We start from the raw sequence: 57,671 nt of genomic DNA, 5'->3' as shown, positions 1-57,671 counted from the left end.
CCAGGTGCTTTACCCGATGGAATTACAAATGTTTTGTATCCGACGCAAACAATCCCTGTTGCGGCTGGAGGCACCGGACCATATAGCTATGTCGCCACAGATGTTCCTGCAGGATTAACTTTTAATCCAACTACAAGAGAGATTACAGGAACGCCAACTGTTCCTGGTAATTATATTGTACGGGTTACGGTAACCGATGCCAATGGAAATACCATCACTTCAAATTATACCCTAAAAGTGACTGATCCTTTTGTTTTACCTGCTGCAACTTTAGCAAATGGTACTACCGGACAAGGTTATACACCACAAATTATTCCTTCGGCTGCGGGCGGTACAACTCCGTATACTTACTCTGCAACAGGTTTGCCGCCAGGATTAACTTTTGCACCTGGTACCAGAACAATAACCGGAACGCCAACTTTAGCAGGTACCTATCCTGTTTCGGTTACCGCAACAGATGCTGATGGAAAAACAGTTACTAATACTTATTCGATAACCGTACTTGATCCATTGGCATTACCACCTGCTACACTTGCAGATGGTAATGAAAAAGTGATTTATCCTACGCAAACAATTCTTCCGGCAACGGGAGGCTCAGGGTCTTATACTTATGTGGCTTCCAATGTTCCTGCAGGGTTAACTTTTAATCCAAACACCCGCGAAATTACAGGTACGCCAGCTCAGGCCGGCAACTATTCCATTTTAGTTACGGTAACAGATGGCGGTGGAAGAACAGCAAGTCGTTCTTACCCATTAAGAGTGATTGGTGCGCTTAACCTGCCATCGGCAACCTTAGCCGATGGAACGGTTGGAACAACTTATCCAAATAGAACTTTACCGGCAGTAAGTGGCGGAACACAGCCTTATACCTATGTGGCTACAGGTCTGCCACAGGGAATGACCTTTAATCAGGTTACACGGGAAATTTCAGGTACCCCTGAAGTTGGAGGTACTTATGGAATTTCGCTAACGGCAACAGATGCAGCTGGTAACAATGCCACCACAACCTACACGCTCAATGTAAATGTGAGTGCACCAATTGTTGCCTCAACAACAGTTTGCGCCGGTTCTGGTGCAACACTAGCGGTTAGCAACAGCCCGCAGAACATCACCATAACCTATCGTTTATACGGCCCTACGGGCGATACGCCAATACAAAGCAATACTACAGGCAGTTTTACCACACCTGCTGTAACTTCACAAACAACTTTTTACGTTGATGCAGTTTCGGGAACGGCCATAAGTGCAAAAACTGCTGTTACGGTTTCGGTAAATCCGCCGGCAACTTTGCCTACAATAGCCGCTAGCAATATTGCCATTAACTCCGGACAAACCGCCACCTTAACCGCTACTTTTGATGCAGGAAACAGCATTGCCTGGTATGAGGCTGCAACAGGTGGTAGTCCGGTAAGCAGCAGCGCTTCGTTTACAACACCTCAACTAACAGCAACAAAAACTTATTATGCTCAAACTACGAGTGCAGCGGGTTGTGCAAGTACATCAAGAGTACCCGTTACGGTTACAGTAATTCCGTCATCAGGTACCACCGCATGTAACGCCGCAGGAAGTCAAACTACAGCGATAAATGGAATTTGTATTTTATGCGGCATTAGCGGGGCGGGTAATTCTACTGATGCTGATCCGAATAATTTTACCAGATTAACCTTAGGGGTAGGCGTGGGAGCTTCAGGATTGCAACAACTCATTTTCCAGAACCCTGGTGTTGCTACGGATAGTATTCGCTTAAACCTGGGTTTACCAGGTGGCCTGGCTGATGTTAATGTCTTAAATAACATTACCGTTAGGGTTTTGAACGGAACAACTCAGGTGAAATCGGTTCAGATTAGTGGCGGATTATTATCGCTCACCTTATTGGGTGGAGGCAGATTTGCATATACTTTAGCTGCGGGAGGAACTTACGATCGCGTTGAAGTAAGTTTCGGCGGCGTAGTTTCTGCATTAAACAGTTTAGATATCTATGGTGCAACTCAAATTTATCCAAACCCTGCTATTGTTTCTGGTGCACAGGCTATTTGTGCAGGCGCTACAGCAAAACTATCGGTTACTCCGGTAACCGGAACAACCGTTAGCTATTTTGATAGTCCGGTAAGTGCAACGGTATTAAATCCCGATGGTGGAGATTTTACAACACCAGCGCTTTCATCAACTACAACCTATTACATTCAGGTTAATAAATTAATCAACGGCACGGTTTGTTCGAACCCAACTAGAACTCCGGTAACCATTACCGTAAATCCGGTTATCGTATTTAACGGAACAACTTTAAGCAATGCCAGTATATCATTTCCTTACAGCAAACAATTGCCAGCTGCAACAGGCGGTACACCTGGTTTTACCTATGCCTTAGCTTCGGGTAGTACTTTGCCTGCAGGTTTATCTTTATCAAACACAGGTTTGATTAGCGGAACGCCGACTGCTACAGGAAATCCAACATTTTCAGTTATCGCAACCGATACTAAAAACTGCTCAACTACAGCAATTTTTACCTTCGCTGTAACACCGGCATTGGCATTGGCGCCGGGCGCATTGCCAGATGGCGTTGCCGGAACTTTGTATCCAACACAAACCATCCCTGCAGCTACTGGTGGTACTGGTCCGATAACTTATTCCGCTACTGGTGTACCTCCGGGATTAAGTTTCAATCCAACAACCAGAGAAATTTCGGGCATACCTACACAACCTGGAAATTATATTATCCCAATAACTGTTACTGATGCTAACGGATATTCTGTTACTTCAAACTATACTTTAAAAGTTACCGATCCTTTATTATTGCCACCTGCTACGCTAGCAAACGGAACAAATGGTATGGTTTATCCAACCCAAACTATTCCTAATGCCACAGGCGGAACCACACCGTACACTTATTCTGCAACAGGTGTACCAGCTGGTTTATCATTTAACCCAGCAACCAGAGAAATTTCAGGCACACCAACACAATCTGGTACATTCCCTGTTTCGGTAACGGTAACCGACGCCACGAATAAAACAGCCACCACGACCTATTCCATCACGATTATTGACCCGCTAGCATTGCCGGCCGCTACTTTAGCCGATGGCACTGAAAAAGTCAATTATCCGGCGCAAACCATTCCATCTGCAACTGGTGGCGTGGGCCCGTACACATATAGTGCGATCAATCTTCCCCCTGGATTAAACTTTAACGTCAATACCAGAGAAATCACAGGTGTACCCGCTCAGGCAGGAAATTATGTGGTTACTGTAAATGTATCTGACAGTGAAGGCAGATCGGCAACAGGTAACTATGCACTTAAAGTGATTGGAGCTTTAAACCTTCCCTCGGCAACATTGCCAAACGGCATAGTGGGAACAGCTTATCCAACGCAAACATTGCCTGCCGTTACTGGCGGAACTGGTCCGTATACTTATATCGCCACCAATCTCCCTCCTGGATTAAGCTTTAATACCAATACCAGAGAGATTACAGGTGTACCAACCCTTGGTGGCGATTATACAATTTCGTTAACAGCAAGAGATGCAAGTGGAAATGTCGCAACAACGGGCTACAGCATCACGGTAAACGTTACTGCTCCGGTAGTGGCGAATGCGACCGTTTGTTCAGGCTCACCAGCTACATTAACAGTGAGCAATTTAATTGCCGGTGTTACTTACAATTGGTATGCATCCACAGGCTCTACACCTCTGGCCACCAATAATAACGGTACATTTCTTACTCCGGCTGTAACCAGTCAAACCGTCTTTTATGTTGAGGCTGTTTCTGGCACTGCAGTAAGTGCAAGAACAACAGTAACGGTATCTATTAACCCGCCAGCAACGTTAGCAACGGTTACCACCAATAATCAGGTCATCAATCCAAATCAATCTACAACTTTATTGGCTACTGCTGATGCAGGTAATACCATCACCTGGTTTGACGCCGCTACGGGCGGTACACAGGTGGGATCAGGAACATCATTTACAACTCCTGTATTAAATGCAACAACAACTTATTATGTAGAGACCACCAATAGCAATGGTTGCGTAAGTGCAAGTCGTGTTCCGGTAACAGTTACGGTTATTCCTGCCGGAAGCGGCACAGCCTGTAATGCTGCCAACAGCCAAACAAGCGGCATCACCGGAATCTGCGTATTATGCGGAATTACGGGAGCAGGAAATTCAACAGATGCTAATCCAGATAACTTTACAAGAATTACCTTAGCTGTTGGTGTCGCATCAACAGGATTTCAACAATTAAGGTTCCCGATTTCGGGTACAGCAACTGATAGCGTTCGTTTAGACTTAGCTTTACCAGGCGGTTTATTGGATTTACAGTTGCTAAATAACACCACAGTAACAATCTTAAACGGAACAACTGTTGTTAGAACGGTACAACTAGGTTCATCATTGGTTAACCTTCAACTTTTAAGTGGAAATCGTTTTGCTGCAAGTCTTTTAGGAGGCGCAGCATTTGATCGGGTAGAGGTACGTTTCGGCGGATTGGTTTCTGCGGTAACCAGCTTAGATGTTTACGGTGCATCCATCACCTATCCGGCGCCAACGATTACGGCAGGATCACAAACGATTTGCTCAGGTGCTACTGCAACTTTAACCGCTACCGCAAATGGCGGAACTGCTATCGCCTGGTATGATGCCGCTGGTACTCAGTTGGCTACCGGTGCATCTTTCACAACTCCGGCCTTAACAGCTACTACAGTTTATTACATTCAGGTATCAAGAGCAACTTGCGCAAATCCGGTAAGAATTCCGGTTACCGTAACGGTTACACCTGCATTGGCCACGCCAGCAGTAGCAACAGTAACTGCGGGCTGCGCCGGAAGCCCGGCTACATTAGCCGTTACCAATCCAATTGCCGGCGTAACTTACAATTGGTTTACTGCGCAAACCGGTGGAACTGCGGTTTTAACTGGTGCAACGGTGACTACACCAGCGCTGACGGCAAATACAACTTATTATGTTGAAGCATCTCAAGGAAATTGTGTAAGCGCTAGCCGAGCAACGGTATTGGTGCCGGTGAACCCAGCTCCAGCTTTACCTACATTAACTACAAGTTCATCATCAATAGCACCCGGACAAACCGCAATTTTAACAGCTACTTCAGCTGAAGCCAATGTAACCTTCAACTGGTATAACTCGGCAACGGCAACCATGCCAGTTTATGTAGGTCCGACTTATGTAACACCATCACTAACAGCAAGCACAACTTATTATGTTGAGGCTGTTTCTGCAAATGGCTGTGCTTCTTTAGGCAGGGCTCAAATTACAGTAACCGTAAATACTGGTGGTTCGCCAAATCCTGTTCCTTGCGAAGCGGCAACAGCACAAAGCAATGGCGTGGTTGGCTTAGGCGTACTGGCGGGTGTATTTAATCCAGGTTTAGCGATTGATAACGATACCCAAACCGGATCATCATTAATTTTACCTGTAGGTGCTTTAGGGGGATCAGTTTTTCAAAGAGCAAGTTTTGGCTCGGTATCCCGCTTAGGCGATACAGTTAGGGTATTGGTATCTTCTCCGGGAAGATTACTATCATTAGCCGTTTTAGGAAATGCTCAAATTACCACTTACCTTGGAACGACCAGCAATGGCGATTCAAGAACTTTAAATAGCGGTTTATTAAACGTTCAGTTGTTGAGCGGTGACACCCAGGCCTTGATTACTTTCGTACCAGCAGCAACATTCGATGGTGTGGAGGTTAGATTAAACGGAGGGCTGGCAACGGCTTTAAGCTCACTTAACTTTAACTATGCGCAACGCATACTAGTGGCGCCAACAGTGCTTTCATCAAATGTAACCGCCTGTGAGAATCAAACCACTCAATTAACAGTTAGTAATCCATCATCAAGCTTAACTTATAGATGGTATGATGCGGCTGGAACTTATCTAACAGGGAAAGATGGTATTATTTTTACCACACCTGTTTTAACAGCAGACACTAAATTCTTCGTTGCGGCAGTATCAGCATCAGGATGCGTGAGCTATAGAACCGTTGTAAATGTAACGGTTACACCAGCTCCTGTGCAACCAGAGTTGTTGGCACCTAATGTGGAAACTTGTATCAACACTTCAGTCGTGTTTCAGGTTAAAAACCCACTTGCCGGAACAACTTACAGATGGTATGATAATGCAAACGTTTATCAGGCAGGTTTTGACGGCCCAACGTTCACGGTAACTAATGTTACCACAAATACTACATACAGTGTTGAAGCCGTAAACAGTTGCGGATCTGCATCTGCTAAAACAACAGCAACCATTACTATTGGTAACATTCAGGTTCCTGTCGTTACGCCATCATCAGTTACGATTACTGCAGGTTCCGTAGCTGCGCTAACTGCTACTTCTAATACCGCAGGTGTAACAATCAACTGGTATACAACTGAAACCGGAACCATTCCGGTATTCACCACAATAAATTCAAATACAAGTAATTTTGTAACACCCCCAATATCGAGCAATACATCATATTTCGTAGAAGCGACCATTCCTGGTGGTTGTACTTCGGCCACAAGAGCTCGTGTTGATATTACAGTAATTCCTGCAGGTACCCCTGTGCCTACACCTTGCGGTGCGGCAATTTCACAAACAAATGGGGTTTCTGGCATTGCAGTTGGTGCTGGCGTGGTTAATCCAAACAATGCAATTGATGGCGATGTGAATACAGGATCAACTTTGGTAATTCCTGTCGGATTATTAGGTTCATCAGTTTACCAAAGATTAAAATTCCCTTCGGCTTCTAATGTTGGCGATACCTTAAGGTTGAAAATTACCACTCCGGGTCAGTTGCTATCATTGGGCATATTGCCAAACGTTTCTGTCACTACTTATTTAAACGGAAGCAGCAATGGCGATGTTACGACGGTTTCAAATCCATTAATCAGCTTAAGATTATTAGCCGGAAACAATACCGGTATACTAACCATTATTCCAACAAGTCAGTTTGATGAAGTAGAGTTAAGATTAAACGCTGGTTTGTTAGGTGCTTTAACATCAATTAACTTTGATTATGCGCAAAGAACAATTGTGGCGCCAACTTTAAGCACAACCAATGTAAGTGTGTGTCAAGGTGCTGCTGCTACTTTAAGTGTTCAAAATCCTCAACCTGGAATCATTTATAAATGGTATGCCGGAACTGTATATCAGGCAGGAAAAGACGGGCCTACATTTACAACCGATCCAACGCTGACGCCAAATACTTACGAATATTCTGTAACCGCTAATGCCAATGGTTGCGAAACGGTTAAGGTTAAAGCAACGGTAATTGTTCTTCCACCGCCTACACCACCAACCGCAACTCCAGGCAATCCATTAAGCACCTGTTTAAATACGCCAGTTGAGCTGAGTGTTGTAGCGGTGGCTGGAAATACCTATAACTGGTACGATCAGCCGACAGTCGGGAATATACTGGTTACCAATAACAATAAGTTTTTAACTCCGGCAAACTTACCTGTTGGAACAACAAACTACTATGTTGAGTTGGTTAATGCAAACGGCTGTTCGAGCGCAACCAGAACAATGATTTCAATTACGGTTAATGATTCAGCTTTGGCTAGCGATATCACCGTAACAGGTAATATTTCATTGTGTTCAGCAGGAACAGCAACATTAACGGCATCAAGTTCAATTGCCAATGCGGTATTTAACTGGTATAGCGATGCTGCACTGACCCAGTTGGTGGCTTCAAATACCGCAACGTTTACTACACCAACCATCAATGCTGCTACAAAATATTATGTTACTGTTAGCGGAACCGGCAAGTGTGCAAACGCTGCAGGAAATGCAAAAGAAGTAAGTATTTCATTTAATCCGATTGCTGTAGCCGCTGATATTACTTTAACAGGACCTACATCGATCTGCGCTGGTGCACCAGTTTCATTAAGGGCACAAGCTAACGGCGTAATTGATCCGGTATTTACCTGGTACAGTGATGCCAGTTTGACGACTGTTGTAAATACTACAGACACATACACGCCTACGATAAATGTTACAACTACTTATTATGTTACAGTTAAAGGAAGTAACAGATGTGAAAATACAGCTGCAACGGCTAAAACAATAACCATTACTGTAAATCCTTACGCAACTGATTCGGATATCGCTTTAAGTGGAACGACTTCAGTTTGCAGCGGAGCGAGCACTACATTATCAGCATCATCAACTACGGTGATCAACCCAATATTTAGATGGTATACTGATGCTTCATTCGCAACAACGCCAGTCTTTACAGGTGCATCGTATAACACCGGTGCATTGACAGCAAGTCGCACATATTATGTAACAGTAAGCGGAGACAACAAATGTGAAAACTTGCCAAATACAGGCAAAGCCATCACGGTTACCGTTAATGAGTTTGCTACTGCTGCAGACATTACCGTAGCCAATACTCAGGTTTGCTCAGGCTCATCTGCATTGTTAGTGGCCTCGAGTTTAACGGTAATACAACCTGTATTTACCTGGTATAACGATCCATCGTTAACAAGCGTAGCATTTGTTGGTCCGATTTTCACTGTAAATAATTTAACTGCAAGTACTACTTACTACGTAACGGTTAAAGGAATCAACAGATGTGAAAATTCAGCTGCAGATGCCAAAGCGGTTGTGGTAACCGTTAATCCAATTGCCACACCAACTGATATCATTGTAAGCGGTGGAACAACTGCTTGTGCCGGAGCTTCAGCAACACTTACTGCCAGTTCGCCAAGTGTAACCAATCCGGTATTTACCTGGTATAGTGATGCCGCCTTAACCAACATTACTTTTGTTGGCAATACATTTACTACACCAGCATTAAACACAACAACTACTTATTATGTAACTGTTAAAGGAGATAATAAATGTGAAAATGCTGCAGGAAATGGAAAAGCTGTAGTGGTTACCATTACCCCAGTTGCCAGCGCAACTGATGTTACGGCTGGTGATGTTACAATTTGTGCCGGATCATCTGCTGCACTAGTAGCAACCACTACAACAGTTACTGACCCTGTGTTCACCTGGTACAGCGATGCAGCTTTAACATCAGTTGCTTTTGTTGGTGCAACATTTAATACACCAGTATTAAATGCTACTACCAGATATTATTTAACCATCAAAGGCAGTAACAGGTGCGAAAGTTCAGCATCAACAGCTAAAGTGGTTACGGTTACGGTGAATGAAGTTGCTACCGCGACTGACATTACGCTTTCTACTCCGGCAATCATTTGCGGTTCTGGTACAGCCACCATCAATGCCAGCTCAACTACTGTAACCAGTCCGGTATTTACCTGGTACAATGATGCTTCGTTAACGAGTGTGGCTTTTGTTGGTCCGATATTTACAACACCAAGTTTAAGCGCAACTACAACCTATTACGTGACCGTAAAAGGTACTAACAAGTGCGAAAATACATCGGCAAATGCTAAGGCTGTAACAGTGGTGGTTAATCCGGTAGCTTTGGCAAGCGATATCACTACAACCGGAACAACATCGGTTTGTAATGGTTCAACCACAACTTTAACGGCTTCGAGTACCACAGTTACCAACCCGGTATTTACCTGGTATAGTGATGCTGCCTTAACAAGTGTAGTATTCACAGGAGCTGTATTCACAACACCAGTACTATCGGCCAATACCACTTACTATGTAACCATTAAGGGTGATAACAGGTGTGAAAACACTGCAGCGACTGCGAAACCAATAACAGTAATTGTAACGCCAGTTGCCAGCGCAGCTGATGTTGCTGCAAGCGATGTTACGATTTGTGCAGGTTCAAATGCATCATTAGTAGCCAGTACCACAACAGTAACCAACCCGGTATTTACCTGGTACAACGATGCTGCTTTAACATCGGTTGCTTTTGTTGGTGCAACATTTAACACACCAGTATTAAATGCTACTACCAGATATTATTTAACCATCAAAGGCAGTAACAGGTGCGAAAGTTCAGCATCAACAGCTAAAGTGGTTACGGTAACAGTGAATGAAGTTGCTACCGCTGCTGACATTACGCTTTCTACTCCGGCAATCATTTGCGGTTCTGGTACAGCCACCATCAATGCCAGCTCAACTACTGTTACCAGTCCGGTATTTACCTGGTACAATGATGCTTCATTAACCAGTGTAGCTTTTGTTGGTCCGATATTTACAACACCAAGTTTAAGCACAACCACCACTTATTATGTGACCGTAAAAGGTACTAACAAGTGCGAAAATACATCAGCAAATGCTAAGGCTGTAACAGTGGTGGTTAATCCGAGAGCGGTATCAACTGATGTTGCTGTATCTGGTTCAACTACGATTTGTACGAATGGTACAACAACATTAACAGCTAGAAGCACCACCGTAACTAATCCGGTATTTACTTGGTATAGTAATGCGGCGCTCTCGACAGTAGTATTTACCGGAGCTGTATTTACAACACCTTCATTAACCAGTAATACCACTTATTATGTAACTGTTCGCGGAGATAACAAATGCGAAAATACTGCAGCAAATGCATTAGCAGTAGCTATTACAGTAAGTGCCATTCCAAATAGTCCGGTGGTAGCCACAACTGGAACTAATATTTGTGCCGGCGAGCCTACAACGCTTACCATCACCAATGCGCAAGCAGGTGTAACCTACGAATGGTATACAGCGGCAACAGGTGGTAGCCTGTTGTTCACCGGAACTTCATACACTACGCCTGTCATCAATTCAAGTACTGATTATTATGTGCAAGCGGTTGGGGCAGGGGGTTGCAACAATAACGGCGGCAGGGTGAAGGTTACCGTAACAGTCAATCAAAAACCGAATGTTCCGACTGTTGCATCTGCCAATGTAAGTGTGTGTGTGGGAAGTTCAGCTGCGCTTACGGTTACGAATCCTCAGGCAAATATTGTTTACAACTGGTATACTTTACCAACTGGCGGTTCGCTGGCTGGAACCGGAAGTATCTTTATGACACCTGCGGTTACCACTAATATCACCTATTATGTTGAAGGTGCTAACGGGTCATGTTTATCATCATCAAGAACCCCGGTAAATGTTATCGCTTTACCAGTGCCTGTGGCTCCTGCTTCAGTAACGCCGGCAAACGGAACCATCTGCGCAGGTAGTAATACCATCTTAACCGTTAACAATCCGGTTGCAGGCTTAATTTACAGATGGTACACTACAAGTTCAAACGGGACTTCAATTGGTGAGGGCATTACGTTTACCACACCAAATATCACAGCAACAACCATTTTCTACGTAGAAAGTATTGCTGTTGGTGGTTGCGCTAGTCCTACCCGAACTGCGATTACCGTAAATGTACTTCCAGTACTAATAGCACCATCGGTAGTGGTTCAATCTACCACACCAAATAGTGTAACCTTTGCATGGGCAGCGGTTAATGGTGCTACAGGTTACGAGGTTTCAACAGATAATGGATTAACCTGGCAGGCTGCAACCGGTACAACATATCTTGCAATCGGTTTAAAACCAGACCAATCGGTTACCATTATTGTAAGGGCAAAAGGTCAGCTAGATTGCCAGACAAGTGCAAATTCAACGCCAGTAACGGGTAAGGCGAGCAATCCACTAGGAAACCAGATATACATTCCAAACGCTTTTACGCCAAATAATGATGGTAAAAACGATGTATTCTTAATTTATGGAAATACGATTGCGAGTGCAAAAATGTCTATCTACACGCAATGGGGGCAGTTATTATTCCAGTCTGATAATGTTGCAAACGGATGGGATGGAACTTTTAGAGGTGTGAACCAGCCGATAGGTGTGTACGTGTACATGGTAGAAGCCCAGCTCACAGACGGAACAACAGTGGTTAGAAAAGGTACAGTTACATTATTAAGATAGATATGAGCCGGTTAATTTATAAACGAAAAAAATCAAATTCCATGAAAATATTATCGATTTTAAAAGTGTATGTAGCTATTGTGGGCTTGGTTATTTGCTCAGCTAAATCATTTGCGCAAACAGATCCTCACTTTTCGCAGTATTATGCTTATCCGTTATGGCTTAATCCCGCCTTAACAGGCGTAGTAGATGGCGATTACCGGGCCAGTGTAAATTTTAAACAACAATGGGGCGCTTTAAATAATTCATTCCTCACCGGAGGTGCTTCATTCGATATGGCACCAAAGAAAAATTTTGCTTTCGGTGCCACCGTTTTGAATCAACGGGCAGGCGAATTGGATTTCAACTATCTAACCGCACTGGTATCAGGTTCCTACCGGTTGAGATTTGGTTTTGAAGGTTTGCAGATGATCAACTTTGGCTTACAAGCCGGAATTATCAACAGAAGTTTCGATTTTTCTCAGGGTCGTTTTGGAAATCAGTTTAATCCGATTGGTGGCTACGACGGTGGAATGATGAGCGGTGAAACTTTCCAGTCGCAATCATCACTTGTTCCTGATGTAAATGCCGGGATCATGTATTTCGATGGTAATCCAAACAAAGGTGTTAACGTTTTTCTGGGTGCAAGTGCTGCTCACTTAACCAGGCCAACAGATCGGTTCTCAGGAACAGATTCCCGCATCCCGATGCGTTTTACCGCCCATGGTGGTGCCAGAATCAGGGCTTCAGAATTATTGGATATTGTGCCGAATGCTTTAGCCATGTACCAGGGAAATACCAATGAAATTTCCCTTGGTGCCTACGCTCAGTTAAATGTTAATCCATCATCAAATATCTTGTTTGGTGGCAATTACCGCTTAAAAGATGCCGCAATTGCATTTGTTGGTTTACAGCTACGTAACATGGTTTTTGGCTTAAGTTACGATGTAAATACCTCATCTTTTAGCAGGGCATCAAACAGCAATGGTGGTTTGGAATTATCGATCTCACTAATCGGTCGGAATGGAATTATCGGCCCGAACTTTTTCTGTCCACGTTTATAATCCATATTCAAAATGAAAAAAATATTACTGTTTTTATTATTGGTATCTTTTGGTTACGCAAATGCACAGTATGTGGTAAACTATAAAAGGGTTGCCGATACTTATTTTGAAAACAAAGATTACTACGCGGCATCTACATTTTATAAAAAGGCTTTAAAAATAACCGGCGATAGTACGCTTGCACTTCTTCCATACGGAACAGAAAGAAAATCGGCAAAAGATGAAAAGGGGATTGAGGATTATGAAGGTTCTATCTACAATCTGGCAGAATCCAGCCGTTTGTACCGGGAGTTTTCAGAAGCAGAAAAATACTATGCCGTAGCCATTACTTTTACAAATACCCGTTATAGAAAGGCACAATTTTATTATGCCGAATGCTTAAGGGCAAATAAAAAGTTTAACCCTGCTATTGATGCCTTTCAGGTTTTTATCAGAAAAAATCCGAATGATGCATTGGTTAAAGAGGCGCAGAAGGAAATTGCTTCCTGCAAATTTGCTTTAGAGGAAATGCGTTTTCCACGGATGGTACAGATTAGAAAAATAGCGAGTAATGTAAATGGATTGGGTTCTAATTATGCGCCAGTTAAAGTGGGTAACGATTTTTATTTTACCTCTTCTCGCCCGGTGGCCACCGCAGGAAAAAAGGATATCATGAAAACCGAAGCTGGTGAAGTTCAGATTTCTACAAAAGCCAACCCTTTCATCAATAATCTATATACTACCAAAAGCGATCTGGGTGTTGCTGATATTTCGGTAAGGATGATGGATTTAAATTTACCAAGAAACGTGGAAACCGCTGCGGCAAGTTTTACGCCTGATGGCAAAAAAGTTTATTTCACTTATTGGCGGGAAAGGGAAAGATATTCGATTTATACCGCTACTAAAATTGATGATAAATGGTCAGAGCCGGTACAGGTAGGTTTAGAAATTAATAGTAAAGATTTTAATTCGAGCCAGCCATTTGTAACTGCCGATGGAAAGTTTCTTTTGTTCTCTTCGGATAGGAGTGGAGGATATGGTAAATTCGATTTATGGTATTGCGCCATCCGTGAAGATGGTACCTTAGGCCAGGCTGTAAATTTGGGTCCAACCATAAATACTGAAGACGATGAAAGGGCGCCAAATTACAATACGGTAACTAAAAAACTGCTATTTAGTACCGATGGGAGAGTGGGGTTAGGTGGACTGGATTTTTTTGAAGCTGAAGGCGATTTAATCACCTGGACAGAACCAAAGAATCTGGGCTATCCATTCAACTCATCAAAAGATGATTTATACTTTACTGCGACAAATGAACAGGGAACCAGAGGTTATATCAGCTCCGACCGGGAATCATCTTGCTGTTTAGAAGTGTTTGAGGTTAAAAAAGAATTTTTCAATATCAGTGGTATACTTACCGATTGCAAAACTAAATTGCCCTTGGCCGACGCGACAGTTTCGTTCTCGAATGCAGAAAGTACCCAAAAAGTAGTTACGGGGCCAGATGGCAAATACCTGTTCAAAGTTGATTCAAAAAGACCTGTAAAGTTACTTTTCGCAAAGGATAACTATTTTTCCATCACTAAAAATTATCCTTATGAGGAATTGGCAAAGGCCGATACCATGATTTACAAAGATTATTGCATTAGTCCGTTTAAATTGGGTATTCCAATCGCTTTAGATAACGTTTACTATGAATTTAACAGCGCTGAACTTACCGAGCCTAGTAAAAAAGTGCTTGATTTTTTAATCCCGATTATGGAAGATAACCCGGAAATGGAAATTGAGTTGGGTTCGCATACCGATAATATTGGCACCGATGAATACAACCTGAATTTGTCAAATCAAAGGGCTAAATCATGCGTTGATTATCTGGTGAGTAAAGGGATTTCGGAATCACGGATGACTTCAAAAGGTTATGGCGAATCGATGCCTATTGCGCCCAATGAGACGGGAAGAGGCAAGAAGAAAAAAGATAATCCGGAAGGAAGGGCAAAAAACAGACGAACAGAATTTAAGGTTACCAAGAAATAAATACTCCAAATGAGTCCCGTTGAAAGCCATCTTCAAATGTTGAAGGTGGCTTTTTTAGTTTGGGCGATGGTTTGTTTTAAAATTAATCTTTGTAATTTTCGCCTGACAATTGATTTCCATGAAACTTAATATTCATCCCTCCCTCATTTTTAGAACACCAAAATTTTCTTATCAAGCCGATATTGCTTCCAGCTGGGATGAACTTAAAAATGCAATTGCCATATCATCATCTGCATTTTACGAAACGATAAAGGACGTTCAGGCCGATGATTTAAAAAATCTTCCACCAAAAGTAAGTTTCACCATTTGGAAATATTTTAACCGGGCTAAATACCGCTCTACACCGTATGGTACCTTTGCCAGTTTCAGCTTGTTAGAAAAGGCATTTTCTGCAGCAGAAAGTAAAATCATCATCAATGAAGCACAGGTTGTCCACCGGTTTATCGATTGGCCTTATCGCAATGAACTGCAATTTGATTTCGAACAGTTACTTTCAGCAGATATTCAGTTATTTAGTAATAGCAGTTATTACGCAACAAACAACGGCATCCGTTATATCGCTTGTACCGATGGCGTTTTTGAACTGGCAGAGATTGACCACAATGACTTGGTAGCACAAATTCTTAAGCTTTGTAGTGAACCCGTAAAGGTAAAAGTATTATTAGCGAAACTTGATTTAAATGAGGATGGAGAAACAAATGTTATCAACCTGTTGAAAGATATGCACAGCCTTCAGCTGATTTTTAGTGAGCACGACCCTAATATTGTAGGACAGGATTATTTTGAAAGGCTCGGAATTGCTGCTACCGCAGATAAACCTCAATACCTCATCGCAGAGCGAAAAATGATTGGTGGAGGATTGGATGAAAAACTGCTTAAACCTTTGCCGGGATTGATTCAGTTATTAAGTAAAGTTTTAAAGTCAAATGAGCGTGAGGCATTAACGAGTTTCATCAGGCGGTTTAAACAAAAGTTTGATCAGCAGGAAATTGCACTGTCAGTAGCCCTCGATCCGGAAATGGGCGTTGGTTACGATGAATTGGAACAAGCAGGTGAAGATGATTTTGTAGCGCAGTTTAAGGGAAAGAAAGAAAGCGAAAAAGATAAAAACGATTTGAAGGCGGTTTTAAAACACAAGCTTTCGGCCGAAAATTTTATAAACCAGGAACCAGTTTTCCTGAATCAGTTAACTTTTGATACCAATGAAAGGGAAAGCCTTTTGCCCAATTCATTTAGTTTACTGATGTCTTTGGCTGATGATTTAATTTGCATCGATCAGATCGGTGGCGCCACAGCCAATGCCTTAACCGGCCGTTTTTCTATTGCCGATGCTGCGGTAGAAGCCTACTGCAAAGAAACTTCAGCAATTGAACAAAATGCTAATCCTGAGGTGATGTTTTTCGATGTGGCTTATCTGGTTGAAACCAATGTAGATAATATCAATCGGCGGAAACTGGTTTATAATCATCAGTTGTCCATCTTAAATTTTGATACTTCTGATGTACCGCTTTCGCTTCGCGATATTCAAATTGCTGTAAGAGATAATGAAGTGATTTTGAGATCGAGGCAATTGAACAAACGGCTTATTCCCCGCATGGCTTCTGCTTATAACTACGCCCGTTCTGATCTTTCTGTTTTCAGGTTACTTTGCGATTTGCAACACCAGGGTTTACAAACAAGTCTCTCGCTACCTTTAGATAGTATTTTTCCTGACTTAACTTTTTATCCACGCTTTCAATATTATAACATTGTTTTGAGCGCTGCGAAATGGCAAGTAAGTAAGGAAAATTTTTATTCTGCCAAAAATGCATTAACAGTAGAAAACTGTCGTGCTTTCTTAAAAAAATTAGGTGTTTCCAGGTTCTTCAAAACTGGCCTATCCGACCAAACACTTTGCTTTGATTTAGAACTTGATGAAGATTTGAATGCGCTGATTCTATTTATGCAGAAGCAAACCAAATTGTATCTGGAGGAGGTTATTTTCCCAACATTCAGTCCGGTGGTAGATCAGCATCAAAAACCATATCTGGCTCAGTTCATCCTTAATCTTTACCATAATAATCGTATTTATAAAGGTGTCGGCAGTTTAGATGTTCAGGAAGCAACAATTCAAAGTACTTTTTTGCCAGGAAAGGAATGGTTGTATTTCGAAATCTTTTGCCATCAGCAGCGCTCCGACGAACTTTTAATCGGTGTTATTCCTGCATTTTTGGAAGATTTTAATTCCTTAATTAAATCCTGGTTTTTTATTAGATACAATGAAAATGGTAACCATTTGCGCTTTAGGGTTTTGCTGCATGAGGAAGAAGACGGCCAAAAACTAACTTCCGCTTTTGGCGATTATCTAAAAGTGTATGTGGAAAGCGGTTTAGTTTCCGATCTCCAGCTCAAAACTTATAAACGAGAAATAGAACGCTACGGTGCGGATCTGATTGAAGAGGTAGAAGAACACTTTTTAGTCGACAGTGAATTTGTATTGTCGGTATTGCAAAATCAGACTGATGCTTTTACAAAGTACAAATGGTGTGCTGCTGTAGTAGATGAACTTAAAAACGCTGCAGTTTTCGACGCTAAAGAACTTGTGCAAATCATTAAGTTGATGTCTGATTCCTTTAACGATGAACATCATCTGGATCCAGCTGATTTTAAGAAACTCAATCAACAATATCAGCTGTATCGGCGCAATCCCGATTTATCGGATGATCGCCTAAGCGATGCTTTTAATACGTTTAAAAATTCCCTAATAAAAATACTTGAGAGAACAGAGGGAAACCGCAGAGCAAAATTATTTACAGATTTGATGCACATGCATGTAAACCGCTTATTTAGCCGCGATCAGCGTACAAATGAAATGGTGATGTATTATTTTCTACTAAAAGATATGCAACGTAAAAACGCTATTGGTTAAGATTTAATTTCGCCATTGGGTTTACTACCGGAACATCAATCTCAGTAATATATCGGTTCAGTGGGTCTTTATAATACCTAAATATGTAGTCGTCTTTATAGAAGTTGGCTAATCGTTTATTAATATTATCTATACCCACATGATGGCTTTCATGTTGTTTGCCTTTTACATCGTTCACCATGTTTATGGTACTAATGTTTAGGTTATTGTTATCGTAATCTATTTTAATTGTTGCGGTTTGCGTAGAATGCGTTACGTTTCCATGTTTAAATATGTTTTCAATTAACGTTAGCAAAATTAGGGGAGGAAACCGCAGGCCAAACAAATCGCCGTTTACTTCCAGTTTCAGGTTTAGCGTGTTTGCTGTTCGTAACTGGTGCAGGTTAATCAGGTGTTCTATCTGTTCCACTTCTTCACTTAAAGGAACCATTTCTGATGCTTCTGGCCGCTTTAGGGCATAACGCATCATTTCGGCTAAATTCATAATCGCGTCAGCTGCCATGGGTGCCTTTTTGCGGGCATCGTTATAAATGAAATTTAAGGTGTTAAATAAAAAGTGTGGATTGATCTGACTGCGGAGAAAATTATTCTGAGATTGCACCAAATCATTTTCTAAAGCCTGTTTTTCTATCTGTGTAACAAGACTTTGACGTTCAAGCGCTTCTACTTTTTTCCTATCTTCAAACGATTTTAAGATGTATACGTAACCAGTAGCAAAACCAATGAAATATAACGATCGCCAAATGTTGCTGGCAATAAAATCTCTATCGAAAGTTATTGGTGCATTCAGTTTGATAATATGAAGGCTGCTAAAGATATGGCGTAAAAGAAATACCAGTAATGTATAGGTCGCTATTTCAACAATGATTAGAATGGGTATGGTTAAAAAAAGTATTGATTTTTTTTTGCGATTTAGCTCGTTATTAAATAAACAACTATGCGTATAAAATATGGTTATGGCTAAAGAATATGCAATTATATAACTTCCAGTTTGCCCAAAAACTTTATTGATCAAGCCTGTAATAAAAACCTCATAAATAATGTAGCAACTCCACGCGATGAGATGATATTTATACTTTTTATAAAATTCTTTTATGTTAAAAATACTCATTATTTTGGCGTTAAATCTATTAAAACAGGGCTTTTATCTTCTAAAATTGGTGTTTTGTGTAAAAAAATATGGGTACTTGCTTAACTATCGCACCTTTACAGAAATTAATAACAACAACATTAAATCATTATATTATGAAAGCTCAAGGCACTACTCAATTATCAAAAAAAACTGTTTTCGTTTACAAAAATGTTAAAGATCAAAATGGTTTTCAAACTGATCCATCTACAGTAACTGCTAAAACTGTTTTATCAACTATTGAAATTTTCAAAAAGTAATTATTGACTTCTGTTAGATTTCAGTAAGCTACTTTGTACATAGGCGAAGAAAGCTTCTTTATAGCCTTCGCCAATTTGGATCATTTCATTATTTACCAGACGGATAATATTTCCATCTACTTTTTTGATCGCAGTTTTAGCAACAATATTCGATTTATTCACACGGATAAAGGCGTGGTTTTCTAAAGCTTTTTCAATTTCCTTTAACGTAAGGTAGGTGGTATGCGTTTCAGACTTAGTAATGATCTGTATATAATTTTGAAGCGCTTTGATGTAAAGTATTTCATCAATAGCGATGTTAGAAAAAGCGTATTTGTGGTCGCCTTTAATATAAAGTGCAGCCACCTGATCGGCATCTTTTGAAGCAGCTTTAGCATTATTTGCTTCTTTCTTCAAAATCCTGTCGATACCTAAGGCAAATTTCGCAAATGAAATAGGCTTTAGTAAATATTGATCTGATTGAACATCAAAAGCCTGTAACGCATAATCGGGATGGGCTGTAGTGAAAACTAAATATTTAGCTTTTTCCCTGATGTTTTTAGCAAGTTCCAACCCGTTAATCCCGGGCATGTCAATATCCATGAAAAGGAGATCGATCTCATCGTCAATACTAATTTCAGTTAAGGCTTGAACAGGGCTTGTAAAAGTTTTAAAAACAGTTAGGCCCGGCATTTCTGCTATATGGTCCGTAAGTACCTCAATCGCATGTTGTTCGTCATCAATAACAACGCATTTTAGATTCATGATATAGTAAATATGATATTGGAGTGATTTTACCGCAAGTTAAATAAAAAAAGAATTGATTTTGCCTGCTGTATTAAAAAAATCTAAGCCAATTTTTCAGTCTGAAAAAACTTCCGGTTTCGTGTAATAAACACACGGGTTCGTGTAAAAAAATATCTCTCTTATCTAATTTTAATAATCTTTATACTGTTTGCCAAAAACAGATAATTAATATGATTTGCCTTGGTTGGTAAATAAATTAATTAACCCTTTACATCTGCCTGCCCATGCTTGTGTAGCCTGTAGATAAGATAATTAAAAACAGGCCATACAATACTGGGTTTGGCAAAAATTAAACAAAACATAACTACTGTATATCGTTTAAGATTGCAAAACTATTATTGAATTAATAACACTTAAAAAAACATCTAAAATCTATATCACATAATCATGGAACTTAAAGACGAAATCGGCCAGTTTGCTGTTAGAATTAAGAAAATGCTTCCGCAAGTTCAAACTGAAGATTTGACGAGGAACGCGTTGGTAATGCCTTTTATTCAGATATTGGGATTTGATCCATCTGAAGTACAATCGGAGGCGGTTTTGGATTTCGGTGTTAAGAAAAGTAAAAAGGTAGATTACACCATTATGAAAGATGGTGAGCCTACAATTTTAGTAGAATGTAAACATCACGATGATAACCTGGATATTCATGATTCACGTTTATCTAAGTATTTCCGTAAAACTAAAGCAAAATATGGTTTGCTAACCAACGGATTGGTTTACCGCTTTTACACTGAGAAAATGGTAAAATCTAAGAAAAACCAGGAGCCATTGTTTGAGTTTAAACTTACTGATACCAAAGCGGCAACCATTGCAAAAATGATCGAAGAACACAAAGATTATTTCAATGTGGAGCAAAAATCAATTGCCAGTTAAACATATTTATTTTAATCTAAGAGTCCCGAAAATTCTATAGAGATTAAGTCCTAATTCATTAGGGCTTTTTTTTATGTAAATGAATTCTCGGATTTAGATCTAAATAAAAAAAGGGAGAAATCTTTCGATTCTCCCTTTACTCGTTAATCTTAGTAGTATTAAATCAACTCAACACTTCTGCTCACAAATGCAGTAAGCTCTGCACCAGTTAACATGCCTTGAGCCAACAACGCCAAATCTACAGCTTGCTTAGCCAAATTACTTTGCTCTTCGCCTTCTGTTTTTAAGATTTTGCTAACCAATTTGTGGTTACCGTTAATGGCCACTTTATAGCTATCAGGCATCTGACCGTAGAAGCCCATGCCGCCACCCATTGCTGCCATATCTTTCATGCGACGCATAAATTCATCCATGGTAATGGTTACCGGAAGTTCATCAGGGTTTAAAGCCACAACCTCAACCTGCATACCTGGTTTGGTAATTGCTTTCTCAAAAATGGTGGTTACTTCCTTAACCTGATCTTCACTTAAAACATGTTCGTTAACTTCGTCTTTCTCAATTAACTTATCAGCAACGCTAGAATCAACACGTTTAATAGAAGTTTTTTCTAATTTTTGTTCTAGCTGCTGAATGAAATGATTATCAATTGGAGAATCTAAAACTAAAACATCATAGTCTTTTTTATTCGCCGATTGGATAAAAGCATCTTGTTTCGAGGCATCATTTGAATACAAATAAACAACTGTTCCGTTTTTATCAGTTTGTAATGGCGCAACTTTTTCTTTGTACTCGTTTAAAGTATAAAGCTCATTTTTAGTATTGCCAACCAAAGCGAAATCTTTTGCTTTATCGTAGAATTTTTCTTCGCTAATCATTCCGTATTTAACGAACAAGCCAATATCTTTCCATTTATCTTCGAATGATTTACGGTCTTTAGCGAAAAGCTCAGCTAATTTATCAGCTACTTTTTTAGTGATGTAGTTATTGATTTTTTTAACGTTGCTATCAGCCTGCAAGAAACTACGCGATACGTTTAATGGAATATCCGGAGAATCAATTACACCATGTAACAGCATCAAAAATTCAGGTACAATATCCTTCACCTCATCAGTGATAAATACCTGGCGGGAATACAATTTGATTTTATTGCGTTGCATTTCGAAATCGTTTTTCAACTTAGGGAAATACAATACGCCCGTTAAATTAAATGGATAATCAACATTTAAGTGAATCCAGAATAATGGTTCTTCGCTAAAAGGATATAATTCACGGTAGAACTTTAAATAATCCTCGTCTGACAAATCTGCAGGTGCTTTAGTCCAGATCGGATTGGTGGTATTGATGATGTTGTCAACCTCTACATCTTTATATTTTTTCTTTCCTTCTTCGTCCTCGCCATCCTCTTCTGATTCTGTTTTAGTACCAAACTTAATCGGAACAGGTAAAAATTTAGCGTATTTATCAAGGATTTCCTGCAATTTCGATTCTTCTAAAAATTCTTCAGAATCTTTGTTAACATGAAGAATGATATCCGTGCCTCGGGTTGTTTTAGTGCCTTCTGTAATCTCGAATTCAGTACTTCCATCACAAACCCAACGGGCAGGTTCTGCACCATCCTGATATGATAAGGTATTGATTTCAACTAAATCGGCAACCATAAAGGCTGAGTAGAAACCCAAACCGAATTTACCGATGATTTCGTTTGCATCTTTGGCATCTTTAAACTTCTCAACAAATTCGCTTGCGCCAGAAAATGCAACCTGATTAATGTATTTTTTAATCTCTTCGGCAGTCATTCCCAAACCGTTATCGCTAATGGTAATGGTTTTTGCTTCTTTATCAACTGCAACCTGCACCAAAGGCTGGCCAACTTCGCCATTAAACTGACCTAATGAACCTAGTCTTTTTATTTTCTGAACCGCATCTACTGCGTTAGAAACCAACTCACGAAGAAAAATCTCGTTATCTGAGTATAAAAACTTTTTAATTATCGGGAAAATATTCTCGGTGTGTATGGAGATATTTCCTTTTTCCTGTATGCTCATATGTAAATAAATTGTTTAATCTAACTCTTGCATATCAATGCTTGTTCCAAACGATTTTATTTGCCAAAATGACAGATGAAAGATACTCATAACAGTTGAGCTAATCCATTAGTTAAGGTTCTTAATAGCTGAAATGTAACCTTATTTGTACGGCTGTTTATTCGAATGAGATTGCCACGTCCCAATGAAAAATCGAGACTCGAAAAGACGACAGGATAGGACGGAGATTCCCTATCGGTTGGTGTCCTCACCAACCGAAATATTAATGTAACCTTATTTGTAAGGCTATTTATGAATGAGATTGCCACGTCCCGATGAAAAATCGGGACTCGCAATGACGACTGGATAGGACGAAGATTCACTATCGGTTGGTGTCCTCACCAACCGAAATATTAATGTAATCTTATTTGTAAGGCTGTTTATTCGAATGAGATTGCCACGTCCCGATGAAAAATCGGGACTCGCAAAGACGACCGGTTAGGAAGACGAAAACTACCCCTATCGGTTGGTGTCCTCACCAACCGAAATATTGAATCTGCAGCGCACAATTTCTAACGGAGTAAAACAAAAAAGCCAAAAAACAATTAAGTCTTTTGGCTTTGGATCATGTATTTTATGTTCTTAGTTTAATAGGAAGCTAGGTTCACTTTCTTCCAAATTAAGAATTTTGGTAATTTTTTTCAGCAATACATCCATTTGGAAAGGTTTAGATAAGAAATCATCCTGGCCATAATTTAAAGTAGTGAAGTCTTTCGCATCGTACAATCCGGAAATCAATAAAATAGGAATTTTTGAAGTACTTTCTATCGATTTTAGTTGCTCGCACAAAACCCTACCATCGATATGGCCTAAAGAAATATCAAGTAAAATCAAATCAGGATTGAATGTCTCAATTCTGTTAAAAACCTCTTCGCCATCGTTCAGTGCCGAAACCTTGAAACCACCAATTTCGAGTATTAATTGTATGGTTTCTAAAACCTCAATGTCGTCGTCTACTACTAATATTCTCTTCATATTCTATTGCGCAATGTATGTGCCTCCAAAATTATAACAAAATGTATGTGGTTATGTTTACAATCTTAAAAATATTTTAACAATAAGTTTATAAGGCGAATAAATGCCAAAATTAACTCGCCTGCTTTACAATTCCCTCTTTTTGAAGGATGAAATTGAATAAGTCATCGATTGGTTTTTGCAGGATTTTACCTGGCTCAATTCCATTCGCCAGTAAAACTTCAATTAAAGCTTCCTGATAATAGTAAGCAATTGAACCTACAAAATGGCAAGGTACATTTTTGTGTTTCGGATAATCTTTTACATTCGTATCTACAAATTCCTGAAATCCGGTTTTTAAAATATTCTGAATAAACGGGTGCTCTTTGTGGTTGGCCATGAAACGGCTAAAACCAGCTAAATAAATGTTCGGGAAAGGCTTTTGGTATACATTGGTGATAATCTGCTCTTTTTCTGCAGGGAAAGTTTTTTTAAATTCTGCAGCCAGTGCCGCCGGCATTTTATTATATAAATATGCCAAAAGAACTTTTTTTCCGAAAAAGGTGCCGGAACCTTCGTCGCCTAAAACATAACCCAATCCGTGATGGCCGTCGTGAATTTTTTTGCCGTCGAAATAACAAATATTGGAGCCTGTGCCTAAAATGCAGTTTAAACCTTCCGCATTACCGCAAGTAGCGTAAACAGATCCTAAAAGGTCATGGTCAACGGAAATAAAAGCATTTGTGAAAACTTCCGATAGTCCATTCGATACCACCTCATGTTTATCGGGCGAAGAACAGCCTGCTCCAAAAAAGTAAATTTCTTTTACCTGATCGGCATATTGCATAATGGTTTCATTTTTTGAAATCAATTTGCTAATATCTTCTTCGCTTAAAAAATAAGGATTGATTCCGGGCGTATTAAATTTAAGAATTTCGCCATTAAGATAACCCATCCAATCGGTTTTCGATGAGCCACTGTCTGCAACAAGTATCATGGGAATAAATATAAAAATTAATTGGATAAATCTATATTTCCGCTGATTTCTTTGAGTGTAGTCTCGGCAATTTTTGCCTGGAATTGCATCTCAATAAATCTGTTCTGCGCATCAATAGCATTGCGCTGAGCCTCCCTGAGCTCTAAAGGAGCAATACTTCCCAGGCGATATTTAGCCATGGTGATGTCGAGATTTTCTTTCGCAATATCTACGTTACGTTGTTCAAGCTTAATCAAATCCAGGTACGTTGCATAATTTTGGTAAGCGGTTAAAAGTTGTGAGTTTACATCCAGTTTGGTTTTGCTTAAATTTAAGGTAGAGTTTTCTATATCAATTTTAGCATTCCGTTCCTGCTGCCTTTGCAAAAAACCATTGAATAAATTAAGGCTTGCGGTAACACCATAAGTAAATCCATTGGCAGCAAAACGCTGGTTAAATCCAGTAGGACTCGTACTTTTAGCCCTGCTGTAACCAGAGTTTAAAATAATTGCCGGATATCTCGCACCCTTGATAGATTTCAAATTCAAAGCTGCTATTTTTTGATTAATAAAAGCATTTTGAACATTCGGGTTTTGCTGTTCAGCAATTTCTGCCTGTTTGCTAAACAATATTCCTCTATCTACATCAATGCTATCTGCAACGGTAAAACCTGTGCCAATATCTCTAACCATCAGTTGGTTTAAACGCACCTTTGCAATCTGCAAAAAGTTTTTAACCTGAATATAGTTTGAGGTGTCGGTATTATAATCTACCTGAGCCGTCAAAACATCGAGTTTGGAGCCACGGCCCAACTCTAACTTAGTTTTTGCAATATTGGTGCGCCATACAGAAACATCAATGGCACTATCTGCAGCTACCAGCAACTGTTGCTGTCGCACCACATCATAATATGCTGCAATCACATCCGAAACCGTAGTTAAAATGGTTAACCTGGCATTTACTTCACCTTGTTTTTGCAGTTCTTTCAACCGGTCGTAATTGGCAAACATGGTAAAGCCGTCAAAAATGGTCCAGTTTAAATCAGCGCCATAACTGTTGTTTGTACTCCTGGCTCCACGAATTACGCGATCTTCGCCAGTTACCGGCGTTTGCCTGGTATTTTGAATACTTCCGCCGTTGGTATAAGTACCATCAATTGTTGGCAACATGCCTGCGTTACCAATATTGGCATTGTTTTTTGCAATATTGATCTCGTTTTTGCTAATTCTAATATCATAGTTGTTTTGCAATGCAATGGAAATCGCTTCACGTAAACTGAGCTTTTCCTGAGCAAAGCCAGAAACGGATAAGATCAATAGGAATATGAATATTTTAAATTTCTTGCTCATCTTATTCTGCTATGTGTGTGGCTTCCTGTTCATAACGATCGGCATTTTTCAATTCTTTATTTGGTTTATAAGGCTTTGCCCAGTAGGAGTAAATTGCCGGAATTACAAAAAGGGTTAACACCAATGAAAACATTGTTCCGCCCACAATTACAGTTCCCATACTCATCCTACTTTTTGCCGCGGCACCCAAAGCCATAGCAATAGGTAATGCGCCAATGGCAATGGCCAAACTCGTCATCAAAATAGGGCGTAAGCGTGAAACCGATGCTTCTCGAATGGCCTCGGGGATAGCCACACCTTTTTCTTTCAGCTGGTTTGCAAATTCTACGATCAAAATACCATTTTTGGTTACCAAACCAATTAACATAATGGTACCAATCTGGCTGAAGATATTCCAGCTTTGTCCGCATAACCAGAGCGATAAAAATGCACCAGCAACGGCCATAGGTACCGTTAAAATGATGATGATCGGATCCTTGAAACTTTCGAACTGTGCTGATAAAATCAGATAAACCAATAGTAAAGCTAAACCAAAAGCAAAAAAGGTATTTGAAGAACTTTCTTTAAAATCCCGCGATTCTCCACTTAAATCAGTAGAAAAGGTTTCATCTAATACCTTATCAGCGATTTTATCCATCGCATCGATACCATCGCCGATACTTTTGCCCGGCGATAAACCAGCAGAAACTGTTGCCGAAATGAAACGGTTATTTCGGTATAATTGCGGCGGACTGCTTTCTTCTTTTGCGGTAACTAAGTTATCCAACTGAATCAATTCTCCCTTGTCGCTACGCACATAAACCGAACTTAAATCAAGCGGATCTTTACGGTCGCCACGGTCGAACTGGCCAATTACCTGGTATTGTTTTCCATTCATAAAGAAGTAAGAAAACCTTTGTCCGCTCAAACCCAGATTTAAAGTTTGCGCTATCGCGGATATGGAAACGCCCAGGTTTTTCGCCTTATCACGATCGATAGTTAAATTTATTTCTGGCTTGTTGAACTTTAAGTTAACATCAGAAACGGTAAAAGTTGGATCTTTTGAAACCGCATCCATAAATAACGGCACTTTCTCTCTCAGTTTTTCGAAATTTTGCGCCTGGATAATATAACTAATAGGCAAACCTCCTCTACGACCAACGGAAATGGTTGGCTGCTGATTTACGATTACTTTTCCCTCCGTATATTTTTTGGTGATTTTAGTCAGCATATCGGCGATCTCCTTCTGCGAACGTTTGCGGTCTCCGGCATCAATCAGGCCCATACGTACAAAGCCTGAGTTGGTAGAACCTGCACCTCCAAATCCAGGAGAAGTAATGGTAATATTTACATTTTTCTCAGGAACGGAATCAATTACCATCTGGTTCAACTTCATAATAAATTTATCCGTTGAAGTAAAAGATGCACCTTCAGGCAGAGTGGCCGTCATGTTAATTGCACTCCGATCATCATACGGAGCAGTTTCTTTTGGTAAAAGTTTCCAAAAGAGAAAAATCAATCCCATACAAACCACGATAATAGGAATCGAAAGCCATCGTCTATCTAAAAATTTGTTCAGATTAGACGCGTAAGCATCGTTCAGTTTAATAAAGTAGGGTTCTGTCCAATTGTAAAAGCGAGAAGGTTTATGTCCGCCCTTTTTCATCAGGTAAGCGTTTAACATTGGCGTTAACGTCAACGAAACAAAGGCCGAAATTAAAACTGCTGCTCCGATTACGACACCGAACTCCCTGAATAACCGGCCCACAAAACCTTGAAGGAAAATAACCGGCAAAAATACGGCTGCAAGTGTAATCGAAATGGAAATTACGGCGAAAAAGATTTCGTTAGAACCCTTTATGGCGGCCTCAAATGGCGACATGCCTTCTTCAACCTTTTTGAAAATATTTTCTGTTACTACAATACCATCATCAACCACCAAACCAGTTGCCAATACAATGGCCAGCAAGCTTAGTACATTGATAGAGAAACCGAAAGCGTACATGACAAAAAATGTAAACACCAATGATACCGGAATATCAATTAATGGTCTGAAAGCAATTGCCCAATCTCTAAAGAAAAGGTAGATGATCAAAATAACCAATACCAATGATAACCCAATTGTTTCGGCCACTTCCGTAACCGATCGTTTAATAAACAAGGTGTTATCCAAAGCCACCTTCAACTTAATGTCGTTTGGCATGTCTGCCTTCAGCTTATCAAAGCGATTATAAAACTCCTTACTAATATCCAGGTAATTCGCACCGGGCTGAGGAATTATAGCCACTGCAACCATGGGTTTACCCGATTCCCTCAAAACGGTTTCTTCATTTTCAGAGCCAAGGGTAGCATAACCAACATCCTTCAGTTTCACCACCTGGTTACTGTCTGATTTTAGAATCAGATTATTGAATTGATCTTCATTAACCAGCTTTCCTAAAGTTTTTACCGTTAGCTCTGTGGTTTCTCCGGTGATTTTTCCTGATGGCAATTCGACGTTCTCATTATCCAGAGCCGTCACAATATCCTGTGAGGTTAAGCCATAAGCACTCAGTTTATTCGGGTCCATCCAGATGCGCATAGAATATTTCCGTTGGCCCTGAATCTGGACGCTACTTACTCCTGGTATGGTTTGAATACGATCGGCAATTACGTTTTCTGCAAAATCGCTCAATTGTAAAGTGTTTCGCTTGTCGCTTTGAATGGTCATCGAAAGGATGGGATCGGAATTGGCATCAGCCTTACTTACCGTTGGCAAACCATCTATATCTCTTGGTAAATTTCTTGCTGCCTGCGAAACCTTATCACGAACGTCATTGGTTGCTTCTTCAATGTTTTTATCAAGATTAAACTCAACCGTAATGTTACTTGTACCTTGATTACTGGAAGATGAAATATTCCGGATACCATCAATGGAGTTAATTGATTTTTCCAGCGGTTCAGTAATCTGAGATTCAATAATATCAGAGTTTGCCCCAGGATAAGATGTTCTTACCGAAACTACTGTTGGATCAATAGACGGATATTCGCGAACGCCGAGAAATGTGTAACCAATTATTCCGAACAGAACAATCAGCAAGTTCATTACAATGGCTAGAACGGGTCTCTTTATACTCGTGGTGGAGATACTCATAATTATTCTTTAACCAGGTTAACTTTTACCGGAGCATCTTTTTTCAATGCCATTGAGCCTGTGGTCAAAACGGTATCGCCTGCTTTTAAGCCCGAGGTAATGACAATGTTTTCGTCTGTTCTCGTTCCGGCTTCCACCTTAACTTCCTGTGCTTTTCCGTTTTTCTGGACATAAACTATTTTGCCTTTTAAAACCGGAATGATAGCCTGATTAGGAATAAGGATGGCGTTTTCTAAAGTATTTAGCGCAAGTTTTATTTTGGCAAACGATCCAGGTAATAAAGCATTGTCGGCATTTGGTGCCAAAGCTCTAATTTGTAGCGTTCTGGTCGCCGCATTAATTCCAGGTTCGATAGCGTATACCTTCCCGGTGTTTTGTTTAGTGGAACCATCAGTAGTAAATGTTATAGATGAACCCATTTTAATTTGTCCGGCGTATTTCTCTGGGACTGAAAAAGTAACCTTTACGGGATTCGTACTCACTAAATTTGCAATTACGGTTGCCGGCGTTAAATATGTGCCTGCAGAAATGCTGCGTAAACCAATGCGCCCTGAAAATGGAGCCCTAATGGTCGTTTTTGCAAGTTGCGCCCTGATCAACTGTGTTTGTGCTTTAAGGGAGGTTAAATCAGCAAGTGAAATATCATATTCTTCCTGGCTAATGGCACCCTTTTCTAAAAGTTGTTTTGATCTGTTTTCGGTAGTGCCAGATAGTTTTTGTTTAGTTAAAGCTTCTTGTAATTGTGCCTGTATATCTCTGTCGTTAACTTTTACCAGCACAGCGCCTTTGCTTACATTTGTTCCTTCGGTAAAATAAATTCCTGTTACCAAACCTGAAACCTCACTTTTTAGCACCACAGATTCATTTGCGTCTATCGCTCCGGTTACTTCCAGGTCTGTATCAAAAGCGGTTGGTTTAACCACAATGCCTTCTACCACCATGGGCGCCCCTGCACCGCCACCTTTAGCACCACCTCCTTTTGTTTGAGCACCACCTGCTCCACCCTTGCCTTCTAGTTTTTTGTTCGCGTTAATCCTGTAATATACTAAATAGGCCAAGCCAATAGCCAAAACAGCATAAAAAATATACCTTTTCTTCATGTTTATATTTGTGTCGTGCTTATCTGAACGTTAAAATTAACGCTGATATTAGAGTGTAAAAATATTCAATTAGTTTAGTCCTAAATTTGTTGTATTAAGGATGTTACTTTGTAAGGCTGGAGTCATTGTTCCAACGTTCGAATTAAGGCGTGTGATTCATAAAACGCTTTTTTGAATAAGATACCCTAGTTTTTGAGTAAAAGCTTGCTGGTAGCGTTAGATAATTAAACTATATCTTCCAGCCCCGGGTATCCGTCTTCGGGCTTTCGTTCTTCTAAATCTCGACTAATTTTTCTAATTAATTCAAAAACACCATCAATAAATATAATTTTGTAGGCAAAACACCTTCAATATGTTTATTAAAAAATCAATTTTAAGTTTAGTTTTACTACTAACGAGTATTATGGCAGCAAAGGCGCAGGTAAAAATTGCTTTTGAGGTTTCTTTTAAAGAACCACAGGCACATTATGCTGAAGTTCAGATGAATATTTCTGGTTTGGCAAAAGATTATGTTGACGTTAAAATGCCAGTATGGACTCCTGGATCGTACCTTGTTCGGGAATTTGAAAAAAGCGTTGAAGAGTTTAAGGCTACAGCTGGCGGCAAACAGGTTAAAGTAGAAAAGGTTAGAAAAAATACCTGGAGAATATTTTCTGCAAAAGCAGCCAATATTAAAATTAACTATCGCGTTTACGCTTTCGAAATTTCAGTGCGTACGCCTTTTATTGATGATTCTCACGCTTTCTTATCACCAACCGGAATTTTTATGCATCCTGATGGAATGATTAAATCGCCAAGTACGGTAAAGATTATCCCATTCAATAGCTGGAGTAAAGTTTCAACAGGTTTGGAGCCTGTAGCCGGAGAACAATTTACTTACAAAGCCAGTGATTTCGATATTTTGTACGATAGCCCAATTGAGGTTGGAAACCAGGATGTTTTTGAATTTATGGCTGCCGGTGTTCGCCATGAGGTGGCCATGTACGGCGGTGGTAACTATGATAAAGAAAAACTGAAAGTAGATATGGCTAAAATTGTAGAAGAAATTACTGCAGTTTATGGCGAAAATCCTAACAAACATTACACTTTTATCGTTCATAACTTTTTACGCGGTGGTGGTGGTTTGGAGCATTTAAACTCTACTACATTAGGTGCAACCAGAAATGCTTACAATACCGAAGCAGGTTATAAAGGATTTTTAGCTTTGGTGGCACATGAATACCATCACCTATGGAATGTTAAACGTTTACGTCCGGTAGCTTTAGGCCCATTTGATTATGATAATGAAAACTACACCACCAACCTTTGGGTGGCAGAAGGATTTACCTCGTACTACGAAAACAAGTACATGCACAGGGCTGGATTTAATGATGATGCTACTTTTATAAATGATCTTGCCGGTGCAATTGGAACCGTTACCAACACACCTGGTGCTAAATACCAATCGGCTGCATCTTCTAGTTATGATGCCTGGATTATTGGTTATCGCCCAAATGAAAATTCTAAAAATAATTCCATTTCTTACTACAGCAAAGGCGAAGTAATTGGCATTTTGATGGATCTGGAAATTATCAATGCTACAAAGGGTGCTAAAAGTTTGGATGATGTAATGAAAGCCATGTACCTGCAATGCAAAACTTTGAAACGTGGTTATACTGATGCAGAGTTTAAAGCAATGGTTGAAAAAATATCCGGAATCAGTTTCACTAACTTCTGGGCGAAATATGTAAATGGTGTAGATGATGCAGAATACGTAAAATATTTTGGTTATGCAGGTATTGATGTGGCTACCGAAAATGCAACGCCTGGTAAACCGGTAAGCGGCGCAAGCGGGCAGCTGACTAACAACGGAACCATCTCGGTATCTTCCATCACCAGAAATTCTGCCGCATGGATTGCAGGTTTAAATGTGAATGATGAAATTATTTCATTAGATGATGTAACCGTTAGTGATGCATTGGCAACCATCAGGTTAAGAAGCCCGATGTTATCGCTGGAAACTTTGCCGGTAGTTTCGAAGAAAAATATTGGCGATGTTTTGAAACTTAAAATTAAACGCGATGGAGTAGAGAAAGAGATTTCTTTAACCTTAAAAGAAAATCCGAATGTGCGTTTGAAAGCTACAATCAATTCAAATGCTACCGCGACGCAGAAAGCGGTGTTCAAAAAATGGACAGGTAAATAAACTCAGCAGTTTTGAGTTCTAAGTCAATAAAAAATCCCGCTGGAAATTTCCAGTGGGATTTTTTGCTTTAAGCTTTCTGCTCTTCGCTTAAAAAGTATATCTGAAGCCTAAGCCAAATCTTCCAGCGGTTGAACCAATAAAATTATTGTCACCAACATAAATTCTAGGTCTCCAATCTAATGCAAGTGCTAAAGGTGCTCCGCTAAACTTATAATCTAAACCAACCATAGGTACTAGATAGAAAGCAGTAAAGTTGTCATTATTTAAAAAGGCATTTCCATTATAGATTTGAACTCTTGGTCCACCACCAACATACCAATCTAAACCTTTGGCGCCCGGGATGGAAGCATTGTATTGCAAAAATGCTTGTAATACTGTTGAGTTTCCTCCAAATAAAACCTCACCTTGTAGCGCTGTATTTCTGCTAAAATGGTGTCTAATTGATGGGCCAACCTGTGTAGATCCATCACCAAAGTCAACACCTAAACCCAAACCTGTTTTATAATTCTGCGCTTTAACGCTCGTCGTGGTCAGTGCAAATAACGCAACGCATCCTAAAATTGTAAATAACTTTTTCATAATAGATTTCTAATAAGTAATGATTTTTAATTATTTAATCTGCTTAACAACTATGGTGCCGTTTATGTTTTTATCGTCAAAATCTTATTGTCCTAAAAAACAATGCTTGCATAGTAATGTTGTATTTCTTAAGTTTATTCCAGATATTTTATCCCCCGATAGATTTTGGTTTTCTGGAAAAGAGCAAGATTTTTCGAACAAAAAACGTAAAGCATCGCACATCTTTATGTTTGATTTTTTAACTTAACCAAATAATATATAAGATATGGCTGCAGAAATCACGAGAGTCTTTGATCTATTAAGACATAACCAGCAGAATCCGAAACAGGAGTTTATCAATGGTAAAATTAATGGCAAATGGGTTAATTATAGTACAGATGAATTTTGCGCAACTGTAGATCATTTGAGCCGTGGACTGATCAAACATGGTGTAAAGAAAGGTGGCCGCGTGGCGGTTATGTCGCATAACAGACCGGAATGGAATATTGCCGATTTCGCAGCCAATCAAATTGGTGCCTACCAAATACCGTTATATCCTACGTTGGCAGAACATGATATTCAGTTTATCTTAAAAGATGCTGAAATTTCGATCATTTTTGTGTCTGATCTCGACCTATATAAAAAAATCAAACCTTGTGCAGATACCATTAATCCAGCAATTAAAATTTTTAGTTTTAGTGATATTGAAGGTGTAACCTGTTGGAAAAAGCTTATTGAAGATGGTAAAAACAGTCAGGATATCAATCTGGATGAATACCGCTCGAAAGTTGAGCCGGAGGATATTCTGACATTGATTTACACTTCCGGAACTACAGGTACACCAAAAGGAGTAATGCTTACCCATGCAAATCTGGTGGCAAACTTTGTAAACTCATCGGTAGTAATGCCTGAAGGCGTAAATAAAAGTTTAAGCTTTTTGCCACTCTCGCATATTTTCGAAAGGATGATCATTTATTTGTATCTGTTCAATAAAACGAGCATTTATTATGCGGAAAGTATGGAAACCATCGTTGCTGATATTCAACATGTAAAACCAAATGCATTCTCAACTGTGCCTCGTCTCCTTGAAAAAGTTTATGATAAAATCATGGAGAAGGGCAAATCGCTTACTGGAATTAAAAAAGGGATTTTCTTTTGGTCGGTGGCTTTGGCCGAAAAATATACAACTGATGCAGGTGCATGGTATAACTTTAAACTGGGTATTGCCCGAAAATTAGTCTTTAAAAAGTGGCAGGAAGCTTTAGGTGGAGAAATTGTGGTCATCGTATCTGGAGGTGCAGCATTAAATCCGCGGTTGGCCAGAATTTTTTGGGCAGCTGGGATGCCTGTATTTGAAGGTTATGGTTTAACAGAAACCTCGCCGGTAATTACCGTGAACCATTTTGGTGGAACAATGTTCGGAACGGTGGGTGAAGTTATTAAAGGTGTGGAAGTGAAAATTGCCCAAGATGGTGAGGTACTGACCCGGGGCCATCAGGTAATGAAAGGCTATTATAATCGTCCTGATTTAACAAAAGAAGCTATTGATGCCGATGGTTGGTTTCACACCGGCGACATTGGGGAGTTGATAGATGGAAGATTTCTTAAAATTACCGATCGTAAAAAAGAAATGTTTAAAACGGCAGGCGGCAAGTATGTTGCCCCTCAAATATTGGAAAATAAATATAAAGAGTCGATATTCATTGAACAAATAATGGTACTGGGAGAAAATAGAAAATTTCCATCAGCCCTGATTGTTCCGAATTTTGAAACGCTGAAAACCTGGGCAGCTAAAAAAGGAATCAACTTCACTACAAATGAAGAAATTATTAAAAATGAGCAGGTGTTAACCAAATTCAATGAAATTATCGAGGCTGCCAGTACCGATTTCGGTAAGTGGGAACAAGTAAAAAGGTTCGCCTTATTGCCTAAAGAATGGAGTATTAATGGTGGCGAACTTACACCAAAACTAAGTTTGAAAAGAAAAATAATCACCGAGAAAAACAACGATATTATTGAAAAAATATATAAAGATGCAGAAAACTATAAAGCCCCTAACTAAGCTTAAAATTGCTTCCACGCTTGTAGTATCTATAGTTGTTTTTGTGAGTTGCGTAAGTGGTCAGCTCGGTAAAAACAATAGTGGAGAGTTTAAAAACGGGATGGTTGTAACAGCGCATCCGGAAGCGTCGAAAGTTGGCATTGAAATCCTGAAAAAAGGCGGCAATGCAGTTGATGCAGCAGTGGCTGTTCAGTTCGCGTTAGCAGTGGTTTATCCTAATGCTGGGAATATTGGTGGGGGTGGTTTTATGGTGTACCGATCGGCAAAGGGAGAAGTGAGTGCACTTGATTTTAGAGAGAAAGCCTCAGCTGCGGCAAGCAGAGATATGTACCTGGATGCTGCTGGTAATCCGATAGTAGAAAAAAGTTTATACGGGCATTTAGCTGCTGGTGTACCAGGATCGGTTGACGGTATGGTACAGGCGCATCAAAGATATGGTAAATTATCATGGAAAGAAGTTGTTCAGCCGGCTATTGATTTAGCCGAAAAAGGTTTCGAAATTACAAAACGCCAGGCAAGCGAACTGAATGGTTTGCATCGTAAATTAATGGACATTAATGTAAACGGAACGGCTTTAGTTAACCTCGAAAGTACCTGGCAAGAGAAAAGTTTGCTCATTCAAACAGAGTTGGCCAATACGTTAAAACTTATTCAGCAAAAAGGCCGGGCCGGTTTTTACGAAGGCGCTGTTGCTGATTCTATTGTTGCCGAAATGCAGCGTGGAAAAGGTTTGATGACCAAACAGGATTTAAAAAATTATCACGCCGTTTGGCGTAAACCGATAACTGGAAATTATCGTGGCTATAAAATCATCACCATGCCGCCAACTTCGAGCGGAGGAATTGCCTTAGTACAGTTGCTTCAATCTGTAGAACCCTATCCCCTCAAAAAATGGGGGCATAATGCTGATTCTACAGTTCAGGTAATTGTAGAGGCAGAACGAAGAGTATATGCCGATCGGGCAACGCATCTTGGCGATCCTGATTTTTATAATGTTCCTCAAAATACATTGCTTAATCATGCCTACAATAAAAAAAGAATGGCTGATTTTAATTGGTCGGCCACTACACCCAGCAATCAAATTTTGGCTGGCGTGATTAAGGGTAAAGAAAGTGAAGAAACCACACATTTTTCTATAGTAGACCATGATGGGAATGCGGTTTCGATAACTACAACTTTAAATGGATCGTATGGTTCATTGGTTGTTGTAAAGGGTGCAGGTTTTTTACTCAATAATGAAATGGATGATTTTTCGGTTAAACCGGGCGCACCAAATATGTATGGTTTGGTTGGGGGCGAGGCAAATGCCATTGCTCCGAATAAACGAATGTTAAGTTCTATGACCCCAACCATTGTAGAAAAAGAGGGAAAATTGTTCATGGTAGTGGGCACTCCCGGAGGCTCTACCATTATCACGTCTGTTTTTCAGACCATCATCAATGTGATTGATTTCGATATGAATATGCAATCAGCCGTGGCGGCTAAAAAATTTCATCACCAATGGCTTCCCGATGAAGTATATGTTGAAAAGGATGCAGTGGATAGCCTTGCGACAGAAAAATTAAAGGCAAAAGGTTACAAAATCGTTTATCGTGGACCAATTGGTCGGGTTGATGCGATTTTAAAAACCAAACAAGGAAGCTATCAGGGAGGGGCAGATCCTCGCGGAGATGATGTGGCAATCGGCTATTAATTGTTAAAGTGGATAAGTATTTTCAAATTTTTGTTGTTTTGGTATAGCAATTGCATAGGCTGATCAACGCTTAATAAAGTTATATCAAAAAATATGAAACTAAAATTATCCAAAGTATTACCAGTTGCATTAGCTGGTTTATTTATTGGCTCACTAGCTCAGGCGCAGGAGCCGGTTGCCGCAAGCACTCCATTCAGAACATGGTCTATTGGTGTTAACGCAGGAGCTTTAACTCCATTATCTCCACTTGGTGGAAGAAATGACTTTAGTAACAACAAAACTAGTTTTGGATATGGTTTGTACATCAAAAAACAATTTACAAACTATTTCTCGTTACGTTTGGATGGAACAATGGGTAAATTGAAAGCCGACAATTCAGAGCCTTTCGAAAGTGGAGTAGTAAATACAAGTACTGTTTCTGCATTCGATACGAAGTTAAACTATGCTGCGAGCTTAAATGCAGTGGTTAATATGTTTAACATCGATATGTTTAGAAAAGAAGATGCATTACAATTATATACTTCTGTAGGTGCGGGTTTAGCTGGTTACAAACCAACTATTACAACTGCAGCCGGAACATCAGCTTACGCTGGAGGTAAAACCATTAGCGAATTAATTATCCCTGTTGGTGTTGGTGCTAAATTTAAAGTATCTGATGGTATCAACATCGATTTAGGTTGGACGATTAATTTTGTTGATGGTGATAACCTTGACGGTTTATACAAAAACGGAAATAACGATAAATACAACTACGCTTACGCAGGTTTAGAGTTTGCTTTGGGTAAAGGAAAACAATTGGCTTTCCACAATCCTGTAGCTGCAACTTACGATGAGGCTTTGGCTGCAAAAAATACAGCTAATGCTTTGAAATCTGATCTTGATGCACAAAAAGCAGAGAATGCTAAATTGCGTTCAGAAATGGCTGACTTGTTGAAAGATACCGATGGTGATGGTGTTGCTGACAAATTAGATAAATGCCCTGGAACACCTGCTGGTACTGTAGTTGATGGTTCTGGTTGTCCATTGGTAGCTCCAAAACCTCAGGTAACTGTAATTACTGAAGAAGATCGTAAAGTGGTTAGCGAAGCAATCAAAAACTTAGAATTTGATTTAGGTAAAGCAACAATCCGCTCTAAATCTTATGCATCACTTAACAGGGTTGCTGGTTTATTAGTAGAGAAAAACTTCAGCTTAAAATTAGCTGGTCACACAGATAACACTGGTTCTAAAGAATTAAACTTACGTTTATCAAAAGAAAGAGCAGAATCTGTTAAAGCTTACTTAGTATCTCAAGGTGCTAACGCATCACGCATTGAGGCTACTGGTTACGGAATGGGTCAACCAATTGCAACCAACAAAACTGCAGCTGGTCGTCAACAAAACCGTCGTGTAGAGTTTACTTTATACTAGTCGATAAATAAATATTGTAAAAGCCTCCGATGAAAATCGGAGGCTTTTTTTATGACAAAATTTTTCAAATCTCTATTGCAATAACAAAATACATTCATTAGCTTTGTTATGCAAGCATAATAAATTATATAATGAAACAACAGCAAACCATTGATTACCATGTTAAGTTTGCATGGCAAAACATGTTTAATAAATATAACCAGATGGCTTCCAGCTTTGGAATTACCCAGGCTATTGGTTACATGTTGATTAACATTAATGATGAAGAAGGAACTGCTGTTTCAAATTTAGCCGGTTTGCTTGGTGTAAAAGCAACAAGCCTTTCCCGCATGCTAAATAATATGGAAGATGCCAATCTTATTTACCGTGAAACTTCAGCTGGCGACAAACGTTCGGTAAAAGTTTTTCTTACAGATTTTGGCAAAGAAAAGAAACAATTGGCCAAGGGCGTTGTTCGAAAATTTAATGAATATCTCGACGAGCATTTTTCCAAAAAGGAGAAAGAAACATTCATTAATCTATTGATAAAATTAAATGATATAACTGTAGCATATACTGTTGATTAATATGAAACGAAGCATTAATAAAGTTGCTGTTCTGGGTTCAGGGATTATGGGTTCGCGTATTGCATGCCATTTCGCCAATATTGGTGTAGAGGTGTTGCTTTTAGACATTGCCCCAAAAGAACTGACGCCAGAAGAGCAAGCAAAAGGATTGACTTTAGATAAACCAGCCGTAAAAAACCGGATTGTAAATATGGCTTTGCAAACGGCTGTAAAAACAAATCCATCGCCAGTTTATTCTAAAAAGGTATTGAATAAAATTAAAACCGGAAATTTCGACGATGATATGTCGAAAATTGCAGGTTTCGATTGGGTGATTGAAGTGGTGGTAGAAAATCTGGACATCAAGAAGAAAGTTTTTGAACAGGTAGAGCTGTTCCGGAAACCAGGAACATTAATCACCTCTAACACTTCAGGTATTCCAATTCACTTAATGGCTGAGGGCAGAAGTGAAGATTTTAAGGCGAACTTTTGCGGTACCCACTTTTTTAATCCGCCACGTTATTTAAAATTATTGGAAATTATTCCAACACCACATACCAAACCAGAAATTGTAGATTTCTTGATGCATTATGGTGATAAATTTTTAGGTAAAACCACGGTTTTGTGTAAAGATACACCAGCTTTTATTGCTAACCGCGTTGGGGTTTATTCCATCATGGCTTTGCTTCATCTGGTTGAGAAACTTGATTTAACAGTTGAAGAAGTTGATAAATTCACTGGTCCGGCATTGGGCCGACCAAAATCGGCTACATTCCGTACTTCGGATGTGGTGGGTTTAGATACCATGATTAAGGTTGCCAAGGGACATTATGACAATTGCCCTGAGGATAAAGCACACGAGTTATTTAAACTTCCTGAGTATGTGCAAAGAATGGAGGAAAATAAATGGCTTGGCGATAAAACCAAACAAGGTTTCTATAAAAAAACTAAAACTGCGGACGGTAAAACCGAAATCCTTGCATTGGATTTAAAAACTTTAGAATATAAACCTCAGCAAAAAGTAAAGTCAGCCACCTTAGAAATGACTAAGCCTGTTGAAAATCTTCGCGAACGCATGAAGATTTTTGCTAAAGGAAAAGATAAGGCAGGCGAATTATTCCGCCACTCTTCTTTTGGGTTATTTGAATATGTATCAGATCGGATTCCGGAAATTTCGGATGAATTGTACCGCATTGATGATGCGATGCGGGCTGGTTTCGGTTGGGAACTTGGTCCCTTTGAGCTTTGGGATGCCGTTGGTATAAAAGAAGCGTTTGAAGGAATGGAGCAATATGGAAACAAAGCTGCGGCGTGGGTTCATGAAATGCTTGATGCCGGCAATACTTCTTTCTACAAAGTGGAAGGCGGCATTAAAAAGTACTATGATATACCTTCAAAATCTTACAAAGCTTTACCAGGGACGGATGAGTTTATCATCTTGGATAACATTCGTGAAAATAAAACCCTTTGGAAAAACTCTGGTGTTTCAATTATTGATTTAGGTGATGGCATTCTGAATGTAGAATTTCACACTAAAATGAATACCATTGGCGGTGATGTGATTTCGGGGATTAACAAAGCCATTGATATGGCTGAGAAAGATTACCGTGGTTTGGTTATTGGTAACGATGGAGCAAATTTCTCGGCTGGTGCCAATGTGGGGATGATTTTTATGATGGCAGTAGAGCAGGAGTGGGATGAATTAAACATGGCGATTCGCATGTTCCAGAATACTTCAATGCGCATCCGTTATTCGTCGATTCCGGTTGTAGTGGCACCACATAATCTAACTTTAGGCGGTGGCTGCGAGTTCAGTTTACACGCCGACCATGTTCAGCTTTCTGCTGAAACTTACATGGGTTTGGTTGAGTTTGGTGTGGGCGTTATTCCTGGTGGCGGTGGAACGAAAGAATTTGCTTTACGTGCTTCTGATGAATATAAAGACGACCAGATTGTTCAAAATGCTTTAAAAGAACGTTTTTTAACCATCGGGATGGCGAAAGTTTCAACTTCAGGGTATGAGGCTTATGAACTAGGCTACCTGCAAAAAGATAAATTCTCGATTTCGATGAACCGCAACCGTTTATTGGCCGATGCAAAAACTAAAGCGATAGAACTGGCTGATGCCGGTTATACTAAACCAGTGCAACGTACAGATATTAAAGTATTGGGGAAACAAGGTTTAGGAATTGTTTACGCTGGTGCAAATAGCATGTACGCGGGTCATTTTATTTCCGAGCATGATAAAAAAATCTCTGAAAAATTAGGTTACGTAATGTGCGGTGGCGATTTATCGTCTCCAACAGAAGTAAGTGAGCAATATTTATTGGATTTAGAAAGAGAAGCATTTTTATCGCTTGCCGGCGAAAGGAAAAGTTTGGAGCGGATTCAATCGATTATCACCAAAGGGAAGCCGTTAAGGAACTAAAATAGAGTATCGAGATATAAGTATCATGTATCATGATTGAGGTTTGTTTAGCCGTCTCGTCATTGCGAGGCACGAAGCAATCTTAAGGAGATGGGTTTTTAAGAAGGGATTAAAAACGCTGAGGGGAATTCCCCTCTTTTAGAGGGGTGCCTGCAAGGCGGGGTGTTAATTGAGTTTGAAAACCAAGCCTATCTCTTTTAAACCTGATAGAAGTGAAAATACTTTTTTTTGCAGCAACCTTGAATAAATTGTCATGCTGAGGCACGAAGCATCTGCAACCGATGAAACAGATTCTTCGTTCCTCAGAATGACAGAAGTTTAAAAAAAGATTGAAAAGAATAGCGGGTCTACCCGAGCCGATGAAATGCAGGTTTTGCTTTTCTAATTATTATAAATAAAAATAAAATATTGGCGATTTCAAATTTGAGCCCTGTCTTGATACTTGATACTCGCTACTAAATACTAAAACAATGGAAGCATACATTATAGCCGGATATCGTACAGCAGTGGGCAAGGCGCCCCGTGGCGTATTCCGTTTTACAAGAGCTGATGATTTAGCTGCGGAAGTAATTAGGGCTTTGGTGGCCTCGGTTCCGAATTTAGATAAAGAACAAATTGACGATGTAATTGTGGGTAATGCGACCCCAGAGGCAGAACAGGGCTTGAATATTGCCCGTATGATCTCGCTGATGGGCTTGGATACGGATAAAGTTCCGGGTGTTACGGTAAACCGTTATTGCGCATCGGGCTTGGATACGATTGCTACGGCGGTTGCAAAAATTAAAGCTGGAATGGCCGATTGCATTATTGCAGGTGGTGTGGAAGTAATGAGTGGAATGCCGTTTGGTGGCTGGAAATTGGTGCCGAATGCCGAGGTTGCCAAAAACAACCCAGATTGGTATTGGGGAATGGGTTTAACAGCTGAAGCTGTCGCGAAAGAATACAATGTAAGTCGCGAAGACCAGGACGCATTTTCTTTGAAATCTCATGAAAAGGCGATTCATGCGATTAAAAACGGTCATTTGAAAGATGGTGTTTTGCCGATTACGGTAAATGAAAATTACCTGGATGAGAACCTGAAAAAGAAAACGCGTTCTTATGTGGTGGATACGGATGAAGGTCCGCGGGCAGATACAACTTTAGATAAACTGGCAAAATTGAAACCCGTTTTTGATGCTGTTGGAAGTGTAACTGCCGGTAATTCATCGCAAACATCTGATGGTGCAGCATTCGTTTTGGTGGTTTCTGAAAAGAAAATGAAAGAGCTAAATGCAGAGCCAATCGCCAGGTTAGTGAGTTATGGTGTGGCTGGTGTTCCGCCAAGAATTATGGGTATTGGCCCTATCGAGGCCATTCCCAAAGCGCTGAAACAAGCGGGTTTAAAACAAGATGATATTGATTTAATAGAATTGAATGAAGCTTTTGCATCACAATCGTTAGCAATTATTAGAACATTGGATTTAAACCCCGACATCATTAATGTGAATGGCGGAGCAATTGCATTAGGTCATCCACTAGGTTGTACCGGAGCAAAACTTTCGGTGCAGATGCTTAACGAGCTAAAAAGACAGAATAAAAAATACGGAATGGTTACCATGTGCGTGGGTACCGGGCAAGGTGCAGCGGGGATTTTTGAGCTTTTTTAGATTTGAGAGGTTAGATGTGAGATTAGAGACTGTGCATTCGTTCATGTTCTATTCCAAATAAATAATAACCTATGAATAATTTAAAAGAATTAAAAATTTGGAATAAGGCTATTGATTTAGCAGTTGATGTATATAAGGCAACTTCAACATTTCCAACAGATGAACGTTTTGGATTAACTAGTCAATCTCGAAGAGCTGCAGTCTCCATACCATCTAATATAGCAGAGGGCGCAGGAAGAAATTCTCCGAAAGAGTTTAATAATTTTTTAGGCATTTCAAACGGTTCATGTTATGAATTAGAAACTCAGTTAATCGTTGCAAATAAGCTTGAATTATTAAATAATGAAATTCTTGACGCTCTATTATTACAAATAGATGAATTACAAAAAATGACATATGGTTTTCAGCAAATGCTGAGTAAGAAAATTAATGATAAGAAGATATGAAACTGTAGATGTGATATTTAGCAAACTGTCCCAAATCTCACATCTTGTTTCTCACATCTACTAAAAAATACGATTTGAGTTTGAATTTGGGCAGGTCTCAAATCTCACATCTCATTTCTAAAATCTCATAAAAATGGAAACAACTGAAAAAAAAACAATTAAAGGCGGCGAATTCTTAATTAAAGAAACTGCTTATCAGGATGTGTTTATCCCTGAAGAATTTGATGAAGAGCAACAAATGATTGCGCAAACCTGTCGCGATTTTTTGGAGGCTGAAGTTTATCCAAACTTAGATAAAATTGATAAACAGGAAGACCCAGAATTGATGCCAACGCTTTTAACCAAAGCTGGCGAACTGGGAATTCTTGGGGTTTCTGTGCCTGAGGAATACGGTGGTTTTGGTAAAAACTTCAATACTTCGATGTTAGTTGCCGATGTAGTTGGCGCTGGTCACTCGTTTGCGGTAGCGCTTTCGGCACATACCGGGATTGGAACTTTACCAATCCTGTATTATGGTAACGAAGAACAAAAGGCTAAATATATTCCAAAATTAGGCTCTGGCGAATGGAAAGCAGCTTATTGTTTAACAGAACCGAATTCGGGCTCGGATGCAAACTCTGGTAAAACCAAAGCTGTTTTAAGTGCTGATGGTAAACATTATGTTATCAACGGGCAAAAAATGTGGATTACCAATGGTGGTTTCGCAGATATCTTCATCGTTTTTGCCAAAATTGATGACGACAAAAACCTAACCGCTTTTATTGTGGAGAAAGATTTTGGTGGCATTACCATGAACCCTGAAGAACATAAAATGGGGATCAAAGGTTCATCAACCCGCCAGGTTTTCTTTAACGATTGTGAAGTTCCGGTTGAAAATATGTTGAGCGATAGAGAAAACGGTTTCAAAATCGCGGTTAACATTTTAAATATTGGTCGTATTAAATTATCTGCTGCGGCAATTGGTGCATCCAAAGCAACATTGAGCACAGCGATTAATTATTCAAACGAGCGTAGTCAGTTTGGCCGTTCGATTTCAAAATACGGTGCCATTCGTTTCAAAATTGCTGAAATGGCGTCGAAACTATACGCCGTTGATGCAGCAAATTACCGTGCAGGACAAAATATTGATGATACCTACGACCAGTTAGTTGCCGGTGGAATGGAATCGGGCAAAGCCAGACTAAAATCTGTTGAGCAATTTGCAGTGGAATGCGCCATTTTAAAAGTTTGGGGTTCTGAAGCATTGGATTACACCGTTGATGAAGGCGTTCAGATTTATGGTGGAATGGGCTTTAGTGCAGATGCGCCGATGGATAGGGCTTATCGCGATGCCCGTATTAACCGGATTTTTGAGGGGACGAATGAAATTAACCGTTTGCTTACGGTAGACATGATGTTGAAACGTGCCATGAAAGGTGAATTGGATTTAATGACGCCTGCAACTGCCGTTGCTGCTGAATTGATGAGTATTCCTGATTTTGGCGAAGAAGACACTACTTTGTTTGCTGCCGAGAAAAAAGTGTTGGCAAACCTTAAGAAAGCAACTTTAATGGTTGCAGGTGCTGCGGTTCAAAAGTTGATGATGACGCTAAGTAAAGAACAGGAAATTCTCATGAACATCGCGGATATGGCTGGTTACGTCTATGTGCTAGAATCAGCTTTGCTGAGAACAGAAAAATTGGTTTCATTACGAGGTGAAGAAGCTTCAGCGGGTCAGTTGGATTTGTTAAGAATTTATATGGTTGAGGCAGTTGATGGCATTGCTAAAGCTGGTAAAGAAGCACTTTGGGCATTTGCTGAAGGTGATGAACAACGCATGATGTTAGTTGGCTTGCGCCGCTTTACCAAAGTAGAACCATTTAATGTTAAAGATGCCCGTCAGAGAGTTGCGCAGCAATTAATTGATGCGAATAAGTATATCTTTTAAAAGGCAAAAGGTTTAGGGTTTAAAGGTTTAAGGTTTGGGTGCTCAACTCAAATTTTAAACCTTTTTTGTTTAAAGTGTAAGGTTATGCATTAATTTCCTTTCGTTTAAGGTTAAAGTTTTACTTTTGATGATGTCAAAATTTAAAATGCTGGCTTTCGCCCTATTATTTGTATCTGTACTATCATCATGTAAAAAAGATGAAGATTCGGAGAAACAGATCACCGAGTTTATTACTCAAAATAAAATTAACGCTGTTAAAGATCCATCAGGGCTTTACTATCAAATTATAAAGCCGGGAACCGGAAACTTTGCCTATCCAAGCAATACGACTATTACTATCAAGTATGAAGGTAGATTATTAAATGGAAACGTATTTGATAACGGCGATGGTAAGGAACAAACCTTCCCTCTTGCTCAGCTCATTCAAGGCTGGCAAATTGGTATTCCGAAGATTCAAAAGGGAGGTGAAATCCGACTCATTATTCCGCCGAGTCTTGGATATGGCAGTAGTGCTGCAGGTTCTATTCCTGGAAATTCCGTTTTAGATTTTACCATTCAGCTTTCGAATACACAATAAGGTTTTTAGCTTTTTTGTTAAAATTGGTTAAAAATTGTAGCATCCGCATTAAAAGCTTATTTTTGCGGATGATGCTAAAATACAGACATATATTATTTTTGGTGTGCATTGTAAGTTTCTTTGCCGCCTGTAAAAAAGATGAGGTTGTAGAAACTTATGATCCTGAACCACAATTCAGGGCAGACACCACAGCGATCAGAGCGTTTATTAAAACAAACAATATTCCAGCACTGAAAGATTCTTATGGTATTTTTTATCAGATTTTAGAGCCAGGAACAGGTAGTGTCACTTATACAACAGCCACAAAAATTACGGCTGATTATGAGGGGAAATTATTAAATGGAACCGTTTTCGACAGTTCGAAGGGTACTCCAATCTCTTTTACATTAGGAGGCGTAATACCGGGTTGGCAAATTGGTATTCAAAAAATACAAAAGGGCGGTAAAATCAGATTGATCATCCCTTCATATTATGCATATGGAACAAGGTCTCCATCATCATTAATGCCTGCAAATTCCATCCTTGATTTTAACATTACACTTACAGACGTTACAAACTAAATGAACAGATTTACCAAATTTAGCCTCTTAACAATTTTATTGGCTACCGTTCTTTTTTCTGCCTGCAAAAAAGAGTACGAAACGATACAATCGATTGATGAGAATGCTATTCAGTCATACCTTAAAAGTAACAATGTAAATATGACGAAAGCCTCTGGCGGCTACTACTTTAGCGTGGTTACACCAGGTAGTGGCGCAGAGATTAAAAATTCTGATTCGGTTTTTTATTCTTATACTTTTAAATTACTAAACGGTACTCAACTTACAAAGTCATCAACGGTAACGATTCCGAGTACTTTTTTAGGTTATACTGATCGTTTTACCATCGGAGGAAGTTCATATGTTTTTACACCAATCAGGGAAGTACTGACAATGTTAAAAAGAGGTGGTACCGCCAGGTTGATTTTGCCTTCGAATATGGCTTTTGGTAGAAATGGATTGGAATCAGTAGGTGTGGGGCCTAACGAAAATATTTTAGTGGAATTGGGCGTTTATGCTCAATCAAAAATCCACCAGATTGATGAATTACAAATGGATAATTTCTTATCGGCCAATTCACTAACTGCGGTTAAAGATCCTTCAAGAGTTCGCTATATTGTTACCCAGCAAGGAACGGGTGCTCCGGTATTCGCCACGAGTACATTATCTGTAAATTATACCGGTAGGCTTCTTAGCGGAACCATATTCGATGCATCAAGCGCTGCAACTTCAATAGAATTAGCTACTGCGATTAAAGGATGGTTGGTTCTTCAGAATTTTAAGGTAGGTACTAAGGTGAGGTTATTTATTCCGTCAGATTTAGGTTACGGACAAACAGGAAGTTTCGATCCAACTTACGGCGTTTATACGATTCCACCAAATGCAGTATTAGATTTCGATGTGGAAATTGTAAGCGTTACCAATTAAGATAACGCTTCTTTAAAAACTTTAAGCACCCTTTCTCGTGCAAATGTATGCTCAACTATTGGTTGGGCATATTTTTTTGTCTCAAATTCTGGTACCCATTTCTTAATGTATTCAAATTTGGAATCGAACCTTTTGGTTTGTAGTTCAGGATTGAATACCCTAAAATAAGGTGCCGCATCGTTGCCTGATCCGGCAGCCCATTGCCATCCGCCAACATTGCTGGCCATTTCATAATCCAGTAGTTTTTCTGCAAAATAGGCTTCTCCCCAGCGCCAGTCAATAAGCAGGTGTTTTGATAAAAAGCTTGCTGTTACCATGCGTACGCGGTTGTGCATCCAACCAATTTCATTTAGCTGGCGCATACCAGCATCTACAAGTGGATAACCTGTTTTGCCCTCGCACCAGGCTTTAAACTCCTGCTCGTTATTTCTCCATTTGATCTTATCATATTGTTTCTTGAATGAATCAAATGCTGCATAAGGAAAATGCCAAAGAATCATCATATAAAATTCCCTCCAGGCGAGCTCTGATAACCATACGTTCGACTTTGCTTCGATGGCATCAGCAGCTGCTTTACGTATGCTTAATGTTCCAAATCTTAAATGCAAGCCAATTCGGGTAGTACTTTCCAATGCCGGAAAATCCCGCTCTTTCGCATAATCATCGAGTTTATCTTTATAGCTGATTTTCGGGAACTCAATATTGCTTCTTTCGAACCCCATGTCTTTGAGTGTTGGAAGCGGTAAATGCCTGGTATCAAAAAAGTTCTTAAAGTATTTTTTTGTAGGGTAAGGCTTGATGTAAAAATCATTCAACTTGGCGTGCCACTGTTTATAATAAGGCGTAAAAACCGTGTAAGGAGTTTTATCAGCCTTCAGGATTTCGTCTTTTTCAAGAATTACCTGATCTTTAAACGTACGGAATGCAATTTTTTCACTTGTTAAGAACTCTGCCATATTATCATCACGTTCCCGGGCATAGGGTTCGTAATCATGATTAGTAAAAACTTCCTTTACTTCATATTCTTTCAAGATCTCCGGCCATATTTTTTCAGGTTTGCCATATTTTACCAGCAAATCCGAACCTTGTTTTTGTAGTGTTGTTTTTATATCTGCAATAGTCTGGTAGATAAAAGTTACACGGGCATCATTTTTTGGCAACTTATCTAAAATGTTTTTGTCGAAAATAAAAAGCGGGATTACGGGATTGTCGCTTTTTAATGCATGATATAATCCAGCGTTGTCTTCTAAACGTAAATCGCGGCGGAACCAAAAAATGTTAATGGGTTTCTTCATCAAAATTATGATACTTGTAATAAATATTTCTCTTACTTTTTATAAAGATCAGCTAAAGCATCATCTAAATCGGTAAATTTAAATTTAAATCCTGCATCTAAAATCTTTTGCGCTGATGTATTATTGCTCATTAAAACTGCCTCCGCTCTTTCACCCATAATCAATTCTATTGCTGTTTTAGGAACTTTAAATGGCCAGAATGGACGATGCAAATGTTTGGCGATTGATCTGGTCAACCCCTCATTAGTGACAGGGAAGGGAGCACAGGCATTGTAACAACTTTCCATCTTTAAATTTTCAAGGGCATAGATGTACATACCAACCATATCATCAATGTGCAACCAGGGTGTCCATTGTTTTCCTGTACCTAAAGCAGCACCAGCAAATAACCGGACCGATTTATCAAGTTGTGGCAGTGCGCCACCATCATTACTGAAAACGATACCTGTTCTAAGTTTCACAACTCGCAGGCTTAACTTTTTTCCTTGGTCAACCGCTTGCTCCCAAAGTTTACAACATTCGGCTAAAAAGCCGTAGCCATTCGGACTTTCTTCGGTTAAAATTTCATCTCCGCACTCACCATAAAAACCTACTGCAGAAGCTGAAATGAATGATTTGATTTCATGATCCGGTTTCGAAGGGATGGTTTTAAAAAGTAATTCTGTTGATTTTACCCTACTGTCGATAATCTGTTTTTTACGTTCATCCGTCCATTTTTTTTCAGCAACAGGCTCGCCAGCTAAATGGATAATGGCATCCACTCCATCCATACATGCAGCATCAATTGTGCCTTTGTAAACATCCCACACGAAATTATTTGGATCATTTGTTTTCTTTCTTGAGAGCGTATTTACGTGATATCCGCTACCTAACAAACGCTTTTTAAGTTCATTGCCCACTAGTCCGGTTGCGCCAGTAATTAGAATCTTTTTCGCCATATTTTTAAAACACGAAAGATACGAAAGGGTTTTTTTAGAAAGTAGAAAGTAGAATGTAGAGAGTGGAAAGTGGAAAGTGGAAAGTAAAAAGCAGGGGGTAGAAAGTGGAGAGTTGCAATAAAAAGTGGAAAGTAAAAAGCGGAGCGTAGAAAGTAAGTTGGCCTTAGTTAAACGCTAAGACCAACGATGTATTTACAGCCCTGAAATAATTTTACCTTTTGGAGCCTTAAGAGCATAACTGAGTTTAATGGTTTTTGTCTCATTTGGTGTAATCTTCAGCTGCCAGGAAAGCATTCCGGTTTCTTTATTTATTTCAGCCCCACTATTCTCAAGCAATTCAATTTCAATATCGCTTTCTGACGATAATGGATATTGATCTTTTAGCGATAGTTCAATTGGTTCTTTTTTAGTGTTTCTTACTTTAATAAGATAGGTAAAAAGCTGCTTTTTGTTAACACCAATTAATTTTGTACTGCTAAAATCTTCCTGTTTCTCTTTGGTGATGATAATTTTTTTATCTCTACCCATACTTAAACTCAATGTATCCGAAATATTTGCCGGATTAATGTATGACTTACCCGTGTAAGTGCCTTCGAAAACAATATTTGCACTGCCAGCCTGAAGGTTTAGTTTTTCCCAATTCATTACATCAGCTAATAAATAGGCGTCGCTACTCAATTTTGGAGCTGCATAGTATTTATATTTCGCGGGAACCGCATACTCTTTAAAGGAAACAGTATGCGGTTTATTGTCGCTATTGATATCGTAGGGGATATCAATATTAAAAGTAACGCCTAGCTGACTTTCATTAACTGATGTATAATCGTTAATTGTTGATGCCGACGCATTTAAATTTTGTTGTTTTGCTTTGGCGTTCCCTCTAATCATTACCACCTCATTAAGCTGATTGCTTTCTAAACCTCGTATACGGCTTTGTAACGTATTTTGCATTTGAGATTGAGTTGAAACAAACCATGGATTTAAATTTGGCGCAGTAATGTTATAATTCGGGTTTCCGGTTGATAAGGAAAGCTTTACTTTCCTCCAGTCTAAACCAGTGCTCTGCGTAATGGCTGCTTTGTAAACAATTCCAAGTGGTTTTGCAGTGCTCTCCGACTTGATGTCGTAACTGGCTAACCAATTGGCAGCAGGCGTAACATAAGATAAATTGTAAACTGCCTCAGTATTTTCTTTTGCCATCAGCTGAAGAACCAGTTGACCTAATTGTTGATTTGGTTTATTTCTTAATTCGGCAATTTGTTGTTGTAAAGCGCTTAAGCGCTGGTTTTGTTTTTCCTCAGTTAATGCCAGCACAGATATAGCATTTCTCACTTCAGCGCTTTTATTACGATAATATTCGGCAAGTTTTATCAACTCCGCTACATTGGTGCCATTGTTGGTTCCACCAGATTTTCGATTCTCATCCAACAATACCAATGTTTGTTCTTCAATAATTTTGGCATTTCTGGTTTTTGTTAATTCTGCAGTTACCCGTTTCACACTGTCATTTAGTTTTATAATTTCCGGGTTTGCGGCATCTGTATTTAAAAAATCTTTATTGAATTGAACCGACAGGATGGTAACGCCACTATTCACCCCAACTTGAATTGAATTTTCAATTACCCGTCCGGAGATATTATTAATTACAAGCTCTGAAGTTCCAGAAGGAAGGTTTACCTTGCCAATATGGTTAAGTTGAGCGCCATTATTGTAAACGGTTACTGCCTCTAGTACAGCCTTTGTTTTAATTTGTTGTGCAAATACGCTTAATGGGAATAGCAATATCAGAAATCCTTTTTTCATTTATTTTTCTTATTATGTGTTGAAATAAAATTTGAATAGAGGATGTGTAACTTATCGATATTCCATAACAGAATATTTTTTGTTGGGTACATGTAAAGAAATAACCAGCTTTTTGATGCAGACGAAAAATAAGATAAATTTGTAATTGCGTTCTTCATAACCTTTTCGAAAACAATAATGTCAAAAAAAATTTTAGTCTGGTTTAGAAATGATCTTCGTTTGCATGATAATGAAATGCTGGTGGAGGCTATTTCCAAATCTGATTCAATTTTGCCGGTTTATATTCTTGATTCGCGATCATTTGGTGAAACGAAATATGGAACACTAAAAACCGGTAACATCAGGGCACAGTTTATTTTGGAAAGTGTTTTAGGGCTTCGGGCATCATTGAAGCAAATTGGTGGGAATTTACTTATTGCTGAAGGAAATCCGGAAGAAATTATCCCTCAATTAGTTCAGGAATACGAAATTACCGAAGTTTATCATCACCGGGAAGTAGCAAGAGAAGAAACCCATGTATCTACGTTGGTGGAAAATGCTTTGTGGAAACTCCGTGTTAATTTGAAGCATTTCATCGGCCATACCTTATACAATAAAGAAGATCTACCTTTTCCAATAAAGGATATACCTGATGCATTTAACCAGTTTAAGAAAAAAATCGAACGGGATTCTATCATTAAACCTTGCTTTCTAGCTCCTGATCGCATTAATGTTGCCGAAGTAATCGATTGGGGGACGCTTTCATCCTTAGAAGAATTGCATCTCTCGCCGCACGAAAAAGATCAGCGTGCTGATTTTGAATTTACCGGGGGTGAAGCCGAAGGTTTGGCTCATCTTCAGAAAGTGATTGTAGCCATGCAACAGGCAGCTACCGCAAAAAATTTGATCCTCGCCTCTAAACTTTCGGCCTGGCTTGCTATGGGTAGTCTTTCGCCGAGAAAAGTATACTGGGAAATTAAAAAAATGGAAGGTGTTCCAAATACAAAAGCCATGTTTAACCATATATTGCTCGGCTTGTTGTGGAGAGACTATTTTCGCTTTATGTTCAAAAAATACGGCAATACCTTCTTTAGTCCTAACGGTTTTGGAAGCCAGGGTTTGGTGGATACCGAGAATGAGCAGGAAAATTTCAATAAGTGGAAAACCGGGCAAACGGGTTTTGCAGTGGTTGATGCCGTGATGACTGAGCTGAATCAAACCGGCTTTATTTCGAACATTGCCCGTCAAACTGCAGCACTCTATTTAATCAATAACCTTGAAGTGAGCTGGGTTTTCGGAGCTGCGTATTTTGAAGAAAAATTAATCGACTACAATCCTGCAAGCAATTGGGGCAATTGGGCAAATGTTGCCGGTGTCGGAAACGATCAAAAATCAAAAAGTGTTTTTGATTTGGATAAAAACATCAAAAATTTAGATCCCAAAGGAAATTACGCACTCACCTGGGCTTCTTAAAGGAATTATTGAATGATGGAGTGATTGATTGATTGATTGTTTGATTCATTGAATGACTGGTTTTTGAATGATAGCTATTTTGCAAGATTAAATTAAAAATCATCAATCTGCTAATTCACTAATTAAAACTACCTCATTAATTAATACTGGCTTGTGTTTTGCTCTAGCTTTTGATAAATCTTTCTCTTCTGTCAGACGAATTATTTCTACTGAAAGTCAGAATGTTTCTAAATATATTTTTTTGTGCAATTAATCCAGTTTTTTACCATTTATATAAGGTAAAATTCTAATTTTGTAACGCTTATAGTAAACAGTTAATAATGGGTAGTTTATCTTATCTTAGTGGCGAAAACGCCGAATATATAGATTCTTTATATCAGTCGTATCAGCAAGATCCTGAATCAGTTGAGTTTGGTTGGCAGAAGTTTTTTGAGGGTTTCGATTTCGGAAGAAGTGCAGAAGCACCTTCAGTAACGGCTGAAACTCCGGAACAATTTTTAAAAGAGGTTAGTGTTTTAAATTTGATCGACGGTTACAGAAGTCGCGGTCATTTATTTACACATACCAATCCTGTTCGTGAAAGACGCAAACATCAACCAAGTTTAGAGCTATCTAATTTCGGTTTGTCTGATGCAGATTTAGAAACAGTTTTTAATTCTGGTGTCGAAATCGGAATTGGCGCAGCAAAATTGAAAGATATCGTTGCGTTTTTAAAACAAACCTACACCAGCTCTATCGGAGCAGAATATAAATTTTTACGTACGCCTGAAGTGTTGAACTGGATTCAACAAAAAATGGAAAGTGCACGTAATACGCCTAACTTCTCTATCGACGAGAAGAAACGCATTTTACGAAAACTAAATGAGGCAGTAAGTTTCGAGAACTTTTTAGGAACGAAATTTTTAGGCCAAAAACGTTTCTCTTTAGAGGGTGCTGAGGCTTTAATTCCGGCATTGGATTCTGTTATTGAAAAAGGTGCAGATTTAGGTATTGAAGAATTTGTAATTGGTATGGCACACCGCGGTCGTTTGAACGTGTTGGCAAATATCATGCAAAAAACTTACAAAGACATTTTTGCTGAATTTGAAGGCAAAAGCTATAATCCGGATACCCCATTCGGTGGAGACGTAAAATACCACTTAGGTTACTCAACTGATGTAACCACAGTTGCTGGTAAAAGTGTTCACTTGAGTCTTTGTCCAAATCCATCACACCTGGAAACGGTTGATGGGGTGGTTGAAGGTATGAGCCGTTCAAAAATTGATTTCAAATACGGCGGCGACAACAGCCGTTTAGCTCCAATCTTAATTCACGGTGATGCTTCGGTTGCAGGGCAAGGTATTGTTTACGAAGTGATTCAAATGGCAGGTTTGGAAGGTTATAAAACTGGTGGAACGATTCACTTAGTGATTAATAACCAAATTGGTTTTACTACCAATTACAAAGATGCCCGTACCAGTACATATTGTACAGATATCGCTAAAGTGACCTTGTCGCCGGTTTTCCACGTAAATGGAGATGATCCTGAGGCATTGGTTTACGCCATTAATTTGGCCATGGAATATCGCCAGAAATATAAAAATGATGTTTTTATCGATATTTTATGTTACCGTCGTTTCGGCCACAATGAGTCTGATGAACCTAAGTTCACGCAGCCTTTATTGTACAAAACAATTGAAAAACACCCTAATCCAAGGGAAATTTATATCGAGCAATTAACCAAAGAAGGTAAATTGGAAGCGGGCTTAGCAAAAGAAATGGAAAAAGATTTCCGTGGCATTTTGCAAGAACGTTTAAATGAAGCTAAAGAATTTGTTGCCGGTAATGCTGAAATAAAATTTGGCGGTGCATGGGCAGATTTACGTATGGCTACGCCGAAAGATTTTGATAAATCTCCGGTTACGGCGGTAAAAAAAGCTACCTTATTAGAAATTGGTAAACGCATCACAACCTTACCATCTAATAAAAAATTCTTCAAAAAAATTGAAAAATTATTTGCAGAACGTACTAAAATGATCAACGAAACCAATGTTTTCGATTGGGCAATGGGCGAACAACTGGCTTACGGTACTTTATTGTCAGAAGGAAAACGTGTTCGTTTAAGCGGTCAGGATGTTGAACGTGGTACTTTCTCACATCGCCATGCGGTATTAACTTTAGAAGATAGTGAGGAAGAATATGTACCGTTAGCAAATATTTCAGACCAACAGGCACAATTTGATATTTACAATTCGCATTTATCAGAGTATGGTGTTTTAGGTTTTGAGTATGGTTATGCGATGGCTAATCCAAACGCATTAACTATCTGGGAAGCACAGTTTGGCGATTTCTTTAACGGGGCACAAATTGTTGTCGATCAGTATATTGCAAGTGCGGAAACCAAATGGCAACGTGAAAACGGTTTGGTCATGTTATTGCCTCACGGTTACGAAGGTCAGGGACCGGAGCACTCATCGGCACGTATTGAACGTTTTATGGAGCTTTGTGCAGATTACAACATGCAAGTTGTAAACTGTACTACACCAGCAAACTTCTTCCACGTTTTACGCCGTCAGTTTAAACGCGATTTCCGTAAACCATTGGTGGTATTCTCTCCAAAGAGTTTATTGCGCCACCCAGCATGTGTATCTAAATTAGATGAATTTACAGAAGGCGGTTTTAAAGAAGTAATTGATGATGTAAATGTTAAAGTTGCAGATGTAACACGTATTGTTTTCTGTAGCGGTAAAATTTACTACGAATTGTTAGAGAAACAACAAGCAGATAAAGTTAAGCTTGTAGCATTGGTGCGTGTAGAACAACTGTATCCAACGCCTGTTGATCAAATGGAAGCCATTAAAACAAAATATAAAAATGCCGATGAAATTTTCTGGGTACAGGAGGAACCAGAAAACATGGGCGCATGGCCATATTTATTCCGCCGCCTTTACAAAACTGAGCTTAAAGGTATTGATGTTATTTCTAGAAAAGAAAGCAGCAGTACGGCAACCGGTTTTGCAAAACAACACGCTAACCAGCAAGCTTACATTTTAGCAAAGGCTTTAGAGCTTCCGGTTAAAAAAGAGGAAGTTAAAGAAGCCACAAAAAAGGCAAGCAAAAAATTGGCCGAAGCCGATTAAGGTGAATGTACAATAATCAAATTTCAAACATAAGTGTGCCGATAGATTTGATAATTGATTATTGAACATTGGTAATTATATAAAAATTAGAAGCTAATAAAGACATATTAAACATTATGAGTTTAGAAATAAAAGTTCCACCTGTTGGTGAGTCGATAACGGAAGTTGTTTTATCACAATGGTTAAAAAAAGATGGCGATGTTGTTGAAATGGATGAAGTTATTGCTGAATTAGAATCAGATAAAGCTACTTTCGAATTAACAGCAGAACAAGCGGGAACTTTAAGAACCATAGCTGCTGAAGGCGATACTTTAGCCATTGGTGCAGTAGTTTGTAAAATTGAGGATGGTGGCGCAGCACCTGCAAAAGCTGATGCCCCTAAAGCAGAAGAAAAAGCAGTTGTTGCAGAAGATAAAACTTCGGCTCCTGTTGCAGAAAAGTCTGGTGAAAGCTACGCAACTGGAACGCCATCTCCTGCAGCAGGAAAAATTCTTGCTGAAAAAGGTATTGATGCTGGTGCGGTAAAAGGTACTGGTGTTGATGGTCGTATTACTAAAGATGATGCTGTTAAAGCGGAAAGCGGAAAGGCTAAAGCTGAAAGCCCTAAAGCCGCAGCTCCTGAAGTTGCAGCTCCGGCTGGTGCACGTTCTGAGCGTCGTGAGAAAATGTCGCCATTGCGTAAAACGGTTGCAAAACGTTTAGTTTCTGTTAAAAACGAAACGGCCATGTTAACTACTTTTAACGAGGTTAATATGAAGCCAATTATGGATTTGCGTTCAAAATATAAAGATTCTTTCAAAGAGAAATTTGGCGTTGGATTGGGTTTCATGAGCTTTTTTACCAAAGCAGTAACTGAGGCTTTAAAAGATTTCCCAGCGGTTAATGCCCGTATTGAAGGTGAAGAAATTGTTTACAATAATTTTGCTGATGTTTCAATTGCCGTTTCAGCTCCAAAAGGTTTAGTAGTACCTGTTATTCGTAATGCAGAAAGCATGAGTTTGGCAGAAATTGAAAAATCTGTTTTGGCTTTAGCTTTAAAAGCTCGTGATGGTAAGTTAACTATTGAGGAAATGACTGGCGGAACATTCACAATCACGAATGGTGGTGTGTTTGGTTCGATGATGTCGACTCCGATTATAAATGCACCACAATCGGCTATTTTAGGTATGCACAATATTATTGAGCGCCCAATTGCTGAAAAAGGTGAAGTGGTGATTCGTCCGATGATGTATGTTGCTTTATCTTACGACCACAGAATTATCGACGGACGTGAGTCAGTTGGTTTCTTAGTTCGTGTTAAACAATTGTTAGAAGACCCAGCGAGATTATTATTAGGCGTATAGTCTTAAAACCATCTCAAGATATAAAGCCTCGACCATTTTGGTCGAGGCTTTTTTATTTTCGACACTCATCATTGCGAGGTAAGAGGCTTGGGGTACGAAAACATTTTCATTAAATATAATAGACATCGCTCTATGGATTTCGGCTTGCCGCCTCGTCATGCTGAATTTAATTCAGCATCTTTCTTGGTAATAAAAATATGCACAATAAGACCCTGAAATAAATTCAGGGTGACGACCGTTTGATAATAGCACTATGAAAATTCATTCGATACTGGGTTTTTACTCGTATTCTCGATCTCAAAACATTCGGAAAGTTCGAAAGCGTGCTTATAAATTCGTTAACAACGGTTCAAAGATTTCTCGGCTTCGCTCGA

Annotated in this window: 33 protein-coding genes (1 of these 33 cut by a window edge); 21 read left to right on the top strand and 12 right to left on the bottom strand. The window is 39.4% G+C overall.

Annotated elements, in window-relative coordinates:
• The 4 genes from R2Q70_RS01035 to R2Q70_RS01020 all read left to right on the top strand — a co-directional run.
• Positions 1-11,814: the 3' portion of a putative Ig domain-containing protein gene (locus tag R2Q70_RS01035; protein WP_316805832.1), read on the top strand. The gene continues 1,674 nt to the left of window position 1, outside the view; the window shows 11,814 of its 13,488 coding nt (coding positions 1,675-13,488); the start codon falls outside the window, past its left edge; the stop codon is at positions 11,812-11,814.
• A 41-nt stretch (positions 11,815-11,855) separates the two neighbouring features.
• Complete coding sequence (locus tag R2Q70_RS01030; RefSeq protein ID WP_316805831.1) at positions 11,856-12,857, top strand: PorP/SprF family type IX secretion system membrane protein; 1,002 nt, start codon at positions 11,856-11,858, stop codon at positions 12,855-12,857.
• A gap of 12 nt (positions 12,858-12,869) precedes the next feature.
• Positions 12,870-14,870: an OmpA family protein gene (locus R2Q70_RS01025; RefSeq protein WP_316805830.1), complete on the top strand. Its 2,001-nt coding sequence runs from the start codon at positions 12,870-12,872 to the stop codon at positions 14,868-14,870.
• Positions 14,871-14,988: 118 nt separating this feature from the next.
• Positions 14,989-17,778, top strand: coding sequence for a thiopeptide-type bacteriocin biosynthesis protein (locus R2Q70_RS01020; protein ID WP_316805829.1), 2,790 nt, complete (start codon positions 14,989-14,991; stop codon positions 17,776-17,778).
• Here R2Q70_RS01020 and R2Q70_RS01015 read toward each other — a convergent pair.
• Positions 17,768-18,889 carry a sensor histidine kinase gene (locus tag R2Q70_RS01015; protein WP_316805828.1) on the bottom strand — a complete coding sequence of 374 codons (1,122 nt, stop codon included), beginning with the start codon at positions 18,887-18,889 and terminating at the stop codon, positions 17,768-17,770. The genes R2Q70_RS01020 and R2Q70_RS01015 overlap by 11 nt on opposite strands.
• Before the next feature lie 134 nt (positions 18,890-19,023).
• On the opposite strand from R2Q70_RS01015, the gene R2Q70_RS01010 reads away from it, so the two are divergent.
• A complete protein-coding gene (locus R2Q70_RS01010) occupies positions 19,024-19,167 on the top strand; it encodes a hypothetical protein (RefSeq protein WP_316805827.1) in 144 nt (47 codons plus the stop codon).
• On the opposite strand, the gene R2Q70_RS01005 is transcribed toward R2Q70_RS01010, so the two are convergent.
• Positions 19,168-19,911 carry a LytTR family DNA-binding domain-containing protein gene (locus R2Q70_RS01005; RefSeq protein ID WP_316805826.1) on the bottom strand — a complete coding sequence of 248 codons (744 nt, stop codon included), beginning with the start codon at positions 19,909-19,911 and terminating at the stop codon, positions 19,168-19,170. It lies immediately after the preceding gene.
• A gap of 429 nt (positions 19,912-20,340) precedes the next feature.
• On the opposite strand from R2Q70_RS01005, the gene R2Q70_RS01000 reads away from it, so the two are divergent.
• The gene (locus tag R2Q70_RS01000) at positions 20,341-20,829 is read left to right on the top strand and encodes a type I restriction enzyme HsdR N-terminal domain-containing protein (RefSeq protein WP_010599752.1); all 489 of its coding nucleotides are present in this window, start codon (positions 20,341-20,343) and stop codon (positions 20,827-20,829) included.
• A 158-nt stretch (positions 20,830-20,987) separates the two neighbouring features.
• On the opposite strand, the gene htpG is transcribed toward R2Q70_RS01000, so the two are convergent.
• From htpG to R2Q70_RS00970, 6 genes are all read right to left on the bottom strand, one after another.
• Entirely contained in the window at positions 20,988-22,874 is a 1,887-nt protein-coding gene (gene htpG / locus R2Q70_RS00995; RefSeq protein ID WP_410478344.1) for a molecular chaperone HtpG, read from the bottom strand.
• A gap of 621 nt (positions 22,875-23,495) precedes the next feature.
• On the bottom strand, positions 23,496-23,888 hold the full coding sequence (locus tag R2Q70_RS00990; protein WP_010600587.1) for a PleD family two-component system response regulator: 393 nt from the start codon (positions 23,886-23,888) through the stop codon (positions 23,496-23,498).
• 112 nt (positions 23,889-24,000) lie between these two features.
• Entirely contained in the window at positions 24,001-24,864 is an 864-nt protein-coding gene (locus R2Q70_RS00985; protein WP_316805825.1) for an N-acetylglucosamine kinase, read from the bottom strand.
• Between the two features lie 17 nt (positions 24,865-24,881).
• Complete coding sequence (locus tag R2Q70_RS00980; RefSeq protein ID WP_316805824.1) at positions 24,882-26,192, bottom strand: TolC family protein; 1,311 nt, start codon at positions 26,190-26,192, stop codon at positions 24,882-24,884.
• Between the two features lies 1 nt (position 26,193).
• Complete coding sequence (locus tag R2Q70_RS00975; protein ID WP_316805823.1) at positions 26,194-29,304, bottom strand: efflux RND transporter permease subunit; 3,111 nt, start codon at positions 29,302-29,304, stop codon at positions 26,194-26,196.
• Between the two features lie 2 nt (positions 29,305-29,306).
• Positions 29,307-30,404 (bottom strand): efflux RND transporter periplasmic adaptor subunit, encoded by a 1,098-nt coding sequence (locus tag R2Q70_RS00970; RefSeq protein WP_316805822.1) that lies wholly within the window; start codon positions 30,402-30,404, stop codon positions 29,307-29,309.
• 352 nt (positions 30,405-30,756) lie between these two features.
• On the opposite strand from R2Q70_RS00970, the gene R2Q70_RS00965 reads away from it, so the two are divergent.
• Positions 30,757-32,589 carry a peptidase M61 gene (locus R2Q70_RS00965; RefSeq protein ID WP_316805821.1) on the top strand — a complete coding sequence of 611 codons (1,833 nt, stop codon included), beginning with the start codon at positions 30,757-30,759 and terminating at the stop codon, positions 32,587-32,589.
• Positions 32,590-32,676: 87 nt separating this feature from the next.
• Here the strand turns inward: R2Q70_RS00965 and R2Q70_RS00960 are convergent, their stop codons facing one another.
• Complete coding sequence (locus tag R2Q70_RS00960; protein ID WP_316805820.1) at positions 32,677-33,168, bottom strand: hypothetical protein; 492 nt, start codon at positions 33,166-33,168, stop codon at positions 32,677-32,679.
• 265 nt (positions 33,169-33,433) lie between these two features.
• Here R2Q70_RS00960 and R2Q70_RS00955 point away from each other — a divergent pair, with 265 nt between their 5' ends.
• The 11 genes from R2Q70_RS00955 to R2Q70_RS00905 all read left to right on the top strand — a co-directional run bounded on the left by R2Q70_RS00955 (position 33,434) and on the right by R2Q70_RS00905 (position 47,347).
• Entirely contained in the window at positions 33,434-35,209 is a 1,776-nt protein-coding gene (locus tag R2Q70_RS00955; protein ID WP_316805819.1) for a long-chain fatty acid--CoA ligase, read from the top strand.
• Positions 35,181-36,902: a gamma-glutamyltransferase gene (gene ggt, locus R2Q70_RS00950; protein ID WP_316805818.1), complete on the top strand. Its 1,722-nt coding sequence runs from the start codon at positions 35,181-35,183 to the stop codon at positions 36,900-36,902. Before R2Q70_RS00955 ends, ggt begins: the two co-directional genes overlap by 29 nt.
• A 93-nt stretch (positions 36,903-36,995) precedes the next feature.
• Positions 36,996-38,312: a DUF6089 family protein gene (locus R2Q70_RS00945; RefSeq protein WP_316805817.1), complete on the top strand. Its 1,317-nt coding sequence runs from the start codon at positions 36,996-36,998 to the stop codon at positions 38,310-38,312.
• A gap of 131 nt (positions 38,313-38,443) precedes the next feature.
• Positions 38,444-38,878, top strand: coding sequence for a MarR family winged helix-turn-helix transcriptional regulator (locus R2Q70_RS00940; RefSeq protein WP_010600576.1), 435 nt, complete (start codon positions 38,444-38,446; stop codon positions 38,876-38,878).
• Position 38,879: 1 nt separating this feature from the next.
• The gene (locus R2Q70_RS00935; RefSeq protein ID WP_316805816.1) at positions 38,880-41,285 is read left to right on the top strand and encodes a 3-hydroxyacyl-CoA dehydrogenase/enoyl-CoA hydratase family protein; all 2,406 of its coding nucleotides are present in this window, start codon (positions 38,880-38,882) and stop codon (positions 41,283-41,285) included.
• A gap of 470 nt (positions 41,286-41,755) precedes the next feature.
• A complete protein-coding gene (locus R2Q70_RS00930; RefSeq protein WP_316805815.1) occupies positions 41,756-42,931 on the top strand; it encodes an acetyl-CoA C-acyltransferase in 1,176 nt (391 codons plus the stop codon).
• A gap of 71 nt (positions 42,932-43,002) precedes the next feature.
• A complete protein-coding gene (locus R2Q70_RS00925; RefSeq protein WP_316805814.1) occupies positions 43,003-43,377 on the top strand; it encodes a four helix bundle protein in 375 nt (124 codons plus the stop codon).
• A 133-nt stretch (positions 43,378-43,510) separates the two neighbouring features.
• The gene (locus R2Q70_RS00920) at positions 43,511-45,304 is read left to right on the top strand and encodes an acyl-CoA dehydrogenase family protein (protein WP_316805813.1); all 1,794 of its coding nucleotides are present in this window, start codon (positions 43,511-43,513) and stop codon (positions 45,302-45,304) included.
• 127 nt (positions 45,305-45,431) lie between these two features.
• Positions 45,432-45,881: an FKBP-type peptidyl-prolyl cis-trans isomerase gene (locus tag R2Q70_RS00915; RefSeq protein ID WP_316805812.1), complete on the top strand. Its 450-nt coding sequence runs from the start codon at positions 45,432-45,434 to the stop codon at positions 45,879-45,881.
• Positions 45,882-45,949: 68 nt separating this feature from the next.
• Positions 45,950-46,441, top strand: a complete 492-nt coding sequence (locus R2Q70_RS00910) for an FKBP-type peptidyl-prolyl cis-trans isomerase (protein WP_316805811.1) — start codon at positions 45,950-45,952, stop codon at positions 46,439-46,441.
• On the top strand, positions 46,442-47,347 hold the full coding sequence (locus tag R2Q70_RS00905) for an FKBP-type peptidyl-prolyl cis-trans isomerase (RefSeq protein WP_316805810.1): 906 nt from the start codon (positions 46,442-46,444) through the stop codon (positions 47,345-47,347).
• Here the strand turns inward: R2Q70_RS00905 and R2Q70_RS00900 are convergent.
• The 3 genes from R2Q70_RS00900 to R2Q70_RS00890 all read right to left on the bottom strand — a co-directional run bounded on the left by R2Q70_RS00900 (position 47,344) and on the right by R2Q70_RS00890 (position 51,383).
• Positions 47,344-48,642 carry a deoxyribodipyrimidine photo-lyase gene (locus R2Q70_RS00900; protein ID WP_316805809.1) on the bottom strand — a complete coding sequence of 433 codons (1,299 nt, stop codon included), beginning with the start codon at positions 48,640-48,642 and terminating at the stop codon, positions 47,344-47,346. The two genes, R2Q70_RS00905 and R2Q70_RS00900, sit on opposite strands and share 4 nt — an antisense overlap.
• 32 nt (positions 48,643-48,674) lie before the next feature.
• On the bottom strand, positions 48,675-49,580 hold the full coding sequence (locus tag R2Q70_RS00895; protein WP_316805808.1) for a TIGR01777 family oxidoreductase: 906 nt from the start codon (positions 49,578-49,580) through the stop codon (positions 48,675-48,677).
• A 192-nt stretch (positions 49,581-49,772) separates the two neighbouring features.
• Positions 49,773-51,383 carry a DUF4139 domain-containing protein gene (locus R2Q70_RS00890; RefSeq protein ID WP_316805807.1) on the bottom strand — a complete coding sequence of 537 codons (1,611 nt, stop codon included), beginning with the start codon at positions 51,381-51,383 and terminating at the stop codon, positions 49,773-49,775.
• A gap of 177 nt (positions 51,384-51,560) precedes the next feature.
• On the opposite strand from R2Q70_RS00890, the gene R2Q70_RS00885 reads away from it, so the two are divergent.
• The 3 genes from R2Q70_RS00885 (at position 51,561) to odhB (ending at position 57,297) form a co-directional block, all read left to right on the top strand.
• Positions 51,561-52,835 carry a DASH family cryptochrome gene (locus tag R2Q70_RS00885; protein WP_316805806.1) on the top strand — a complete coding sequence of 425 codons (1,275 nt, stop codon included), beginning with the start codon at positions 51,561-51,563 and terminating at the stop codon, positions 52,833-52,835.
• A gap of 320 nt (positions 52,836-53,155) precedes the next feature.
• Positions 53,156-55,954 (top strand): 2-oxoglutarate dehydrogenase E1 component, encoded by a 2,799-nt coding sequence (locus R2Q70_RS00880; protein WP_316805805.1) that lies wholly within the window; start codon positions 53,156-53,158, stop codon positions 55,952-55,954.
• A gap of 116 nt (positions 55,955-56,070) precedes the next feature.
• Positions 56,071-57,297, top strand: a complete 1,227-nt coding sequence (odhB, locus tag R2Q70_RS00875; RefSeq protein WP_316805804.1) for a 2-oxoglutarate dehydrogenase complex dihydrolipoyllysine-residue succinyltransferase — start codon at positions 56,071-56,073, stop codon at positions 57,295-57,297.
• Positions 57,298-57,671 lie beyond the last annotated feature (374 nt).

The sequence above is a fragment of the Pedobacter agri genome (assembly GCF_032678665.1).
Classification (GTDB): Bacteria; Bacteroidota; Bacteroidia; order Sphingobacteriales; family Sphingobacteriaceae; genus Pedobacter; species Pedobacter agri_A.
This window is presented reverse-complemented; position numbering and strand designations above follow the sequence as displayed.

Excerpts from the sequence above, each read along its gene's own strand:
- R2Q70_RS01030 (WP_316805831.1), top strand. The coding sequence starts at position 11,856 with ATGAAAATATTATCGATTTTAAAAGTGTATGTAGCTATTGTGGGCTTG.
- R2Q70_RS01025 (WP_316805830.1), top strand. The coding sequence starts at position 12,870 with ATGAAAAAAATATTACTGTTTTTATTATTGGTATCTTTTGGTTACGCA.
- R2Q70_RS01020 (WP_316805829.1), top strand. The coding sequence starts at position 14,989 with ATGAAACTTAATATTCATCCCTCCCTCATTTTTAGAACACCAAAATTT.
- R2Q70_RS01015 (WP_316805828.1), bottom strand. The coding sequence starts at position 18,889 with ATGAGTATTTTTAACATAAAAGAATTTTATAAAAAGTATAAATATCAT.
- R2Q70_RS01010 (WP_316805827.1), top strand. The coding sequence starts at position 19,024 with ATGAAAGCTCAAGGCACTACTCAATTATCAAAAAAAACTGTTTTCGTT.
- R2Q70_RS01005 (WP_316805826.1), bottom strand. The coding sequence starts at position 19,911 with ATGAATCTAAAATGCGTTGTTATTGATGACGAACAACATGCGATTGAG.
- R2Q70_RS01000 (WP_010599752.1), top strand. The coding sequence starts at position 20,341 with ATGGAACTTAAAGACGAAATCGGCCAGTTTGCTGTTAGAATTAAGAAA.
- htpG (WP_410478344.1), bottom strand. The coding sequence starts at position 22,874 with ATGAGCATACAGGAAAAAGGAAATATCTCCATACACACCGAGAATATT.
- R2Q70_RS00990 (WP_010600587.1), bottom strand. The coding sequence starts at position 23,888 with ATGAAGAGAATATTAGTAGTAGACGACGACATTGAGGTTTTAGAAACC.
- R2Q70_RS00985 (WP_316805825.1), bottom strand. The coding sequence starts at position 24,864 with ATGATACTTGTTGCAGACAGTGGCTCATCGAAAACCGATTGGATGGGT.
- R2Q70_RS00980 (WP_316805824.1), bottom strand. The coding sequence starts at position 26,192 with ATGAGCAAGAAATTTAAAATATTCATATTCCTATTGATCTTATCCGTT.
- R2Q70_RS00975 (WP_316805823.1), bottom strand. The coding sequence starts at position 29,304 with ATGAGTATCTCCACCACGAGTATAAAGAGACCCGTTCTAGCCATTGTA.
- R2Q70_RS00970 (WP_316805822.1), bottom strand. The coding sequence starts at position 30,404 with ATGAAGAAAAGGTATATTTTTTATGCTGTTTTGGCTATTGGCTTGGCC.
- R2Q70_RS00965 (WP_316805821.1), top strand. The coding sequence starts at position 30,757 with ATGTTTATTAAAAAATCAATTTTAAGTTTAGTTTTACTACTAACGAGT.
- R2Q70_RS00960 (WP_316805820.1), bottom strand. The coding sequence starts at position 33,168 with ATGAAAAAGTTATTTACAATTTTAGGATGCGTTGCGTTATTTGCACTG.
- R2Q70_RS00955 (WP_316805819.1), top strand. The coding sequence starts at position 33,434 with ATGGCTGCAGAAATCACGAGAGTCTTTGATCTATTAAGACATAACCAG.
- ggt (WP_316805818.1), top strand. The coding sequence starts at position 35,181 with ATGCAGAAAACTATAAAGCCCCTAACTAAGCTTAAAATTGCTTCCACG.
- R2Q70_RS00945 (WP_316805817.1), top strand. The coding sequence starts at position 36,996 with ATGAAACTAAAATTATCCAAAGTATTACCAGTTGCATTAGCTGGTTTA.
- R2Q70_RS00940 (WP_010600576.1), top strand. The coding sequence starts at position 38,444 with ATGAAACAACAGCAAACCATTGATTACCATGTTAAGTTTGCATGGCAA.
- R2Q70_RS00935 (WP_316805816.1), top strand. The coding sequence starts at position 38,880 with ATGAAACGAAGCATTAATAAAGTTGCTGTTCTGGGTTCAGGGATTATG.
- R2Q70_RS00930 (WP_316805815.1), top strand. The coding sequence starts at position 41,756 with ATGGAAGCATACATTATAGCCGGATATCGTACAGCAGTGGGCAAGGCG.
- R2Q70_RS00925 (WP_316805814.1), top strand. The coding sequence starts at position 43,003 with ATGAATAATTTAAAAGAATTAAAAATTTGGAATAAGGCTATTGATTTA.
- R2Q70_RS00920 (WP_316805813.1), top strand. The coding sequence starts at position 43,511 with ATGGAAACAACTGAAAAAAAAACAATTAAAGGCGGCGAATTCTTAATT.
- R2Q70_RS00915 (WP_316805812.1), top strand. The coding sequence starts at position 45,432 with ATGATGTCAAAATTTAAAATGCTGGCTTTCGCCCTATTATTTGTATCT.
- R2Q70_RS00910 (WP_316805811.1), top strand. The coding sequence starts at position 45,950 with ATGATGCTAAAATACAGACATATATTATTTTTGGTGTGCATTGTAAGT.
- R2Q70_RS00905 (WP_316805810.1), top strand. The coding sequence starts at position 46,442 with ATGAACAGATTTACCAAATTTAGCCTCTTAACAATTTTATTGGCTACC.
- R2Q70_RS00900 (WP_316805809.1), bottom strand. The coding sequence starts at position 48,642 with ATGAAGAAACCCATTAACATTTTTTGGTTCCGCCGCGATTTACGTTTA.
- R2Q70_RS00895 (WP_316805808.1), bottom strand. The coding sequence starts at position 49,580 with ATGGCGAAAAAGATTCTAATTACTGGCGCAACCGGACTAGTGGGCAAT.
- R2Q70_RS00890 (WP_316805807.1), bottom strand. The coding sequence starts at position 51,383 with ATGAAAAAAGGATTTCTGATATTGCTATTCCCATTAAGCGTATTTGCA.
- R2Q70_RS00885 (WP_316805806.1), top strand. The coding sequence starts at position 51,561 with ATGTCAAAAAAAATTTTAGTCTGGTTTAGAAATGATCTTCGTTTGCAT.
- R2Q70_RS00880 (WP_316805805.1), top strand. The coding sequence starts at position 53,156 with ATGGGTAGTTTATCTTATCTTAGTGGCGAAAACGCCGAATATATAGAT.
- odhB (WP_316805804.1), top strand. The coding sequence starts at position 56,071 with ATGAGTTTAGAAATAAAAGTTCCACCTGTTGGTGAGTCGATAACGGAA.